Raw genomic sequence first — 53,505 nt, 5'->3', positions numbered from 1 at the left:
TTCGGCGCAGGCAGTGGCGATTGACGATGCCGACTATTTTGCCGAATGTCGGCACTCGGTTTTAATAGTCACTCTCGCCGCGAGTTGCTTCGATGAATGCTGCCGTTGCTCAGTACCGCACCGTTCCGCTGCCCGATTACAAGGAAAAGCCGGTCGAAGAGATGCGGGCCGGCGCACAGTCGTTCTACGACGAGATCCGCACGCGCCATACGGTGCGTGATTTTTCGACGCGGCCGGTGCCGCGCGACATCATCGAGACCTGCATTCTCGCCGCCGGCACCGCGCCCAACGGCGCCAATCACCAGCCCTGGCATTTCGCCGTCATTGGCGACGCCGACATCAAGCGCCAGATCCGTGAGGCCGCCGAGATCGAGGAACGCGCCTTCTACGAGGGCCGCGCCGGCGAGGAGTGGCTGAAGGCGCTGGCGCCGCTCGGCACGGACGCGTCAAAACCGTTCCTGGAAGAGGCGCCGTGGCTGATCTGCATCTTCGGCGAGCGCAAGAGCCGCTCGGCCGACGGTGTGTCGCGCAAGAACTACTATGTGCCCGAATCGGTCAGCATCGCCACCGGCTTCCTGATTGCGGCACTGCATCGCGCCGGCCTGGCGACGCTGACCCATACGCCGAACCCGATGAGCTTCCTCAACGAGATCTGCGGCCGCGACCCGCACGACAAGCCCTACATCCTGATGGTCGTCGGCTATCCCAAGGAGGGCGCGACGATCCCCGTTCACGCCACGGAAAAGCGCCCGCTATCGGAGATCGCGACGTTCCTGTGAGGGCTGGCCTATAGGGCCGGTTCGTGAGGCGACGGCCTATCCGCCCTCGCTGACGGCGAATGGATTGACGATCCGCAGCCGACTTTCGATGACCTTGCCGTTCTGCATGTCTTCCGACCAGAGCACGGCGCAGCCGGCACGAAGTGCGGTGGCAACCGCAAGCGCATCGTAGAACAAGAGGCCGTCGTGTTCGGCCAGTCTCAGGGCTTCTGTGTGGATTTCCGCATCCAGCGGCAGTACGCGTGGACACAGCGTGCGGATGATCGCGATGGCGTCGCCGATCTCGGCCCAGCTCATGCCAAGCTGGCGATGCGCGACATTGGCGAACTCGTTGAGCCCCTGGACGCTGATGCTACAGCCCTTGGCCAGTAACTGTTCGGCCGCCTTGCTGCGCGGGTCGGTGGTAAAGGCGTAGACGAGGATGTTGGTGTCGAGCAGTTCGCCGACAGCAGCCATTACCGGACGTTTGCCTCGTCGCGGTCGAACCGCCACCCGGCGGGCAGCGGCTTGCGCAAGCCACGGATGCGCTCAAGTGCACGTTCGCGGCTTTTGTCGAGAGCGATGTCGAAAGCGCGCTCGCCGGCAACCCGGATGTCGATCTCGTCACCCTCTTTCAGGTCAAGCGCCTCGACGACCTGGGCGGGCAACCTGATGGCGAGACTGTTGCCCCATTTCGAAATCTGCATGCCGGCCTCCTTGATATACATTAAGAATGTGTATCATCGAGACTTGCAATCCAAGGGCAGCCTACTCCGCGGCGCCCTGGAAGGCGCTGGCGCCGGTGTCGAACTGCAGCTTGGCAAGGCGGGCATAGATGCCGCCCTTGGCGACAAGGCCGGCATGCGTGCCTTCCTCGACGATGCGGCCGCCATCCATGACCAGGATGCGGTCGGCCTTCAGCACTGTCGCCAGCCGGTGCGCGATGACGATGGTGGTGCGGCCCTGCATCAGGTGCTCGAGCGCCACCTGCACATGCTTCTCGCTCTCGGCGTCGAGCGCCGATGTCGCTTCGTCGAGCAGCAGGATCGGCGCGTCGCGCAGGATGGCGCGGGCGATGGCGATGCGCTGGCGCTGGCCGCCTGACAGCGTCACGCCACGTTCGCCGACCTGGGTCTCGTAACCGTTCTGCAGCTTCTCGATGAAGCCGTCAGCGAGCGCCGCCCTGGCTGCTGCCTCGATGTCTGCCCGCGCTGCGCCGGGCCGGCCGAAGCCGATATTTTCCGCCGCCGTGCTGGCGAACACCGTCACGTCCTGCGGCACGATGGCGATGCGGTCGCGCACCGCGCGCGGATCGGCCTTTTGCAAGTCGACGCCGTCGATGACAACAGCACCTGCCTCGGGATCGTAGAAGCGCAGCAGCAGCGAAAAGACCGTGCTCTTGCCGGCGCCCGAGGGGCCGACGATGGCCACCGTCTCGCCCGGCTTGACGGTGAAGCTCAGCCCGTGCACGGCGGCACGGTCGGGCCTAACCGGGTAGGAGAAGGTCACGTCGCGGAATTCGATCGCGCCTGTGCTCTTCGCCGGCAGGGCGACGGGCAGGGCGGGGGCCGCGACTGTCGGCGTCTCGGCCAGGATCTCGGTGATGCGTTCGGCGGCACCGGCTGCGGAACTGAGCTCGCCCCACACCTCCGACAGTGCCCCAAGCGCGCCGGCGGCAAACACCGAATAGAGCAGGAACTGGCCGAGCGTGCCCGGCGACACCACGCCTTCGAGCACGTCGCGCGAGCCGAACCACAACACGGCGACGACCGAGGCGAAGATGGTGAAGATGGCAAAGAAGGTCAGCACGGCGCGGGCCAGCACCGAGGCGCGGGCGGCGTTGAAGGCGGTCTCGACCGCGGCGGCGAACTTGCCCGTCACCAGGCGTTCGTTGGTGAAGGCCTGCAGCGTGCGGATCGCGCCGATCTGCTCGCTGGCAAAGGCGGTGGCGTCGGCAAGTGTGTCCTGGGCCAGCCGCGACTTGCGGCGCACGGAACGGCCGAAGGCGACCAACGGCAGCACGATCAGCGGGATCGCGGCGATCACCAGGCCCGACAGCTTCGGGCTGGTCACCACCATCATCGCCAGCGCGCCAAGGCCGAGGATGACGTTGCGCAGGGCGACCGAGGCGGTGGCGCCGACGGCCGACTTGATCTGGGTGGTGTCTGCGGCGAGACGCGACACGATCTCGCCGGACATCGCCGTATCGAAGAAGGCCGGCGACAGCGAGGTGACATGGGAAAAGACGTCGCGGCGGATGTCGGAGACGACGCGCTCGCCGAGGGTGATGACGAAATAGTAGCGGCAGGCCGAGGCCAGCGCGAGAAGGGCTGCGATCGCCACCAGCATGGCGAAATATTTGGCGATGAAGTTCGAATCGGCCGAGGAAAAGCCGTGGTCGATCATCCGGCGCACGGCGATCGGCAGCGTCAGCGTGGTGACGGCGGCGGCGACCAGCGAAATGATCGCGCCGATCACCAGCCTTGGGTAGCGGTAGAGATAGGGCGAAAGCCGGCTCAGCGGGCGAAGCGAACGCCGGCGCTCTTCATTCGCGGCCGTTGTCGTGCTCGCCATGCTATTTCCCTCTCGGCCACGGCCCATTTGCAAGCGCCCGGCCTTGTGATTCGAAATCGGCTGATGTATAGGCACGCCGACCGTTTCTGAAGCTGTGGCCTATCTAGCCGTGGCTTCGAATTTTCGAAAGAGGCGCATCGCCGCAGGATACCTGCGCAAGCCGCGCCGCGACAGCAGGAACAGAGCGATGAAAGCCGATATCCATCCCGACTACCACGCCATCAAGATCGTCATGACCAATGGCACCGAATACATGACCCGCTCCACCTGGGGCAAGGAAGGCGATACGATGAACCTCGATATCGACCCGACCACGCACCCGGCCTGGACCGGCGGCCAGCACAACCTGCTCGATCGCGGCGGCCGTCTGTCGAAGTTCAAGAAGCGCTACGAAGGCCTCGGCATCTAAGCCGGCCCGCTTCAAGCATATCAAGAACCCGCCCTCGTGGCGGGTTTTTTGTTTTCCGGGTCGTGTTGGCGCAAGCTGTTGCGCAAACACGTGAGGATGCGCTGGGCACTGACGCCCTCCCTCCCCTTGTGGGGAGGGATAAAGGGTGGGGGTCCGGCTACACGCGTTCGTCTGCCGGGTGCGCAAGTTACCCCCACCCCTAACCCCTCCCCACAAGGGGAGGGGAATCCCGCCTACAACGCCGCGATCTCCCGCAGCGCCATCGCCTTGTAATCGGCCACCAGCGCGTCGCCCTCGGCGCGTTCGACCGAGATCGCCAGCCGCATCGTCGCCTCGCCCAGCGACATGATCAGGAATGCCTTGCGCTCGACCTCGACCGTATCGGCGCCGGGCGCGACGCGGTGCCACGCCTCGGCCAGCAGCGCGCCATTGGCCCTGGAGTCGCGCAGGTCGATGTCGCGCAGCGCCTTGTCGGCCTGCGTGCCCGACCAGATGTCGCGCATCACGGGTTCGGCCAGGAAGATGCCGTAATAGACGTCGATCAGCCCGCCGAAGGCGTCGATCAGCCCCTTCATGTCGCCCACGCCGGCCAGCCCGTCTGAAATGCAGGCGCGGCCTTCGGCATTGTAGCGCTCGGCCAGCGTGCGGATGATCGCGCCCTTGTCGGGAAAGTACTGGTAGAGCGAGCCGATCGACACGCCTGCGCGTTCGGCCACTTCGCCCATGCGCATCGCGTCGCTGCCGCCTTCCGAGATCAGCGCGCTTGCCGCCTGCAGCATGCGCTCGACGCGTTCCTGGCTGCGCTTCTGGCTCGGCGCGCGCCGCAGCGCCTGGCCTGAATTGTCTTCGATCGCTTCCATGGTTCTCTTGCCCGCAACGAATCCGCTTGACCTCCATAATATGAGGGTTTATCACATTTGCAAATGTGAGGAATACTCACGTTAACGAAGGAGGCCAAGATGACCGCACCCCAGCATGACATGAAGCCCATTCTCATCCTTGGCGGCACCGGCAAGACCGGCCGCCGCATCGCCGAGCAGCTTACGGCGCGCAATCTGCCCGTCCGAATCGGTTCGCGCGGCGCCACACCGTCCTTCGACTGGGACGACCGCGCCACCTGGGCCTCGGCGCTCGATGGCGTCGGTGCCGTCTACATCTCCTACTATCCCGACCTGGCGGCCCCAGGTGCCGCCGAGGTCGTCGGCGCATTCGCCGAATTCGCCGTCGGCATGGGCGTCAAGCGCCTGGTGCTGTTGTCCGGGCGCGGCGAGCCCGAGGCGCAGCAGGCCGAGGCCACAGTTCGGCAGTCCGGCGCCGACTGGACGATCCTGCGCTGCAGCTGGTTCATGCAGAATTTCAGCGAGAGCTTCCTGCTCGACGCCGTGCTTTCAGGCGAGGTCGCGCTGCCGGTGGGCAGCGTCGGCGAACCCTTCGTTGATACCGACGACATCGCCGACGCCTCGGTCGCCGCCTTCACTGACGAGCGCCATATCGGCCAGCTCTACGAACTCACCGGCCCGCGCCTGCTGACCTTTGCCGAGGCCGTAACCGAGATCGCCAGGGCCACCGGTCGCGATATCCGCTTTTTCGAGATCAGCGCCGCCGACTTCAAGACCGGCCTCGTCGCTGCGCAACTGCCACACGACGTAGTCGGCCTTCTGATGATGCTGTTCACAGAAGTGCTCGATGGCCGCAACCAGCATGTTGTGGACGGCGTCAGCCAGGCGCTCGGCCGGTCCGCGCGCGACTTCAAAGACTATGCCAAGACTGTCGCCGCAACCGGTATCTGGGGAGACAAGAAATGATCGCTGCAGCTTTCACCGCACTCATCTTCCTCGCGGTGCTCGGCAGCGGTATCGCGGCGGGCCTGTTCTTCATCTTCTCCAACACCATCATGGCGTCGTTTGCCAGATTGCCGGTGCCACAGGGCATCGCCGCCATGCAGCAGATCAACGTCACCATCATCAACCCGCTGTTCATGCTGGTGTTCATGGGGCTCGCGGTGCTGTCGCTGTTGCTCGGTGCCAAGGCGGTCTTCGGCTGGAGCGAGGCGGGCGCGGCCTGGCTGCTTGCCGGCAGCGCCGCCTATCTGCTGGGCTGCTTTGCGGTAACGATGGTTTTCAACGTGCCGCTCAACGATGCGATCGCCGCCGTCGACCCGGCAAGTGCCGAAGGGGCTGCCATGTGGACGCGCTACCTCAAGGAGTGGCTGCCGTGGAACCATGTCCGCACGGTCGCCTGCCTGGTGTCGCTGGCCTCGTTCGTCATGGCCTTTGCCCGCGCTGCTTGACGCATCGGCCCGACGATCGGCTTCGATCTTCGGAAAGCACCATGCGCAAAGCACGAAACGAAAAAGGCCGGGGCTGACCCGGCCTTTTCTGTCTCAAACCTGGCGCTTCCAGCGCGCCACGGCATGTTCGATCAGCCGGCCGACAAGATCGGGGTAGGATACGCCGGAGGCGGCCATGGTCTTCGGATACATGCTGATGTTGGTGAAGCCGGGGATGGTGTTGACCTCGTTGACCAGTGCCGAGCCGTCGGCGAGGACGAAGAAGTCGACGCGCGCCATGCTTTCGCAGCCGAGCGCCAGGAAGGCACTGCGGGCAACGTCCTGCAGCCTGGCCGTGGCGGCCTCCGGCAGCTCCGCCGGGATGCGCAGGGCCGCGCCGTCGGCATCGATGTACTTGGCTTCGTAGGTGTAGAAGCCGTGGCTCGCTGCCGGCGCGATCTCGCCCGGCACGGAGACGGAGAGCTTTCCGTCGGGCGCCTCGAGCACGGCGAACTCGACCTCGCGGCCGGCGACGAACTCCTCGATCAGCACCTTGCGGTCATATTTGAAGGCCTCGGTAAGCGCGGTGTCCAGCTGCTCTGCCGTCTCGGCCTTGCTGACGCCGACGGATGAGCCTTGCCGCGCCGGCTTGACGAAGACGGGCAGCCCGAGCTCGGCCTTGATGGCATCGAAAGAGGGACGGTCGCCAAAATGCACGGTCACGCCACGCGCCACCGGCACCCCGGCCTGCTTCATCAGCCGCTTGGCCACGTCCTTGTCCATGGCGTTGGCCGAGCCGAGCACGCCGGAGCCGACATAAGGAATGTCGGCCACCTCGGCGAGACCCTGGACCGCGCCATCCTCGCCGAACGGACCATGCAGCACCGGAAACAGCACGTCGACCCTTGGCAGTTCGAACGGCGTTTCGCCGGCGGGCAGGGCGACCATGCGTCCCTTGCCGCCGGGCACCAGTGCCACCTCCGTGCCGCCCACGGGCACCGCCTTGGGCAGCGCGCCGTCGCGGTCGAGTTCAGCCAGGAACCAGCGGCCGTCGCGGGCAACGCCGACAGGCACCACCTCGTATCTGGAAACATCGATCGCCTTGACGACATTGCTTGCCGACATGAGCGAGACGTCGTGCTCGGAAGAGCGTCCGCCGAAAAGAACTGCGATGCGTGGTTTGGTGGTCATGGTGCTTTCCGCTCTGCCGCTGGTGTCGCGCCATCCCGCGGCGCGATGTCCTGCTTGCTCAGCAATTCGAACTTATCTGTGGCGCGGCTTGAGGGTTCGGCGGTCGCGCGTTGCTTTTTGCGCTGCTCAGGCCGGGTCCTTGGACTTGTGGCCCTTGCGGTCGGAATGGCCGAGGTCGCGCTCGGGGTCGATGATGTCGCGCACCAGCTGTTTCAGCTTGGCCGCATCGGGAAAGCCGCCGTCGCGCTTGCGGTCCCACACCAGCGTGTCGTTGCATGTGATAGTGAACACGCCGCCCGTGCCCGGCACCAGCGTCACCTCGCCAAGCTCCGTGCCGAAGGTCGACAACAGCTCCTGAGCCATCCAGCCGGCACGCAGAAGCCACATGCACTGGGTGCAGTAGGTGATGCGGATCTGGGGCAAAGGGGCGTCGGTCATTGGCAACCCGCTGCTGAGTGGTGCGTCCTTCGAGGCCCGCTTCGCGGGCACCTCAGGATGAGGAAGGACGGTGCCGTCCCTCCAACGGTTCGATGTTCAGGCCAGTGGCAACACCAGATTGTGCTGGGCGCCACGGTCCTCATCCTGAGGTGCTCGCCCAACGGGCGAGCCTCGAAGGACGCAGGACAAAAGGTGTCAAACGAAAACGCCCTGGGTTGCCAGGGCGTTCTGAACTCAAGCAGCGCTGAGCTTGGCCATCGTTGCTTCGTCGACTTCGAAGTTGGCGTAGACGTTCTGCACGTCGTCGTCGTCTTCGAGCGTGCCGACAAGCTTCATCAGCGATTGGGCGCGCTCTTCGTCGACCGGAATGTTGTTCTGCGGCTTCCAGATGATCTTCACCGACTCGGCGTCGCCGAGCGAGCTTTCGAGCGCCTTGGACACCTCGCCGAGGTTTTCGAAAGCGCAGATGATGGTGTGGCCGTCCTCGTCCGACTGCACGTCGTCGGCGCCGGCCTCGATTGCCGCATCCATGACCTTGTCCGCATCGCCGGCGGTCGCCGGATAGACGATTTCGCCGACACGGTCCCACATGAACGACACCGAGCCGGTTTCGCCAAGCGCCCCGCCTGATTTGGTGAAGGCTGCGCGCACGTTGGAGGCCGAACGGTTGCGGTTGTCGGTCAGTGCTTCGACGATCAGCGCCACGCCACCGGGGCCATAACCCTCGTAGCGCACTTCTTCATAGTTCTCGGCGTCGCCCATCGAGGCCTTGGAGATGGCGCGGGCGATGTTGTCCTTGGGCATCGAAACGGCCTTGGCGTTCTGCACGGCAAGGCGCAGGCGCGGGTTCATCGTCGGGTCGGGCACGCCGGTCTTTGCTGCAACGGTGATTTCGCGCGCGAGCTTTGAGAACATCTTCGACCGCACCGCGTCCTGGCGGCCCTTGCGGTGCATGATGTTCTTGAACTGTGAATGGCCGGCCATGGGACCCCTGTTTGTCGCTTCGGCAGTGTTGGAATGGGCCGCGTTATAGATAAATCGGCTCAATACGTCCAGCGTTTGGCCTTCGACGAACTCGCGAAAACGTGACTCTACCGCCTACCGGCTGGCTGAGATAGTGCGGCCTCGCCACGAACTTCCGAGAGCGCCATGCCCCTTCGCCTGTTCGCCGCCTGCATTGCCACCCTGTTGGTCGGTTCGATGCCGGCATGGGCGGCGGACGATCCGGTGCCCAGCAAATGCATGGCCATCGCCCAGGCGCTGCCCGAGGCCACTTTTGCCAGCTTTACCCCGGCTCAGGCCTTCGTCGATGGCGACGTCACCATCACCTATGCCGGCCACTCGACCTATGTCATCGAAACGCCCGGCGGCGTACGCATCGCGACCGACTATAGCGGCATCTACGGTTCAAACCCGCTGCCGCGCATCGTCACCATGAACAAGGCGCACCGCACCCACTACAGCGACTTTCCCGACAAGGGCATCGAACACGTGCTGCGCGGCTGGAATCCGGACGGCGGTCCTGCGAAGCATGCGCTGGTTGTCGAAGACGTCTATGTCCGCAACGTGCCGACCGACATCAGGCGCCTCAGTGAGATGGAGCGCGACGGCAATTCGATCTTCATCTTCGAGGTCGCCGGCCTGTGCATCGGCCATCTCGGCCATCTGCATCACCGGCTGGAGGACGCGCACTACGGCGCCATCGGCAGGCTCGACGTCGTCATGGTGCCGATCGACGGCGGCATGACATTGTCGATCGACGCGATGACCGAGATCACGACCCGGCTCTATTCCTCGATGATCCTGCCGATGCATCGCCACTCGACGCCGATCGGTGAGTTCACCGCGATGATGGGTGACGGCTTTGCCGTCGAGTTCCGCGACAGCCGCTCGCTCAAGGTGTCGCTGAGATCACTGCCCGACCGGCCGACAATCATTGTCCTCGAAGGCGTCTGACGTTGCTTCAGCTGCTGCCGACACGGACCTGGTTGCGCCCGCCGGCCTTGGCTTCGTAGAGCGCGTGGTCTGCCTTCACCAGCATCGTGTCGATCGTTGTGTCGAGCTCGGCGCGGCATGCCGAAACGCCGACGCTCACGGAAAAATCGAGGTGTGGGCTCGAAGCCATCGCGATCACGGCTTCATCGACTGCAACGCGGATACGTTCGGCGAGCGCGGTTGCCTCGATCAGGTCGGTTGCCGGCAGCAACACGGCGAACTCCTCGCCGCCAAGGCGGCCGAACAGGTCGCGGGCGCGCAGGTGTGTCGACACCAGCGCGCAGAATTCCTTGAGCACGGCGTCGCCGACGGCATGACCGTGGCGGTCGTTGATGTGCTTGAAATGATCGAGGTCGAGCATCATCACGGCAATATTGCCGCGCGTTTGCACAAGTTCGCCGAGCCTGTCCTGGCCGCGCTCGAAGAAGGCGCTACGCGACAGCGCACCGGTCAGCATGTCGTAGGTTGCCAGCTGCGTCAGCCTGTCGATCAGGTCCCGGCGTGCCGAGTTGATGCTGGCCACCGTCAAGGGGCCGAGCGCGGTAAGCGCTATGCCGAGCCGTATCGAATCGAGCGAATTGATCAGGTCGGGTAGCGTCGGAATGGCGACAATGCCGGCGGGGATGGCGATCAAAAGCCAGATGCACAGCAGCATCGTCTGTACCGATGTCGTGAACAGGCTGTAGCTCAGCGCGCACCACAGCAGGGCCGGCATCGGAAAGGCAAGCGTACCGGCGCCGCCGATGAGCACGCCGGCCATGACGGACAGGATCAGTGCAAGGCAGGGCAGCCAATGCACCACGTTTGCGCGAGACATGGCGCTGGCGGAGCTGAGGTTGCTGGCAACCATGCGGAAGCCGGGAAACGTCAGGATCGGCGGCAGGATGATCAGGTTGTTGGCGAGTTCGGTTACCCACCAGAAGACGACGCCCTGGGTCAAGTCGCGATCGAACAGCACCGCGACTGCGCCTCCGCCGACAAGCGCCGAGACCAGGGCCAGCACGCAGCATATGCCAAACAGGTAGAGCACCGAGATGGCATGCCGCAGCCTGCGGTCCTTGTCGGTGACAAACTGGAAGCAGAAGTAGCCGGTCACCGAGCCGGCCATGTTGGCAATGGTCAGCCACAGTGTGATGTGCCAGCTGCCCCCGGTGACGAGGTCGGCGGCGATGTAGCCCAGGAAAGCCGCGGCCCATGCCTCGGGGCGGGCATAACGCGGGTTGCGCACCATCATGCCGAGAAGGATGGCGTTCGCCGGCCAGAAACTAGCGAGGAAGCCGACAGGGCGGGTGAGGATTCCGAAAAGTGCCGCAGCGAAAATCACGCCGCCGACGATTGCCATGCCTCTCACCCGCTGGCTCGCAAGCGATGCGGCCAGCGGGCTGTTGGCGTCAGTTACGCTCATTAGCCCAATACGCCCGACAAAGATGTCCCTTAGCCCATACTCACCGAGTGGGGTTTCAATGGCCTTAGCATATATTAGGGCTTTTGAAACAGCCCTTGGTTGCACCTTCGGATTACCACTGTCTTGGAGATTGCGGAGATCGTTCGGGCGAATGGCCGCTGTTGGCGTCAGAAATGGGTCTCCCACGGTGGACCGTGGGAGACATTGCTGGAGATGTCAGGCCGCCAGCCTAACGTCCAGATCCTGCAGCGTGGAATGACCGAGGAAGCCACCGGAAGAGGTTGCTGGCGCCTCGTCCTCGATGGCATGGGCGAAGATCACCGCCGGGTCGGCTTCAAGCTTGGCCATGTGCCTGTGGATGCCGGGGAATTCCTTGGCGATGTCGAACAGGCCGAGATCCTCGCCCCAGCGCGCGATGCCGATGAAATAGGCGTCGGCCACCGTCTTGCTGTCGCCGGCCAGCCACTCGCTGTTATCGAGCACGCCCTGCAGGAAGGCATAGTCCTTGGCAGCCTTTTCACGCGCCATCTTGCGCAGCATGTCGCGGCCGAGGGTATCGCTGTCGTCCAGCTTGAAGGCATTCCAGCCATATCCGAGATCGGAATGCAGCGAGGTGTGCAGGTAGGAAAGCGTCCAGTTCAACTGGTCGAATTCCTTGCTGCCCTGGACGAAGCCGAGCCCCTTGTCGAGGCCGCGCGCGGCGATGTTGTGCAGGATGGCCAGGCTTTCGGTCAGCGTTCCGCCGTCGCTGGTGATCATCGCCGGCGTCTGGCCGAGCGGGTTCACCTTGGCGAAGGTGCCGGAGCGTTTGGCCATCATGTCGATGCGGTGCAGGCGGTAAGGCTGGCCGAGCCATTCGAGCGCCACGATCGAGCCGAACGAACAGCCATGCGGCACGCCGTAGAAGAGTACAGGTTCCATGTAGAGTCCTCTTGAAATCGGACCGCGAAACAGTCGCGGCGTGCCGCAGAACCTATGCATTGCATTCGTTCCAACAAGTACCTACAATTTTGTAAGGTACTGACTTCAAAGTAAGAATTGAGGATTTCATGGCTAAGACACAGCCAGATAGTTGTGGGCTCGGCCCGGCCTTCCAGGTCATTGGCGGCAAATGGAAGGCGCTGATCCTGTGGCTGGTGCACACCGAGCCGCGCCGCTTCGGCGAGTTGAAGCGTCTGGTGCCCGACATCAGCGAGAAGATGCTGATCCAGCAGCTGCGCGAGATGGAGGCCGACGGCCTCGTCCACCGCGAGGTGTTTCACCAGGTGCCGCCGCGCGTCGAGTATTCGGCGACGCCGCTCGGTCAGTCGCTCGACGATGCCCTGGTTCCGCTCGCCAACTGGGGCAAACAGCATGGCGCCGCCATCGAGGCGCGCAAGACGAACGCCGCCTAGGCCACGACGGATATTGGGCTGGGGCCGCGCCTCAACCCTCCAGGTCGAGCTTCAGCCGGTCGAGGATCGACATTGCGTGGCTGGCGTATTCACTGATCCAGCGGTCGTGGATCTGCTTGATCGGCAGCGAATTGAGGTGGTTCCAGCGCTCGCGGCCGCCGCGCCGCGCGACCACCAGATCGGCCTCCTCCAAGACCTTCAGATGCTGCATCACGGTGCAGCGGTCCATGTCGTCGAAGCGCTCGCAAAGCGCTCCCGTCGTCAGCGGGCCATCTTTCAGGCAATCGAGCATCAGGCGCCGGCGTGGATGCGCCAGGGCCTTGAAAACATTGTCGTCTTTCGAATCGCTTGACATGTTATGTTTTTATAACACATTATCGCCAAGTGCAAGCATAGGAGGCTCACAATGTCCTTGGAATTCAAGGTTTCGGGGCGCATCGCCAAGCCCGTCCACGAGGTGTTCGACGCGGTCGTCAATCCGAAGAAGCTGAGTGGCTACTTCACCACGCTGAACGGCGCCAGCGCGCCGCTGGTCGCCGGCACCACCGTCACCTGGTGGGGTTCGGTGCCGGTCGAGGTCGACGAGGTCGAGCTGGACAAGCGCATCGTGCTGCGCTGGGACGCCGAGGTGGCCGAGGGCCAGCCGGCCTACAAGACCAGGATCGAGATGGGCTTCGAGGTGCTCGAGGACGGCTCGACGTTCGTTACCATCGGTGAAACCGGCTGGGTCGAGGACGCGGTCGGGCGCAAGGCGTCCTACGGCAATTGCGAAGGTTGGGCCGAGATGCTGTCGGCGATGAAGGCCTGGCTCGAATACGGCATCAACCTGCGCGAGGGCTTTTACCCCAGCGAGATGCGCGGTGAACTGCCAACGACAAGCGAACGCAAGTGAGGAGGGAAGAGACCATAGGTGCAAAGATCGAAGGTGGCATCAACATCGCCATGAAGGTGCCGAGCCACCAGTACGAAGCGACAATCGCCTTCTACCGCGACGTGATTGGCCTGGAGGGCATTCCGGAGAAGGCGCCTGCCGTCGGCTTCAGGCTTGGCCCGAACCGGCTCTGGATCGATGAGGCCCCGACGATGAGCCAGGCCGAAGTCTGGTTGGAGCTGTTCACGCCCGATTCTGCTGGCACGCTCAAGCAACTCGGCGATGCCGGTGTGGTGCGCTGCGACCCGATCGAGCCGCTGGGCGAGAGCTTCCGTGGCGGCTGGATCATGAACCCGGCCAACATCGTGCACATGGTGCGCGAGCCCGACGCCTGGTGAGCCTGAAAAAGATTGGGCGGCGGGCACTCCCGCCGCCCGATCTCGTCAAACCGCGTGAAACCGCATCTCGCCCTGGTTCAGGAAGCAGGCCTTGTCGAACAGCCTGAGATCGAGCGGGTTGGGCAGCCTGACATCCCCAAGGTCCGGCACCGCCTTCGTCGACGGGTCGTAGGAGCGGTCGATCTGCGAGATCATCACCACGATCAGCCCCTTGTCGCGCGCCAGTGCCTTGAGCGTCCGCACCTGCTCCGTCAGCTCCGGATTGTCGCGCTTCTGGTCGAGCAGTTGCAGATAGTCGACCACCACCACGGTGCCGCGCGGCGCGGTCGCCATCCGCCTGGCTATATGCTCGGCGTTGATCGCATCGGAGCTGTCGAGTTCGAACAGGACGCCGAATTGCGCCCGGTCAACGCCGATGGCGCGGAAGCGGTCGAGCACCTCCTTTTCGGTATATTCCAGCGTGAAGAAGGTGCTGCGCTGGCCTGCCTTCATCGCCTCAACGGCGAGCTCGAGACCCATCAATGTCTTGCCCTGGCCGGGTCGTGCCCCAAGCAGCACCATGTCGCCGGGCGCGAGGCGTGCGAACAGCTTGCCCGCTGGCCGGGTGGCCGCTGACGTGGCGGCCAGCAGGCTCCATGCGCCAAAGCCTTCCTCGGCCGCCACGCGGTCGAGGGCCTGGTGCAACGGCATATGGCCGGTCCTGACGAGAAGCCTGGCCTTGCGCTTCAGCACGGGTATGGGGGCGGAAAGTTTCATGCGGCGAACCTCCTATTGCGAGCAGACTTCGCAACCCCTCCTTATGCGTTCGCTCGAACAGTTGGCTCGGAAATCGAGACACCCCGCACGAACTGTACTTTCCCGGTGGAAGGGGGAGGCGTGGGCCGCGCCAGAATCAGATCATAGCCCAGATCATGTCGGTCCGGAATCGGCACCAAAACGAAAACGGCGGGCACCTGGCCCGCCGTTCGTCGTGTCCGTCAATGGCCGCCGTCGATGCGTTGCTGCTTGCGCCGGTTCCGCTGCAGCATGTTGAGGCCCTCGACCAGCGCCGAGAAACCCATGGCGGCATAGATGTAGCCCTTGGGCACATGGTAGCCGAAGCCGTCGGCGATCAGCGTCATGCCGATCATCAGCAGGAAGCCGAGCGCCAGCATGACGATCGTCGGGTTCTTCTCGATGAACTTGGCGAGCGGGGTCGCTGCCAGCAGCATCACGGTCACGGCGACGATCACGGCGATGTACATGATGCCGATCTCGTCGGTCATGCCGACCGCGGTGATGATCGAGTCGATCGAAAACACCAGGTCGAGCAGCAGGATCTGGAAGATCGCCGCGCCCATCGAAAGCTGCAGCGTGCGCGACACCATATCGTCCTTGTGGTCTTCGGGATCGACCGAGTGGTGGATTTCCTTGGTCGCCTTCCACACCAGGAACAGGCCGCCGGCGATCAGGATCAGGTCGCGCCAGGAGAAGCCGTGGCCGAACGCCGTGAACACGGGCGCGGTCAGCGCGACGATGAAGGAGATCGTGGCCAGCAGCACGAGCCGCATGATCAGTGCGGCGCCGATGCCAAGCCGCCGTGCCTTGGCGCGCTGCGCCTCCGGCAGCTTGTTGGTCAGGATCGAGATGAAGATCAAATTGTCGATGCCGAGCACGACCTCCAATGCAATCAGCGTCAGCAGCGCCACCCAGGCGGTCGGGTCGTTGACGAAGCTGAAATACGGCGCCAGGAATTCGATCATCTTGGTGTCCCCTTAGTCCTTATGGATAACAAACGAGCGGCCGCGAGGCCGCTCTAACATTTGCTGACGTGTTGCGGGCAAGTAGGTGTCCACTGGCCCCTCGTCAATGTCAGGACCAGAAGGAAGGTACGGTTTCTTCGAGCCGGGGGCCGCGACGCAATGGCGCAATGCGCTCGGCGAGGCCGGTGCGGTCGGAGATGTCGACGCCGACGCCGCAGATCGTTGCCGGGCCGTTGGCGGCCTCGAAGCGGCCCTTCGGCACTTTCGACAGGAAACGGTTGAGCGGCTCCTCCTTGTCCATGCCAAGCGAGGAATCATAGTCGCCGCACATGCCGGCATCGGTCAGATAGGCCGTGCCGCCATTGAGGATCTGGTGGTCGGCGGTCGGCTGGTGCGTGTGCGTGCCGACGACGAGGCTGGCGCGGCCATCGACGAAATGGGCAAAGCACATCTTCTCGCTCGTCGCCTCGGCGTGGAAGTCGATCACCACCGCGTCGGCCTGTTCGCCGAGCGGGCAGGCGGCCAGCTCGCGCTCGCCGGCCTGGAATGGATCGTCGAGTTCAGGATGCATGAACACCCGGCCCATGATGTTCGACACCAGCACGCGCGCGCCACTCTTGGCGATGAACAGCCCCGAGCCGCGGCCCGGCGTTCCCTTGGGAAAATTGGCCGGCCGAAGGAAACGCTCCTCGCGCGGCGCAAAGGCCAGCGCCTCGCGCTGGTCCCAGACGTGATTGCCTGTCGTCACCACGTCGGCGCCGGCAGCGATCGTCTCGCGGAAGATCTCTTCGGTGATGCCAAAACCGCCGGCGGCGTTCTCGCCATTGACGATGACGAAATCCAGCCGGAAATCCGAAATCAGGCCGGGCAGCTGGTTCCACACCGCTGTGCGCCCGGCCTTGCCCACCATGTCGCCTAGAAAAAGAAGTCTCATGACGTCATCTACAATTCAGTGGCGAACCGGCGCAACCCGCTTTCCGTCAGTATTTCGGGGATGACGACGTCGTGGTTCTCATCAGGCACACGCTCGACTTCCTGGCAATCGAAGGCGATGCCGATCAGCCTGGGTTCGATGCCCTTGTCCTGCAGCTTGGCGATCGCCCGGTCGTAATAGCCGGCGCCGTAGCCGATGCGGTGGCCGCGCGCGTCGAAAGCGGCAAGCGGCACCAGCATGATCTCAGGGTCCAGCACCTCGGCTTGCTCATGTGGCCCGACGGTGCCGAAGCCCATGTCGACCATCGGCGCCCCGCGCACCAGTTCGCGGAACTCGATTGTGTGCTTGTCGAGGATCGCCGGCAGGCACAGCCGCGCGCCATGCTCGCGCAGCGTAAACATCATCGGCCTGACGTCGACCTCAGAACGCATCGGCCAGAAGCCCGAGACGATCGTGCCGGGCTCGAAGCGGAGATTGTCGCGCGCCGTCTCGGCCATCTCCAATGAGGCCTCGATGCGCCAGAACTGGTCAAGCGCGTCGCGCCGGGCTATCGCTTCCTTGCGCAACTGCTTCTTGATCTCGCGGTGAGAGGTCATGCCGTGCCCCATTCTCCTGTCGTAACAAGTGTTTGGCACATCGGCTGTTGCAACGGCAACGCAGAAGTCGCCGCTGTCAGGGCATGGGTAGGCAGGTTTTATCCGGGTGGGGAGGGTGACGATCCACACGACCGGTGGAGAAGTCGATCCCGGAGACCTACAAAGTAGGTGGGCGCCGTGTGAAAAGACCCACGGGTCTTCCCAGGGACAGCTCCCTAAGGATCGTTAAGGCCCCGGGGAAAATGCTCTCCTGCCGGGAAGCGCAGACCGTCACCGCCAATATAGGCGCAATGGCTGCGATGTACCATGGCCATGCGACCGTCCGTGCAACGATATTTTCAGGCGCGATGTGGAGAGGTTTTCCACGGTCGGTGACTTTTCTTGCGTGCCGGCGTTCGATGCTTGAAAAGCCAAGCAATTGGCTTTCGTCCGTTTCGCGGACCGTATCTCTCCCCCGCAAGGGGGGGAGATCAGGCTGTCATCGCGCCCCGGCCAATCGCCAGCTAGCAAGGCTTTATGCTTGCTACCTCACAAAATGGGCGCCGCCTTGGACGAGACTAATCTCCCTCCTTGTGGGGGAGATGGCCGGCAGGCCAGAGGGGGGGTGCGAAGGATCACGACAGTGAAGGTTGGCTTCGTAGAGCACGACCGCCCTCGAAGCCCATTGTCAGCAACTCTGTCACCATCTCGCGTGGATAGCCGCCCCTGCTTTTCCACACCCTCCGGACCTGCCGTACACTTCCCCCATCGCCCTTACGGGACCTGGTGCGCACCGGGTATCAGGGAGGGCGGCGGTGACCTCCCGCCACGGTGTCGGTAGCCGTGGCTCCGAGGGCCCGACGACAGGTCGGCGTTTTCCGTGTGAGCCTCACAAGGCAAGCGCGGCGGGAAGATGCGGAGAAGCCGCGGCGATTGTCCATGGAATGTACATGGAGCGGCGCTGTGACCGGCCAACCTCGGGACAGACACCGAGCGGGGCGCGAGTTCGCGCCACATACTAACCTATCGGAAGGCACGGCCTCGCGCCCCGCTTCCCGACTGTTCCCCTAAACCGGGAGTGTTCTTTGACAATGGCCAGACCGGAAACGGGGCGTGGCAGTGAGTAAGCTTGCCCCTCAGCTCGCACCTCCCTAGTGTCGGCCGACGAATTTGGAGTTACGCATGCGCTTTGAAGGAACGTCGGCCTATGTCGCCGACAAGGATTTGATGGTTGCGGTCAATGCGGCGATCGCGCTGGAGCGGCCGCTGCTGGTCAAGGGCGAACCCGGCACCGGCAAGACCGAGCTGGCCCGCCAGGTCGCCGCCGGTCTCGGCCTCGAAATGATCGAGTGGAACGTCAAGTCCACCACCAAGGCGCAGCAGGGCCTCTATGAATATGATGCGGTGTCGCGCCTGCGCGACAGCCAGCTCGGCGACGGGCGTTTCAACGACATCAAGAACTACATCAAGCGCGGCAAGCTGTGGGATGCGTTTGCCGCCGGCAGGAAAGTCGTGCTTCTGATCGACGAGATCGACAAGGCCGACATCGAGTTCCCCAACGACCTGTTGCAGGAACTCGATCGCATGGAATTCTTCGTCTACGAGACCGGCGAGACGATCCGCGCCGAGGTCCGCCCCATCGTCATCATCACCTCGAACAACGAAAAGGAGCTGCCCGACGCCTTCCTGCGCCGCTGCTTCTTCCACTACATCCGCTTCCCCGACGTCGACACGCTGCACAAGATCGTCGAGGTCCACTATCCCGGCATCAAGCAGAACCTCGTGCGGGCGGCACTGACCCAGTTCTACGAGATTCGCGAAGTCGCCGGCCTCAAGAAGAAGCCGTCGACCTCCGAGGCGCTCGACTGGATCCGCCTGCTCGTTGCCGACGACGTGGCACCGGAAGACCTGCGCGCCGACCCCAAGAACGCGCTGCCCAAGCTGCATGGCGCGCTGCTCAAGAACGAACAGGACGTACATCTGTTCGAGCGGCTGGCGTTCATGGCGAGAAGGCAAGGGTGATCGAATACCCACGTTGAAGGTACCCCCACCCCTAACCCCTCCCCACAAGGGGGAGGGGGACTTTTCGGCACAGGCTGGATCCGGCCTTCAAAGGATTTGGCAGCAGCGATGATGAAGATCCCCCTCCCCCTTGTGGGGTGGGGTAAGGGCGCCGCCGCCCGGACAACGCTTTTTGCGCTCTGGACTGTTGGCGACGCATCGCCGCTCGGGCAGGTTCCAGCCAACTGACGCGATTATGGAAAGCAAACGCCCGATGACCGACATCACCATCCGCCCGCTTCAACTCGCCGATCATGCCGAGTGGCGCCGGTTGTGGACCGCCTATCTCGATTTCTACAACACGGTGCTGCCCGAAAACATCTACCAGCTCGCCTGGAAGCGCCTGTTCACCGACGGCGAGTTCGAGCCCAAGGGCCTGATCGCCATCGTCGACGGCAAGGCGGTCGGGCTGACGCACTACCTCTACCACCGCTCGGGCTGGTCCGAGGCCAACAACTGCTACCTGCAGGATCTGTTCGCTGATCCCGCCGTGCGTGGCAAGGGCATCGGTGCGGCCCTCATCGACGCCGTGAAGCAGGAAGCCGCCAAGCTCGGTGTCACCAATGTCTACTGGATGACGCACGAGACCAACGCCACGGCGCGCAAGCTCTACGACCGCGTCGCCCGTCGCACCGGCTTCATCGAATACGATTTGCTGTAGGGTTGGGCGCGCTCGCCCTATCGGCCGCTGTCTTCAGTCTTGGCAGTGCATTCGTCGAGGCCAAGACGGAAGCGCGCTTGAGGGCAGCGATGCCGGCAACCGCCCAGAGTGCGTATTCCGGCCATTGATGCTTGTGCTTGTTTTGACGGCGTATCTTGAAGTTTTCGCTCTCGAGATATTCAGGCACGGACATGGTGCCTTTGGCCGCATTGCATGCCTTGCAAGATGGAATGGTCAAGAGCCCGCCGTGATGGGCCTTCGGGATCACATGGTCTCGTGTTGCCAAGGTCGGTGGTTGAGGCGCGCCTTGAGGGGCTCTCTTGAGCATCGGGATGCCGCAGTAGGCACACCAATTGCGGCGGTCGTCCTGCCACCAGTCGCCAAGCAGGCCTGTGGCAGCTTGATGCAGCTTTTCGAGTTGCTTCAAATCCATGACTGCGATGCTAGGTTGCAGTCAATAATATTCGGTGACTGTAAAATCGCGAATCTTCGCGACTTCGGCTTTTGCCCGGCCGCCGCTCAGCCCGCGCTGTTCGCCACCCACCGGTGCCAGTCGCTGGCGCTGCCGCGGAAGACATTGAGGTCAATCTTGCCGTCGACGCCGTGCGACAGGCCCGAACCCGAATACTGCCAGAACACCCATTTGCGGCCGGGATAGACCTTGGATGGCGGCTCGGCCACGGCGCGCAGCCAGAACGGGTAGTCCTGGAACTCGCCGCGCAGGTTGTCGCGATAGAAGTCGGGCGCGGTGTAGATGATCGGACGCTGGCCGTAGTGGCGCTCCAGCTTGTCCATGAAGACCTGCATCTTCTCGACGATCTTTTCGCGGCCGTGGCGGCGCTTGCAGCTCGACTCGCCATTGTATTCGACGTCGATGACCGGCGGCAGCGCGCCGGCAACCTTGGGCACGTTGCGGATGAACCAGTCGGCCTGCTCGCCGGCGGTGCGGCACCAGTAGAAGAAATGATAGGCGCCGCGCTTCAGGCCGGCAGCCTCGGCCTCGCGCCAGTTCTTGCGGAACATCGGGTCGAGATGGTCGCCGCCGTCGGTGGCCTTGATGTAGGCGAAGTTCGCCCCCTGGGTGCGCAGCTTCGGCCAGTCGATCTCACCCTGCCAGCGTGACACGTCGACGCCGTGGACGGCAAAGTTCTTGGGCGACGCGGCCTTGCCGAAATTGATCGGCTTGGCGTCGCGGAAGCGGCGGCCGTAGATCTGGCCCGGTGCGAAGGGCGTTGCCTTCATCGGCCGCGACGGTGCAATCAGCGCGATCGGCTTGGCATCGGGCGTGGGCATGTCTTCAAGCTCGATGGCAGGTTCCATCGGCGTTTGGGGCATCGGCGTGGGCATGGCCATCGCCACCTGCACCGGCGGTGCCGTCATCGTGGTCACTTCAGTGGGCGCTGCCATGACGGGCTGGGGCATGGGCGCCTGTGCGACGACGGGGGCGATGTCGGCCGAGGGCCTGATCACCGAACTCGTCGTCTCCTGGGACGGCGAGGCCTGCTCCATCAGGCCGCCGAGGCCCGAACTGGAGGTGCAGCCGGCCAGAGCCAGGCTGGCGAGAACGAACGCTGACGCCGCTGAGAAACGCATAGGTACCCGTACGCAAAACAAACTCGGAGCGAAGGCAGACTCGCCCCGCTTCCCCACTGACGGCAATTGCTAACGGGAAATTACCAAGAAAGACTGAATCCGATTTTTACTTTAATTAGATTTTGGGTGTTGCAGGCTTGCCGAAACGCTGCTGCCCCGCGCGCCACTTGGACGCGTCCGCGCCGATGGGCTTGCCTGCGGAGCCGCGTCCAAGCAAAGTGCCCGGCATGTTCATACCGTTCTTCCTCGAACTCAAGGCGGCCAAGGTCCCGGTTTCGCTGCGTGAATATCTGGCGCTGCTCGAGGCGCTCGATGCCGATCTCGTCACCTATGACGTAGAGGGCTTTTATTATCTTGTCCGCGCGGCGCTGGTGAAGGACGAGCGCCATATCGATCGTTTCGACCAGGTCTTTTCGCACTACTTCAAGGGTGTCGAAGCCATAGCCGGCGAGGGTGCTGTCGACGTCGCCAACATCCCCGAGGAATGGCTGCGCCGGCTTGCCGAGAAGACGCTGACTGACGAGGAGAAAAAGCTGGTCGAAGCACTTGGCGGCTTCGAAAAGCTGATGGAGACGCTGAAGCAGCGGCTGGAAGAGCAGAAGGGCCGCCATCAGGGCGGGTCGAAATGGATCGGCACGGCGGGCACCTCGCCCTTCGGCGCCTATGGCTACAATCCCGAAGGCGTGCGCATCGGGCAAGAGACAAGCCGCCACCGTCGCGCGGTCAAGGTCTGGGACAAGCGCGAGTTCCGCAATTTCGACGACTCGGTCGAGCTCGGCACGCGCAACATCAAGGTGGCGCTCAAGCGCCTGCGCCGCTGGGTGCGCGAGGGCGCCGAGGAAGAGCTCGACCTGCCGGGGACCATTCACGCCACCGCCGACCACGGCTATCTCGACGTCAAGACGCGGCCCGAGCGGCGCAACGCGGTCAAGCTTTTGATGTTCTTCGACGTCGGCGGCTCGATGGACGACCACATCAAGGTTGTCGAGGAGCTGTTTTCGGCGGCGCGCGTCGAGTTCCGCCAGCTCGAGTATTTCTACTTCCACAACTGCCTCTACGAAGGCGTGTGGAAGGACAACCGCAGACGCCATGCAGAGGTCATGCCGACCCTCGACGTGCTCCACAAATACGGCCACGACTACAAGGTCATCTTCGTTGGCGACGCCTCGATGAGCCCTTACGAGATCGCCTATACCGGCGGGTCGGTCGAGCACTGGAACCCCGAGCCGGGCGCTGTGTGGCTGCGCCGCGTGCTCGACCAGTGGCCGAACGCCGTCTGGCTCAACCCGACGCAGGAAAAGCACTGGGGCTACACGAGTTCGATCAAGATGGTCGCTGAGATCTTTGCCAACCGCATGTACCCGCTCACATTGGCCGGGCTGGAAGCGGCGACGAAGCAGCTGTCGCGGAAGCACTGATACGGCTCACCATGATGTGATGCCCTGTCAGACGCGGCGGCTCGTAACTATCTGTGCCACGAACGCGAACAGTAAGAAGAACAAGCCCGGGAGACCCCAGAATGGATGCCAAGACCTACCCCGTGACCCGCACCGACGCCGAATGGCGCGCGCTGCTGACGCCCGAGCAGTATCAGGTGATGCGCAACCACGGCACCGAGCGGCCGGGCAGCTGCGCGCTCCTCTATGAAAAGCGCGCCGGCACCTTCACCTGCGCCGGCTGCGACCAGCCATTGTTTGAATCCAAGCTCAAGTTCGAGAGCGGCACCGGCTGGCCGAGCTTCAACGATCCGGTCGAAGGCTCCGTCGAAAACACCGTCGACCGCAGCTACGGCATGGTGCGGACGGAATGCCACTGCGCACGCTGCGGCAGCCATCTCGGCCACGTCTTTCCCGACGGCCCGCCGCCGACCGGCCTGCGCTATTGCATCAACGGCGTGGCGCTGAATTTCGAGCCGGCGACTTAAATCACACTTCCAGAAATGCACGCCGCAGGTGCAGCAGTTGGCGCGCCCGCGGCGTGGTCGTTTGACCGCTGCGTCAGTCTTCGGGCGTTCAAAGCAGGCTGGCGAGGATGATCCAGAGCGTGGCGCTGATCTTGATGGCACCGGCATTCGGTATTCCGGCCATGTCGGCCGTGCGCAAGACGCTGCCATAGAGGAACAGATTGTAAGGCAGCGGGATCAGGTGGACGGCGACTGCCAGCAGGGCCGACATCTTGGCGGCCAGGATCAGCAGCGCGACGATCGTGGTGGTGATGTTGATGATGCTGCCAACAACCACCATGTCCCGCCAGAACAGCTGGCTGAGCGGCACCTCGCCGTTCCAGCGCCGTTTGAAGAACGCCGACATGCCTTCTTGCCCGCCCAGGCGGTTGTCGGAAGGATGGAATTGCCCGGTCTGTGTCATCGCTGGTGACCCCGCGCCATTGCCGCTGTCGTGACAGTCTAGCCTTCAAATAGGGCATCATATCTGCCGCGTTTACAAGTGCGGCAAAAGTATCGTTCGCCAACAAGGTGAACAGTCATCAGCCCACCAAAGTGAGAGGCGAAGCCGTGTCGGTGCAGCCGCCGGCATGGCCAAGCCTTGGATAGGGCCAAAGGCTCCGCGCTCCGGCGCGAACTCCGAAGATGCCAGCCTATGCCGGATGGCGGCCAAGCAGAGAGATAGAGATCGGGGAGATGAGGCTACGTGCCAGGCATGGCTGTGCGCGTGGCTCAATGCAAAAGCCATAGGGGCGGCCGCGTACCGTCCGGAAACGCGGCGCGCCGTTTGGCCTCAGACCATGCCGAGGGCGGCCTTGTACAGGTCGAGGATCGCCTCTGCCTCGTCGCGCTCGGCCTGGTCCTGCTTGCGCAGGCGGATCAGCGTGCGGACGGCCTTGGTGTCGAAGCCGGTGCCCTTGGCTTCGGCATAGACGTCCTTGATGTCGTCGGAGATGGTCTTTTTTTCTTCTTCAAGCCGCTCGATGCGCTCGATGAAGGCGCGCAACTGGCCGGCGGCAACGGTCTGGCTGGTATCTGAAATTTCGTCGGCCATGGGGCACTCCGCAATTGTGACTGGAACAGCGCGACTCGGCGCGCCATGGGGCATTTCGGCCCGGTTCGATGCCCGATGATGGCAGGAGGGTCAAGGGGACGTGGCGGCGCAGCTGACACGACGCCGCGTAAAATCAGCTCAGTGATCCTTGGGCCGGCTGGCTTCGAAGGCTGCTTTTTGCGCGTCGGTGGCGTCGCGCTGGTGCTTGGCCTGCCATTCTGCATAAGGCATGCCGTAGACGATCTCGCGCGATGTTTCCTTGGACAGCTCGACGCCGGCCTCTTTGGCCGCATCGGCATACCAGTTGGACAGGCAATTGCGGCAGAAACCGGCGAGATTCATCATGTCGATGTTCTGCACGTCGGAGCGCTCGCGCAAATGCTCGAGCAGGCGGCGGAATGCGGCCGCCTCGAATTCGCGCTGTTGCGCTTCGCTGAGTTCGGCCATCTCAATCTCCATCACAGCGGCCCGGTGCGCGAGCCGAATTGTCTGACCTCATGTATATCGGCACGGCGGTTGATCGCGTCAACGATGGGCGCGAGGCGATTTGCCCAGGCGCTGGTTCCGGCCTCGTCGCCGATCAGGTCCTGCCGGATCTCGATCAGCGCGTGGGCAAAGCCGTTGACGATGCAGTGCTTGTACATGGTGTCGCCGCGCAGTGCCCCGTCATAAGGCTCGTTATCGCCGACGACGATGGCTTTGTCCTCGGCCAGCATTTCGATCAACGGCCAGGCGGCGCGATGGTCCATGTCCCAGAGGACACCGGCATGCCAGGGCCTGGTGCGGCCCTGCATGACAGGGGTGAAGGAATGCACCGACAGGATGAAGGGTGCGGTACCGGTCTCCTTGTGCACTGAGGCGATCATGGCGCCGACGGCGTCGTGATAGGGCCGGTAGAAGGTGTCGAGACGACGCTCGCGCTCTTGCCCAGACATCGGATAGTTGCCCGGTATGACCGAGCCGTCATAGAGCTGACGGATCAGGGTCGGGTCGTCCTCGCCGCGGTTGGGGTCGATCAAGAGGCGCGAGAAATTGGCCAGGACCGCGGGCGCGCCCATGATCGCCGCGAGCTTGCGGGTCACCTGCTCGGCGCCGATGTCATAGGCGATGTGGCGCTCAAACTCTTCGGGCGGCAGGCCGAGATCGCCATATTCCTGCGGCAGGTCGCGCCGGGCATGGTCGCACAGAAGCACCAGGCCGCGGCCTCGGTCGCCTTCGATGATTTCGAACGGGGCAAAGAGAGTGTTTCGCGTCATCGGCGGCAAATTGTCCTTCGGCATGGCTTCGGTGTAGGTTTCGTCGCCGCTGCTGCTGTGGGGATATGTGCTAACGCCGTTGTTTTGCCAACCTTTTTTCGAATATGCCAGAAGAGGCGGCAAATCACACCGGCTGAGCGCATCTAAATCGATTGGATAAGCGCCGTGCCTATGCGTTGACATGCGCTTGCACATTGCCGAAAAGGGCACCAGAAAATGAAGAATACGTCGAAGAGGGGCTTGGGGATGGAACTTGCCGGAAGGCCGCGCGCACGCTCAGCCTTCGCAATGCTCTTTCTTTTCCTGGCAATTCCCGTTCTTACGGCCGTCGCTGCGACGCCTGCCCATGCCGACTTCAGGGTGTGCAACGCGACCCAGAGCCTCGTCGGTGTCGGCATCGGCTATCGCGCCAAGGCCGGCTGGATCACCGAAGGCTGGTGGCACATCGAAGGTTCCACCTGCAAGACGCTGATCGAGGGCCCGCTGTCATCGAGATTTTATTATCTCTATGCAGAAGATGCCGAGCGCGGCGGACGCTGGGATGGCCCCATCAACATGTGCGTGGCTGAAAAAGAGTTCAAGGTAGCCGGGGTCACCGACTGCGTAGCGCGCGGTTTCCAGCGTGCCGGCTTCCAGGAATACGACACGGGCGAACAGGCGAACTGGATGGTCCAGCTCACCGACGAGCCCGCAACGGGCGGCAATGCGGCCGCCTCGGGAACCAACGGTCAATGAGACGCAGCCGCAAGGTCAAGATACTCGCCACACTCGGTCCGGCCTCCTCCGACGAGGTCATGATCCGCAAGCTCTTCGATGCGGGCGCCGACGTCTTCCGCATCAATATGAGCCATACCGACCATGATTCGATGCGCACGCTTGTCGGCCGCATCCGCAAGGTCGAAGAAGAGGCGGGCCGCCCGATCGGCATCCTCGCCGACCTGCAGGGGCCCAAGCTCCGCGTCGGCAAGTTCGCCAACGGCAAGGAAGAGCTGACCGTCGGCCAGACCTTCACGCTTGACGACAATGCCGAGCTCGGCACGTCGAGCCGTGTCCACCTGCCGCATCCCGAGATCCTCAAGTCGGTCCAGGAAGGCCATCGCTTGCTGATCGACGACGGCAAGCTCGAGCTCAGGGCAGTCAAGAGCGACGGCAAGTCGATCGTCTGCACCGTCGTTGCCGGCAACAAGATTTCCGACAAGAAGGGCGTCAGCCTGCCCGATACCGACCTGCCGGTCGGCGCGCTGACCGAAAAGGACCGCAAGGACCTCGACGCGGTGCTCGAAACCGGCGTCGACTGGGTCGCGCTGTCGTTCATCCAGCGTCCCGAGGATCTGGCCGAAGCGCGCAAGATCGCCCAAGGGCGCGCGCTGCTGATGTCCAAGATCGAAAAGCCGCAAGCCGTTGCCCGTCTTGCCGAAATCATCGAGCTGTCCGATGCCTTGATGGTCGCCCGTGGCGATCTCGGTGTCGAGATGCCGATCGAATCGGTTCCCGGCATCCAGAAGCAGATCACGCGCGCCGCACGCCGCGCCGGCAAGCCGGTGGTCGTTGCTACCCAGATGCTGGAATCGATGATAACCGCACCGGTGCCGACCCGCGCCGAGGTCTCCGACGTCGCGACCGCCGTGTTCGAAGGTGCTGACGCGATCATGCTGTCGGCCGAATCCGCCGCCGGACAATATCCGGTCGAGTCGGTGGCGACGATGGACCGCATCGCCCAGCAGGTCGAAAAGGACCCGACCTATCCCGGCATCATCAACGCCCAGCGTTCGCAGCCGGAGGCGACGGGCGCCGACGCGATCTCGCTTGCGGCGCGTGAAATCGCCGAGACGCTGAAGCTGTCGGCGATTGTCACCTACACCGCCTCGGGCACCACCGGCCTGCGCGCGGCGCGCGAACGGCCGCAGGTGCCAATCATCGCGCTGTCGCCGATCCTGGCCACAGCGCGCCGGCTGTCGCTTCTGTGGGGCACGCATTGCGTTGTCTCGCCCGATGCCGTCAATCTCGACGACATGGTCGAACGCGCCTGCAACGTCGCCTTCAACGAGGGTTTCGCAACTGGCGGCGACCGCGTCATCATCACCGCCGGCGTGCCGCTGAGGACGCCGGGCTCAACCAACATGCTGCGCATCGCCTATGTCGGGCCGGAAGGCAAAGGCAGCAGGTAAATTACGGGAGTAAGGCAGTAGGGGAATAGGCAGTGGGCGGCTCTAGCCGTCCTCCTCGTTCTCCATGCTGCCTTACTGCCTATTCCCCTACTCCCCTAAGTCTCCGCCTTCTCATTCACGCACACATCCGTGCCATACGCATCACCCGCTGTGCGGGCCTCGACCGCACGCGCCATCGCCTGCAGGTCGCGCGGCTGGCCTGCTAGCTTCTCCACCGCTGCCCGGACAAGATCGGGTGCGACCCAGTCCGGCTTGTGGCCGAGGTTGCTGACCCAGACCAGCTCGGCGCCAGGAATGTCGCGGGCAAGGCCGATCGAGTGGATCTCCTCGTAGACGACAGTGTCCGCGTCGCCCGAGATCACCACCGTCGGCACCTTGATCTCGGGATAGCGCGGCGCCGTCTTCAGCGCGTGCCGGTACAAGCCTTCGACATCGATCGCATTCGAACGAAAGGCCCGCGGCCGCAGCACAAGCTCGATCGAGGCTTCGTCGAAATAGCCGTCGGGCACCTCGTTGGGCGAGAAGACGCACATCGTTGCCGCCCCGATGCGCGTGAGCCCGGCCGGATTGGCAATTGTCGCGGCGAAGAGCCGTCCGATCACCGGCCTGGCGCTCAGGCTGTAGTACCAGGAGGTGTCTCCGCCTGGCCATGGGTGCGTTGCCGCCGACAGGAACAGCAGCCCGCGCGTCTTGCCAGGCTGCTCCAGTGCGAAGGTTGCCGCGATCGAACCACCGAACGAATGGCCGACGATGATCGCGTCCTTGATGCCGAGCCTGTCCATCAACGCCGAGATTGTCGCGGCCTGGCCTTCCTGTGTCTCGTTGTTGCCGGGCCCGCGTCCGGACCAGCCATGGCCGGGCCGGTCGAAGAACAGCATCTCGGCGCGGCCTTCGAACAGCGGCCTGAGCGGCAGCATCTGGTCCTTCAGGTTCGCGCTGGCGCCATGGATGAAGACCAGCGGCGGCAGGTCCGCCTTGGCTGGCGCCGGCACATGCACGTAGTGGATGCTGGCGCCCGATATGTCGATGAAGCTGCCCACGGGCGGGTTGCGGCGCTCGATCAGCCATGACGCCACGCCGGTAAAGCCGGCAAGTGCAAGGACGATCGCAACGAGCAGGACAAGGACGAAGGTGAGGATGTTCATGCGGCCGGGGCGGGTGAGAGAACAGGGCGGGAAGGGCGTGGCGAATAGGGGAGTAGCGAATAGGGAAGTAGTGAATAGAAAACAAAAACTGGCGCATGCCATCCACGGCGCGCGGCCTAACTACTCACTATTCCCTTCTTCAAATGCCTTCGCCGGCGAGTTCCTCCGACAGCCGCGACACCTCGTTCTGGGCGTTGCGCAGCATGGGATAGATGACCAGCACACGCTGCCAGGCTTGCAGCGCCAGTTCGTTGTGGTTGGTGTTGGCCATGATCTGCGCCATGCCGGAGAGGGCGCCGAAATGGCGTGGCTCGAGCTCCAGCGTGCGTTCGATGTCGGTCATCGACTTGCGAAAGTTGCCCATCATGAAATGAACCGTGGCGCGGCGGTTCCAGCCTTCGGCAAATTGCGGCTGCAGCGTCACCACCTGGTCGAGGAAATCGAGGGCGACGTTGAACTTCTTGGCTTCCAGCGCCTGCTGCGCCCACAGCATCATCAGGTCGACGGATGCGCTGCCGGACCTGTACCAGGCCTCCCAGATCCGGTTGGCGAGGCGTTCGGCGGCCTTTTCGTTGCGCTCGCGCTTGAGGTCGGAAAACAGTGAATCGAGCTGTGTGTCAGCCTTGGCGATGATGGGATCGCCGCTCGTCTGGGCAAACGCCTGCAGCGGCAGCGGCGTTGCCGCGATGGTCAGGATAAAAAAGGCAAAAACGCTCCGCATGCGGAAATTCTAGACCCCCGCATGGGAACGTCAAACTGAAATTGCCGTGATGCGCCGGCCGCGAGCGGCCGGGCGAGCATCAGCCCTGGCGGGCCTTGTAGCGCGGCGCAGTCTTGTTGATGATGTAGATGCGGCCCTTGCGACGAACCAGCTGGCAGTCACGGTGGCGGCCCTTGAGCGCCTTGAGCGAATTCTTGATCTTCATGTCACTAACCCGTCAGATGGGGCCCATCTTCCGGGCCGAAACCAAAAGCGCGCCAAAGGAGCGCGCCCAATTTGTGTGAGTGGCTCTTAGACGAGGAGTCTTGGCCAGTCAACCGCGAGTGGGCGCAGCGTCGCGGATTGAATAGCTTTTTTGCCGGCAATGGTCATGGTGATGCCGGGGCGAGCACGCGTCGGCGGACGACCCGCTGGAATCCTCAAGCTCATCCAACCAACGGAGGGGTGCATGCGGTTTCCGATTCTATCGACTGGTGGCGTCAGCTGCGTTGGCTGGGGAATGCGTACCCGCTAGCGGTTCAGGATCGGTCGAGTCGTCTCAGGCGTATTCCGCCTTGTTCGGAACATTGCAGGGAAGACCGAACTGCTCGCCCCAAAGGCATAGTGAGCCTGCTGCCGCGTTGAGTGCCGCGCCGCGTTGCGTGAGCGAGTAGACCACCTTGGCTGGCGTCTGCGAATAGACTTTCCGGTCGACGAGCCCATCGGCCTCCATTTCACGCAATTGCTGCGCCAGCATCTTTTCGCTGATCCCGGGAATCGACTGCCTCAGCCGGCCGAACCGGCGTGATGCCGTTCCGAGCTGGCAAAGAATGTCTATCTTCCATTTGCCTTCGGTCATCCTGACTGCCGCTGCAAAGCCATTGTCCGCCGTTGTGTTCATGGAGCTTTCCTTACTTCCAGGTGACCACTTACGCCCAGGTTCGTATTGTGTGCCGCCGATCTCAACATACCTCCACGACGTCGCGACAAGAGTCGCGTCGTGGCGCCGCCAGTTGATATGGAGAGTTGGAATGAAGCGTTCAATCGCGGTTTTGGGAACCGGCCGCATGGGCTCGGCGCTTGCACGCGCCCTGCTTGCCGAGGGCCATCGCACGACGGTCTGGAACCGGACAAAAGACAAGGCCGAACCGCTGGCCTTGCTCGGCGCGACCATTGCGCCTTCGGTGCTGGAAGCTGCAACCGCAGCTGAAATCATCATCGTGAATGTCAGCGACTACGCGGCGACGGCGGCAATCCTACGCGACGATGCCGTCGCTTCGGTCCTTCGCGGCAAGCTGATCGTGGACCTGACGTCGGGAACGCCGCAGGGGGCGCGCGAAGCCGCCGAATGGTGTGCCGGGCGCGGGGCCAGCTATCTCGATGGCGCGATCATGGCGACGCCTGACTTTATCGGCACGGATGACGGAACGATTCTGATCTCGGGGCAGGTCGAGGCCTTTCAGGACAACGCGGCCGTCTTTCGCGCATTGGGCGGTAACGTCCAGCATGTCGGACAAGATCCTGGACGTGCCAATGCGCTCGATAGCGCTTTGCTGGCCCTGATGTGGGGCGCATTGTTCGGAGCGCTCCATGCGATCGCCGTGAGCCAGGCCGAAGGCATCGAGCTGGGCGAACTGGGCCGGCAGTGGACGGCGACGGCGCCTGTTGTCGACGGGCTTGTCACTGACCTCATCAAGCGCACGAACGCCGGCCGTTTTGCCAGCGACGAGGAGACACTTTCGTCGATCTCCGTGCATTACGGCGCATTCCAGCATCTCCTGGAACTCATGGATGCGCGTGGGATCGATCGCTCCGTGGTTGACGGCTATGGCTCCATCTTCCAGCGGGCGATTGCAGCTGGCCAGTTGCACGGAGATTTCGCGGCATTGTCGCAATTCCTGGGAAAGGCCGCATAAGAGCTACGGCAAACAACGAAGGATGCTGGCCGCGTTGCCGTCCAGCATCCGCGCGACAATCTATGTGAGGACAACAGAATGTCTCTGACGCTTCTCTTGGACACCTATTGTGCGGCTTGGTCCACCGAGAACGCCGAGCAGCGGCGTGCCTTGCTGTTGCCGATCGCTCGCTTCCGGCTACGCCCTCTAGTTGCTCATCAAGTTTTCGATAATCCGCATCGTAAGCGACTTTGAACCGCTCAAAATGTTCTCGGCTAACCCAGCGGTCGATCGTGAGGTAGACGTTCACCCGCTCCTCATCGGCAAGGAGCTGAGTTTCAATGTACCCTTCTCCTTTGCGAAAAAGCTGCGCCCATGAACCGGACGGACCATAAGATGCCTCGAAGTCTGCCCGATGCTCTTCGGCTACCGTGAACTCCCAAATGATGTTGTAGCTTGCCTTTCCGCTCATTGGTGAACCGTACCAGCCTGGCTACCCAAACGCGAGCGTCAGCCACGAGCGGCAGCGACCCGGAACCGGACGGCCCGAAGCCGCCCATCGCAAAGCCTCAATCCAGGTGCCTGGGGAGGTGCAGCCAAGCTGTGAATTGGCGGCTGTTATCAGTTCTGTCAGTTAGCGGCGCGGCAACAGCCTGGTGAAATGGCCCATCTTGCGGCCGGGGCGGGACTCGGCCTTGCCGTAGAGGTGGACCGCCACATCGGGTTCAGCGAGCAGTGCGGGGACCTTTTCGATATCGTCGCCGATCAGGTTTTCCATGACGCAGTCGGAGTGGCGGTTGGCGTCGCCGAGCGGCAGGCCGGCGACCGCGCGGATGTGCTGCTCGAACTGCGAAACCACGCAGGCTGCTTCGGTCCAATGGCCGGAATTGTGCACGCGAGGCGCCATTTCGTTGACCAGCAGCGAGCCGTCGGCGAGGACGAAGAACTCCACGCCGATGACGCCGACATAATCGAGGGCGGCGAGGATGTTTCGCGCCGCGTCGCGCGCTGCCATCGCGGTTTCGTCACTGATCGCCGCAGGCACGGTCGAACTTGCGAGAATACCGTTGCGATGCACATTCTCGGCCGGGTCGAAGGCGGCGATGCTGCCATCGCTGCCGCGCGCGGCAATGATCGAGATTTCGCGCTCGAAGGGAACGAAGGATTCGAGCACCAGCGGCACATTGCCGAGCGAGGCGCAGGCGCCGTCGAAGCCGCCCGTGGTCATGTTGCGAAAGACCATCTGGCCCTTGCCGTCGTAACCCATGCGGCAGGTCTTCAGCACGCCGCTGCCATCGAAGTCCTTCAGCGCCTCCGCCAGCTCGGCATCGTTTTCCACAGGCCTGAAGCGGGCTGTGGATATCCCGATGCCGTTCAGGAAGGTCTTTTCGACGAGCCGGTCCTGGGCCACTTCAAGCGCGCGTGCCGGCGGATAGACCGTGACCGTGCGGCCGAGCTGCGCGGCGGCGACGACTGGTACGTTTTCGAATTCATAGGTGACGACGGCACTGGCGCGCGCCAGCTCGTCGAGGGCTGCGGGGTCGTCATAGGCGGCGACGATCTGGCGATTGGCGACCTGGGCCGCCGGGCAGTCTGCCTGCGGCTCGAGAACGATCGTCTGGTAGCCGAGGCGAGCCGCCGCCATGGCCAGCATGCGGCCGAGCTGGCCGCCGCCGATGATGCCGATGGTGGCGCCGAGGGGAAGAAGGGCGCTCACGCGTCGTCCGTCGGCTGTTCGGCGACCCGTGCGGTCTGGGCGGCGCGCCATTCGTCGAGCCTCGCGGCGAGCGCGTCGTCGGAAAGGGCAAGCACGGCTGCCGCAAGCAGCGCTGCGTTGGCGGCGCCAGCCTTGCCGATGGCAAGCGTGCCGACGGGAATGCCGGCTGGCATCTGGACGATGGAGAGCAGCGAATCCTGGCCAGAGAGCGCCTTTGATTCGACCGGCACGCCGAACACCGGCAACGGGGTCATTGCCGCCGTCATGCCAGGAAGATGGGCGGCACCGCCGGCGCCGGCGATGATGACGCGGAAGCCGGCTGATTTGGCGCCCTTGGCGAATTCATAAAGTCGGTCGGGGGTGCGGTGGGCCGAGACGATGCGTGCTTCGAAGGCGATGCCGAGCACGTCGAGCAATTCGGCGGCATGGCGCATGGTCGCCCAGTCTGACTGGCTCCCCATGATGATGGCGACGTCGACCCTGTCCTTGCTCACGCGCGGCACCCCTGCTTGATAAGCCTGCGCTTAACCGAAATGCGCTGCCATCGCAACCAAAGGCCGGCCAAAAATGGCGGAATCTCAGGCGATGATGTCGGGGATGATCCGGTCTTCGATCTGGGTGATCTTGTCCTTGAGCACCAGCTTCTTTTTCTTCATCCGCTGGATCTGCAACGTATCGCAGCCCATCGCGATCATCGCGTTGATCGCGGCATCAAAATCAGCATGGTCCTGCTTCAAGCGTGCAAACTCGAGACGAATCTCGGCCTGTTCCTGTTCCGACATGTCTACCGTCTGCAAACTCACTGGCGCACCCGGGGCGCTCCTAAGGCGGGGTCGGCGACTCCTTGTCACCGGCGCGAAGCCCTTATCACATTTCACGCTGTCAGGAAATGCTACCACACTTTATTCGACATCGCCGACCGAGGGTGGCAGACTGTCATGGTTCCGTCACAGAGCACTGTCTGCGGTGGGCAGGGCTGTGCCCGGGGCATCGAGGAAACCATGAAAGGGAGAACCAATCATGTCTCTTGCTTCCCATCTTGAAGAGCTTCAGCGCAAACATGGCGACGTCGAGCGTCAGCTCGGCGAAGCAATGAATCATCCATCCATGGACGACCTGCAAATCGTAGCGCTGAAGCGTCGCAAGCTGGCTCTCAAGGACGAGATTGAAAAACTGAGAGGCGACGACCCGACCCAGCACTAGGCTGGCCAGGAGGTCTCCGACAAGGCCCTGATTTTCGGCAAGGGTCCGGCAGCCGGCGGCGAAACAACATCGCCGCCGGGACAGGGTGTTGTTTATCGATCAATTCAGCAGATAGCCCAGAGCCAGACGCTTCGTGCAGGGCAGCTGTGGGTGTTGCCATGATCGTATTGGCATCGACGTGAACGTCGTCACCCATGCCGTTATTGGCCCGCCGTAACGTGGTGCCAGGCGCGTCCGGCGCTTTCCGCTGCCTTCAAGCGTCCCAGAACTGGTCCAGCCAGATGTTGAGTTTGCGGAAGCCTGAGATGCTGACAGCATAGACGCGGCGGGTGCCTTCGGCGCGGGCGCTGACAAGGCCGGCATCGAGCAGCACCTTGAGATGCTGCGACACTGCGGGGCGTGAAACCGGCAGGCCGGCGGCAAGTTCGCTGACGGTTTTTGGGCCGCGCCGCAATTCTTCCAGTAGATGGCGCCGGTTGGCATCCGATATGGCGAGGAAGGGCGCGTCAGTTGTCATGGCCCATTTGTGCCGCAACATCAGCGGAATCTCAACTAGCGGTCGCAATTGGGGTGCCGGCGCGTCGTCGCACCGCGTCGCCTGTCAGCCTGCGTCCTCGTGCCTGGGGTCGAGGCGCAGCGATTCCGGTGTCGCGCTGCGGTCGGCCGGCTGGGTCTTGAAGGCTTCGCGGTCCTCGATCGGCACCGGTGCGCGACGCTTGATGCGCAGCGCGGTGTAGCCCGCAAGCGTGAAATGCGCGGCGGCGGTCGCCAGGAACAACGCCTCCGGCCGCATGTAATCCATGAGGCCCGCGCCAAGCAGCGGCCCGACCATGGTGCCGAAGCCGTAGAGCAGCAAAAGCCCGCCTGAAACCTTGACGAAATCCTCCGGCTTGGCGTGGTCGTTGGCGTGCGCCACCGCCAACGAATAGAGCGTGTAGGCAAAGGCGCCGTAGCAGGCGGTCATGGCGATGACGAAGACGCCGGAGCGCGGCGCCACCAGGAAGATCAGTACGGCAGCGACCGCCGAAGCGAGCGAGGCGCCGATCAGCACGTAGCGGCGGTCGGTGCGGTCGGAGATCTTGCCGACCGGGATCTGCAGCGCGGCACCCGCGACCACCACCAGGCTCATCATCAGCGCGATTTCGGGCGTCGAGATGCCAACGCGCGCGCCATAGACCGCGCCCAGCGTGCCCCAGTCGCCGTTGGCGACGCCGATGAGGAAGCAGGCGACGGAGGCGACGGGCGAATTGGCATAGAGCCCCTTGATGTCGAGCGAGACATCCTGCAGCGGCTTGGGGTGGGCGGCACTCGAAACCGCGGTCGGGATCAGCGACAGGCAGAACAATATGCCCGTCACCATGAACAGCGATGAGCTGGTGACGTCGCCGCCGGCGACCATCATCTGGCCGGCCATGATCGAGGCGTAGGTGACCATCATGTAGAGGCCGAAGACGGTGCCGCGGTTCTCGTTGGTGGCACGCTCGTTGAGCCAGCTCTCGATGACCATGAAGGCGCCGGCCATGGCAAAGCCGGTGAAGGCGCGCAGCAGGATCCAGACATATTCGTTGACGATCAGGCCGGTGAGCAGGGCGATGATCGCAGCCGATGCGGCGAAGGTGCCGAAGGCGCGGACATGGCCGGCACGGCGGACGACACGCGGGGCGAAATAACAACCGGCGACAAAACCGCCGGCCCAGGCGGTGCCCATCAGGCCAAGTGCTGTGGTGGAAAAGCCCTCTTCCTGGCCGCGCAGGGGGAGCAGAAGGCCATGCAGGCCGGAGGCAGCGAGAAGGAACGCGGTGCCGCGGAGCAACGACAGGATCGGCCGGTAGGTTGCGAGCATCTGGTGTCCCACCACGAATCAATTAGGCACTGGCACCTGATGATAACCCGTTTGGGGCATATCGGTGGCGGCGCGTGATCAGCCGCGCTTGAACAGCGCTTCGGCGGCCGATTTGGTCGAGCCCTTGGCGGTGAGCTCGGCCTCGAGCCGCACGATCTCGGCGCGCAGCGCTGCGATGCGCTCGTCGAGCTCGCCGACCGAAAGCAGCGACAGGTCTTGGCCGATCTCGTGGACGGGTTTCTTCTTGACCGGCTCGTCGTCGAACAGCGCCATCTGGCTCTCCTCCATCTCGGACAGGCGTTTGCCTGATTTGCCAATCAGAATACATAGTGCGGTCAAACACATGTAAAGTCCGGGACATGTAAAGTCCGGGGCACACCGGACCAGCGGAGACCGAAAAGACATGGCCACCAGACTTCCCGAAAAGATGCTTGCGGTGGCGATCTCGCAGCCGGGCGGGCCGCGCGTGCTCAAGGCGGAAAAGCGCGACCTGCCGGAACTTGGCGCCGGCGAGATCCTGATCCGGGTGCATGCGGCCGGGGTCAACCGGCCCGACGTGCAGCAGCGCAAGGGCGCGTATCCCGCGCCGCCCGGCGCCTCCGACCTGCCCGGGCTCGAAGTGTCGGGCGAGGTGGCGGCACTCGGCGAGGGTTCCAGCCGCTTCCGTATCGGCGATGCTGTCTGTGCGCTGACGCCGGGGGGCGGCTATGCCGAATACGCCAAGGTGCACGAAACCAACGCGCTGCCGCTGCCGGCCGGCTTCACCTTCACCGAAGCAGCCGCCGTGCCCGAAACCTTCTTCACCGTCTGGCACAATGTGTTCGAGCGCGGCGCGCTCAAGGCGGGGGAGACGCTTCTGGTGCATGGCGGCTCGTCGGGCATCGGCACGACGGCGATCCAGCTTGCCTCGGCCTTCGGGGCCTATGTGATTGTCACCGCAGGCTCCGAGGACAAGTGCGCCGCCTGTCTCAAGCTCGGGGCCGACCGGGCGATCAACTACAAGACCGAGGATTTCGTTGCGGCGGTCAAGGACGCCACCGACGGCAAGGGCGCCAATGTCATCCTCGACATGGTCGGCGGCGACTATGTCGGCCGCAACTACCATGCCGCCGCCGTCGACGGCCGCATCGTGCAGATCGCGACGCAGGGCGGGGCGGTGGCGAGTGCTGATTTCTCAAAGCTGATGGTCAAGCGGCTGACCCATACCGGCTCGACGCTGAGGCCGCGCACCACCGAGTTCAAGGCGGGTATCGCCGCAGCGCTTGAAGCCCAGGTGTGGCCGCTGCTCGCCACCCGCCGCATCGCGCCTGTCATGGACATGATCTTCCCGCTCAAGGAAGCCTGGCGGGCGCATGAGCGCATGGAAGAGGGCGAACATATCGGCAAGATCGTGCTGGATGTGGGGTGAGGCCTTCTCCCTCCCCCTTGTGGGGAGGGCCGGGGTGGGGGTGTTTGGCCTCGCGCTTCCAAGGGTACCCCCACCCTTTATCCCTCCCCACAAGGGGGAGGGAGGTCGCCGGCGCTGAGCTCGGTTCTCCGGCGTTTCCCCTCTTCGCCTCGCTGCGCTCGGTACCATGCCGGGGCGAGCCACGGGTCTCGCCCGTCCTTCGGACCCCAGAGGGGCGAGGAAATCCTGAGGTGGCACCTCTGTCCCCAGGGCGGGCGAGGGTCCACGTCCCCGAGTCCTCACCGCCAGCCATGGGCGAGTTGCATGGTGAACAACAGCATGCCCTCGATGCGGCGGTCGGCGTCGCGACCGAGCGGCGCCGGGCAGAAGCCGGCGCGGCCGAATTCGATTGGCGAGGCGCGGCAGCGGCCGAAATTGCGGCATTCGCGGCGCGCCGGCATTTGTGGTGCGGGCCTTCCATGGTGGCGGCGATGCTGACGGCGAGCACCAGCGCGTTGTGCATGGCATAGGGCAGGTAGCCCGGCAGCGGCGGGTCGATGATCTCGATCTCTTGCTTGCGTTTCCTCGACATGGCGATGTCTCCGGTTGGCGGCCCGCGCGGGTTTTCGGGCGCGGGCAAGCAATTGCAAATGGCCATTCGAGATCGCTGAAAGCCCTCGAAGTATGGGCATGTGGTGTGGCTTAGTGTTTCACCAGTGATGCAGAGGCTGTGCTCTGTCCGAAATCTGCTAAACATCTCCCTTTTTTTGAATCAGGCGTTTGAATGGTCGAAAAATTGCAACGCCGGGTGCCTTCCAAATCTTGTGATCATGTAGGGCGAGCGGTAGTGGTAGATAAGGGGGGAGAAAATGGATTCTGCAAAAGCAAAAGGTATGCTGGAGACGCTTCGGAGCAGCGGCGTCGATGGGTGGGAAATAGTTGATTTCATTGACAATGGGAAATCTGCAGCCGTTTTTCATGCCAAAAAGGGCTCAGAACAAGCTGCGGTAAAAGTGTTCGATACCGAACTTATTACTAAATTTGGCGATGCTGCGCTTCTAGAGCGGATGGATCGCGAAAAATGGCTAGTCGGTCACGACCATCCGAATATTGTCAAGATGTTTGGTTCCGGTGTTGAACCAAAAACTGGTAATCACTACTTGGTGATGGAGCTTTTGGATGGACCAAATCTATCCAAGGCGTTAATGGAAATTCCCTCTACTGCGCTTCCCGACCTTGTTGAGCAGCTCGCCTCCGCTGCAGAATATCTTGAGACTCGTGGCCTTGTGCATCGCGATATCAAGCCTGCAAATATAGTTGTTGCGGATAATCTAAGTCGCCTTGTGTTGTTAGATTTTGGGGTTCTCCGCCCCGTGGGGGAGACTGGACTTACCGATCATGGAGGTACGCCTCTATTTGTCGGCACGAACCAATATGCATCTCCAGAGTTTGCATTGCGACAGGAGGAGGATACGCCCGAGGGCTGGCGCGCAGTGACGTTCTACCAAATAGGTGGTGTGGTACATGATTTGATCATGAAGCGACCGCTCTTTGGTGCGCATATTGGGGTTCCCGCGCGCCTGGCTCAGGCGGTTCAAAATGAGGTTCCTGGCTTACTGTCAACTGAGGTTCCGCCGTATCTGGTGACGCTCGCGCAGAATTGCCTTGTGAAGTCCCCTGAAGCTCGATTGCAAATGGTAAGCTGGGATAATTTTAGGCGGCCGGCGCAAAGGCACGACAGGGCGCTAGAGCTTCAGGAGCGAATACGGCAGCGAGTGGCTGCTGCGCAAACTCGACAGTCCGAGTCCAATCGGTACGAGACATCTGTGCCTTCTGGCGAGAGCCAAATGCTACATGGTGTGCTTGGCATTTCGCGAGATACTTTGCGAGGTATTGGTCACGACGACCCTCCACTTCCCAGGCGGATCGTCTACGCCATCGCTGAACCGCAAGGCGGGGTTCGTGCGGACTTTGAGCCGTTGGCTGAGGTCGGTCTTCCAGATGGGCTGTCTGTTTGCCTGCTGGCCGAGGTGCTTGATGAGAAAAGCCGAATAGTGGCGTTGGACGGCGGGTCGTCTACCTGTCGAGAAGAGGCTAATTGGCAGCCGTCCGAAATCGTTAGAATCTATACTGGAGTAATTGATCAAAAAGCTATTGAAGATGCTATTGCTCTTTATGTTTTGACAAGTGTGGACCTTGCTCAGCAGATGTCCATTAGATCCGAAGTTGAGGGGAGCAAGGAAGGGTAATGGAAGCGACGTGGTGGACTAGGCCAGAGCATCTTGATACTGAGCAGCGAGATGTGGTTTCGCTACCGTTGGCGGGGAATCATCTGGTAATAGGGCCTCCCGGCAGCGGGAAGACGAATCTTTTACTCCTCAGGGCATCTTATCTGCAGGCTAACGGAATTAACAATTTTCAATTGCTAACTGTTGGACGTGTGCTGCGAGAGTTTTTGGCAAGTGGCAGCGCAACTACAAAGATTTCCGGATTGATACATTTGTTGGATGGTCGTCTAGTGTGCTAGATAGCTGCGGTGTCGATTTTCGCATTCGTGGAAAATACGACGATCAAAAGGACTTGATTCTCCAGAAGCTGCGCGATCTTGATGATCATCAAGTTGACGATCACAGATTGGATGCAATTTTATTGGATGAGTGCCAAGATTATTCTGTAGATGAGATAGACATAATTGCTAGGTTCTCCAAAAGGATATTTGCGGCAGGGGATAATAGGCAGCGAATTTACAAACAGAATGGTGCAATAGATAAACTTAAGAAAATTTGTCCGAGCGTTAGTGTTCTTACCTACCATTATAGGAATGGTATCAAGATTTGCCGCGTCGCAGACGGGATCACTAATCTGGTCGGGTCAAAAGATGGATTGGAAGCAACGGCCCAATATAAAGAGGCAGATGCCCCTTCGCAGGTTCTATTCACTGACCCAGACTCCCTTCCAGATCAGGTTATAAAGGCTGTCGCATCACTTCAAGGGCAGCTGCGGGCATATCCTACGGGAATGCTTGGCGTGCTCTGTCCTCGGATCGAAGACGTCAAAGAGGTTTGGGACCTGTTGTCTGGGACCCATTTGCGCTCGGACATACAATTGCAGCTCTCAACCACAGGCTATTCAGCTCTTGATCCGGAAAGACGAATTTTGGTTGGAACCATACATGGTGCGAAAGGACTTGAGTTTCGTGCCCTGCACCTTCTAGCTATGGAGGGGATTGGCAAATTTCGGACCGGGCGCACGCGTTTAGCGTACACTGCGGTCACTCGTGCTAAGACCAGTCTAACTATTTATCGATGCGGCGCACTGATCGGGCCGTTACAGAATGGCGAGGCGGCACTCGCGCCACCGCCTGCTTCCATCGACTTGAAATCCCTGTTTAGCGGTTGATTGACATGCAGACGCTTATAGTGCTGGACCGGCGGTCGTTCCTGGACTGGATCGCTGAAGATGCCGAGCCAAGGGGCCTGCCGCTCGCTTCGCTCGACAACATTGGTACATCTGTTTCCAAGGGGAAGATTGGTCTGATTTGGCAAGGCCCAGCTAGCGGTCCGACAAGTGTTCCAGGCCCCATTATCCTCGTCGCTGAGGAAGAATTGCAAGACTTCCTAGCTTGGACAACGACATACATATCTAGCTATTCTCCTTTCACGGCGTTTTTCAGAATTCTAACCACGGCTGACGCTGCTAGGTTCAGCTTGTTTGAAGCTCGTGCACCCCTACTCCCGGAGTCGTTGCTGACCGCTATGTCGGGGATCGCAATTGCTGAAGCTGTCGTGCAGACGCCACAGGCCCCGCGTTCGATAGCAAATATCTCCATACAAGCGTGCCAGGCAACCTTCTCCTACGCCGCTCTTAGAGGGCTCGCGTCTGGTCTACATCCAGCGGATCTACCGGAACTCTCAGAAGCTTGGGCACGCGCGCGGCAATTGACTGCCGACGCACCTCTACGCTTAGACCCCGACTCATCGAGTATGTTTTGGATGATTGTTTCATCCAGTTTGTTGAGCGACGGGCCCAATTCACGCAACAGGTCCGGTACCTGGACGGACGCCCTTGAGGATTTGATTCAGACTGCTCGCTTCGATAAACCTCTGAAAGGAAGCTTTGCTTGGAATCAGCTTGAAAGTACTCTTCCTTTCGCGGGTTCAGCAGACCGACAATTCGAGCTTCCGCGGGAGGAGCAACTGGTCGTTTTAGACCGCACTGCTCAGGCGTTGCTGCGCTCCTCGGTTCCTAGGCCGTTGGCTGAAGCTTGGGTAGGCTTACTTGCCGCTCGTTTGGCTAATGGTTCTTTTGATTACATTGGAGTGTTGGATAGTGTCCGCGACACGCTTCCTGGCTCATTGCTTTGGTTCGCTCTATTCGCATGCTGGCGCTCGGGGTTCGACGGCCTAGTAAATGGGAGGTGCCTGGGCAGACGTGTTGCGCGTGAGGTTTTCGAGCCGACTGCTATATTCGCGTCCCCGACATGCGATATCTCGCTTGCTGAATACGAGCTGCTTGGAGCTTCGCGATCTCTAGATTCGATTCGAACAAGGGTATCCTCTGTCATAGATGTTGAGCTTCTACCCTTGGTTTCGTCGAAATTCCGTAGTTCGTCGACCGTGAAAGTTGAAGCCTCTCGCGAGAGGTCGCTCAATGTGAATCTACCTCGTCTTCGAGAGGCACTTTTCGAAGCGCTTCAAGCTTTGGACCCTGTGCCTGAGACACCAAGGGATCGTCAGTTCCCTCGACAACGTAGCCTATTCGAATCGTCTCAAGGGAAATCGAGCCGGGGGAAGAAAGGAAAAGTAAGCGGTCCGTGAGCGACAATGCTAGGTCCCGTTTTCAGTGCAAATCGGGAGGACGAAGAGCAACAAATGCTTTTCCCTGAATTGCCCGTAGGCGGGTTTCGGGCAAGGTGCGTGACAAATAACCTGACAAAATCTTTGCTCTTCGGCATCGCGCTCTGGCTCGCAGCGCTTTTGGCGTTCGCGCTCTATTCGGTGGAGGCGTCCAAGGCGCGGCTGGCGGGGGAGCTGGAGGTGACGGGGCGGACATTGCACCGGCTGATTTCGCAGCGGGCGGCGCAGCATGATGCGCATATGACCAGCCTGATCGCGCTGACCAGCGGGGCGGAGCCCGCGCCCTTGGGCGCCGTGCGGCAGGTGATGGAGAGCATCACAAGGTTTTATCCGCGCATCGCCTGGATCGCGCTGGTTTCGCTCGATGGGGGCGAGGGCGGTGCGGGACCTGCAACCGGGGTGGCGGGCGCGGGAGCGGTCACCGGGGCGGATGCAGGCGCAGATAGGGCGGGGGCAGCTGACGTTGGTTCGGCGGCGGAGGCTGGCGCAGCCGGCGCGGCGGCTGAGGCAAGTGGCGCGGCGACTGGCGCTGCGGCCGCGCCCGGCGGGGTCAGGATGCTGGTCGAGGTGCCGGAGGGCGGGGGCGAGGATCTTGCGCCGCTGCGCGGGGCGATCGGCGAACAACTGCGCGGCAAGATCGGTGTGCATGCGAGCCGGAACGGGCGGTATCTGCTGGCCAAGCGGGCGCCCGCACCTTCCGATGCGGCCTTGGTGTTCGGCATCGACGCTGCGCTTCTGCTTGAGCCGGAGGAGCGGCCGGCCTGGGCGCATCTGAGGCTCACGCTCGACGGGCAGGAGCTGCTCGACCTGCCTGGAGCTTCCGGCGCGGGCGTCTCGTTTGTGACCGCGCCGCATTTCGAAAAGGTGATCGACGGCGAGGGGCAGAAGATCCTGCTTTCGCTCGACCGGGCCTTGCCGCTTGACGAACTTTTGCCGCTGCGGTCGGTGCTTGGGTTTGCCGTCCTAGCCGGGCTGGCGTCGTTTGCGCTGATGTTTGCGCTCAGGCAGCGGGCGGCGGCGCAACAATCGCAACAAGTGGCGCGGGCCGCGGAGGCGCGGGCGCTTTTGCAGGAGCGGGAAACGCTGCTGGCGCATGCCTCGCGCGTCAACGCCATGGGCGAGCTGGCATCTGGTATCGCGCATGAGCTGACGCAGCCGCTGACGGCGGTGCTGAGCCGCAGCCAGGCAGCGCTCAGGCTTGCCGGCGCCCAAAAACTCGATCTCGGGCTGATAACGCAGGCGCTCGACGTCAATGTGCGCGAGGCCAAGCGCGCCGGCGAGATGCTGAAGCGGATGCGCGACTATGCCTCCAACAAGGCGCCGGAGCCAAAGCCGAGCGCACTCAACGGGATCGTCAGCGAGATCGTGGCGCTGACGGCAGCCGATCTTGAGCGGCGCGGGATCAAGCTGGAGCTCGACCTTTCGGCGGAGGCGCCAGAGGCGGTGGTCGACGCAATCGAGATGGAGCAGGTGCTGCACAACCTGATCCGCAATGCGGCCGATGCGCTGGAAGGGGCGGGGATTTTGGACGCGCGGATTTCCATCGCGACGAAGATCGTGGGCGCGGAGGTACAGGTCGTGGTGGCGGACAACGGGCCGGGTATCGCGGCGGACGTGCTGCCAAAACTGTTCGTGCCGTTCTTCACCACCAAGGCCGACGGCATGGGCCTGGGGCTGTCCTTGTGCCAGACGCTGGTGGAGCGGGTCGACGGGCGGATCGAGGCCGGCAACGCTGCCGGCGGCGGTGCGCGGTTCGTGATTACTTTGCCGAGGGTCAAGGCATGAGCAGGTACCAGGTCTATCTGATCGACGACGACGAGGCGGTGCGCGAGGCGCTGGCGTTCCTGCTCGGCACCTATGGCATTACGGTCGAGACCTTCGGCGACCCGCAGACGTTCCTGGCGCATGTCGACGAGGGCAAGCCCGGCGTGCTGGTGGTCGACCTGCGCATGCCCGAGGTGTCGGGGCTGCAGCTTTACCAGAAGCTCAGTGAGCGCGGCATCGACTGGCCGACCGTGATGATCACCGGCCATGGCGACGTCGCCGCCTGCCGGCGGGCCTTCAAGGCAGGCATCCAGGATTTCTTGACCAAGCCGGTCGATGGCGAGGTGCTGGTCGAGGCGCTGCAGCAGGGTTTTGCAAGCCTCGATGGGCGGCTGGAAAAGCACGAGGCGCGGGCGTTGCTGGCCAGGCTGACCGAGCGCGAGCGCGAGGTGCTTGACATGGTGGCGCAAGGCTGGGCGAGCAAGGAGGTGGCGCAAGCGCTCGACGTGTCGGTGCGCACCATCGACGCGCATCGGGCGAAGATCGCCGAGAAGCTCGGCACCAGCTCGGTGGCCGAGTTCGTGCGGCTGGCTCTTCTTAGTGGGGCATGATCTTGCCGAAAACCGGATGCCACTTTTCGGGATCATGCCCGGACCACTCGGTAGCACTACCTAGGGCGGGTGGTGGCATCGCGGATTCTGCCGCGGCGGTGGATTGGGTAGTTGTTGCCTCGGACAAGCAAGACGCTTTCTCCCAAGCAACATCAGGACAGGAACCCAGTCATGATCAAGAGCATTTTCCTCGCCGCCGCTGCCACCGTCGCCATTTCCGGCGCTGCTTCCGCACAGGTGCTGACCGAGAAGAACATCTCGTCGAGCCTCGCCGTCGAGATCGCCCAGAACGCGGTCGCCGCCTGCGCCGCCGACAAGTACAACGTCACCGCCGCCGTGGTTGACCGCGCCGGCGTGCTGCGCGCCCTGGTCCGCGCCGACAATGCCGGCACGCACACGGTTTCGGCCGCCCAGGACAAGGCCTTCACCTCGGCCTCGTCGCGCACCCCGACCGGCAAGATGGCCGAGAACGTTGCCAAGAACCCGGGCGCTGCCGGCCTCGTCGACATTGACGGCTTCCTGGTGCTGGCAGGTGGTGTGCCGATCAAGGCTGGCGATGCTGTCATCGGCGCCATCGGCGTCGGCGGCGCGCCGGGCGGCAATTTCGACGAGGCTTGCGCCGTCGCGGCCATCGAAAAGGCTGCCGACAAGCTGAAGTAAGCCTGCCCGGCAACAGTGCCGGCAAGAACGAAGCCCCGCTTCCTGGACCAGGAGGCGGGGCTTTTTCGTTTCGGGCGTGCTGGTCAGAAGCCCATGGCGAAGCTGCCGCGCAACTGGTGCGCTGCCGTGCCGTCGCCGACGGCACCGGCGTAGCTGACATCGATGCGGGCATTGTCCCTGACGGCAAAGCTCAGGCCGGCATCGTAGACGAAGGCGTCCGACGCCAGGCTGTCGCCGACGACGGAAAACGGCGCCGTGCCGGCAAGGGCGAGGCGCGACAGCGGCGCGTCGCTTTCGGTGTGACGCCACCCGAGCATGCCCTGGAGCATGACGGATCGCGCCCCGGCCGGCAGTTCGGCGCTCGCCCTTATGCCGAGGGTGGAGATGGTCGCATCCTGGTCGCCGGCTGCCCCGGTCAGTGCCGCGGCGCCGCCGGTCTCGGCAAATCCGTCGCTGCCTGTCCTGACATAGGCGATGCCGGCAAACGGCTCGACATAGGACGCGCCGAGGCCGAGGCGGTAGCCGACGTCACCGTGGACGAGGGTGGCTGTTGCGTCGTAGCCGGCGGCGAGACTGTCGGAGAAGCCGCTGAAGGCAACGCGGCGTTCGGTCGACAGATCGTGCCACGCTTGTATGGCGCCGAGCTGCAGGCGAAGCGCACCAAGCTCGGCAGCGGCGTAGACGCCGGCATGCAAGGTGTCGGCAGTAGCGGTGGCAGCCCGCCCATCCCGAGAGATGCTGCTCCTGGAATAGCCGGCCATGGCACCAAGGCGAATGCCGTAGGCGACTTCGCCGTCGAGGCCGCCGAACAGTGCCGCGGTCTTGACCTTGAAGCCATCCGTGTCGTCCACGCCTGATAATTCCGAGATATTTCCCACGCCTTCGACCCAGAACGCACGCGATGGCTTGCTGGCTGCTGTGTCGAAGGTCTGGCGGATGCGGTTGTGCACGGCATCCTGTGCCAGTGTCGCTGATATGATGCCGGCGTTCATCAGCGAGGGGTGGATGTCGCCCGACAGCTGGTCGAGCGCGTCGCGCGCCCCGCCGGCGGAAAGGCCAAGCAGGCCGCCGACCATCGCATTGCCGGCCGGCAGATTGTCGAGCGCGCCGGCCACGGCATGCTGGTTGTCGGTGATGGCAACGGTGCCGAACGCGGCACCGTTGAACTCCAAGGTGAGCCAGACCTCTGTAGCGTTCCTGTAGTCGAGCGCACTGTCGAGGAAGGCAAAGTCGTCGGTGACGCCGCTGAAGGCACCTGTCAGTGCTCCGGTTGTCGACAGGATCAGATACTCGTCTAGCAGCGCATCCGTGCCATTGGCGATGACATGGACCGAAGACGTCGCGTCGATGGAGGCGGTGCCGGCGGCGATGCGGCTGGCCGCGCCGCCAATGCCGACCTCGTAGAGCGAGGCTGCCTGAAAGGCGAAATCGCCGGCCACGTTGAAGGTTCCATCGGGCGCGACGGTTGCGCCGGAGCGGATCGTGACATCGCCGAGGTCGCCGCTGCCTTCAAGCCTGGCGGTCGAAAAGACGTCGAGCGCGCCGCCGAGGCCATCGCCGATCCACAAGGTCCCGCCCACAACGTCCGTCGTTCCGCTGAAGCTTGAGCTGTCGCCAAGCAGGCGGCTTGTTCCGCTCAGATGCCTGATTGCGCCGTTGCCTGAAATGGCCGCGGCAAAATCATGGGCATCGTCGGTATGATTGAAGACGAGCGTGCCGCTGCCCGGTCCGAAAACGACTTGCGGTGCATCGATGGCGCCCGCAGCGACCGCCGCGTCGCCCTCGGCCGCGCCGATGTTGAGCGTGCCGGTGGAGCCGCCGGCGAAGCCGATCTGGATGCCGGCAGCTCCCGTCGAGATCGTGCCGCCGTGGCTGGCCGTGGCGGTACCAGCACCATTCCAGCCCAGCATGACATATGAGCCCGACACGACGCGGGAGCCCGGGCCGGAGACGATCAGGTCGCCGACGCCGGTTGCGTCGGCCCCGACGATCACAATTGCGCTTTGCAGTTTGCCGCCTGCCGTGATGCTGGCCGAACCAGCCGATTTGACGCCTATCCTGATGTCGACGGTCGAGGTGAGGGCAGAGCCCGCGCCATCGATGGTCAGCGTGCCCAAGGAGCCGACTGCGCTGCCGAGCCAGGTGCGCGCGGCCGCTTCGACTTCGGCTCCACTGGAGATATGCAATTCACCGTCGCCTGCCTGGCCAAGGACCAGGTTGGCGTTGGTGATCTGCCATAGCGTATCGGCCCCCGAAATGTTGGCGATGCCGTGGCCGCTCGCCTGCTGGCCCAGGCTTGCGGAGTAGCTGCTCGCAGTTGCGCCCAGGCTGAGATTGAATGTGCCTTCGCCGCCGTCGCCGACAATAAATCCGCTGTTGCCGGTGCTCAGCGACGAGTTCGTGCCGGTCACGTTGACCAGGCCGCCGCTGCCCGCCTGGGTGGCCACCGACGCGTGCGCAGCTTCAACACTACCGCCAGCCGCGATACTCAATGTCCCCGATCCGTAGAAGCCGACATTGAGGTCGCCGGTCGTCCAGGTGGAGTTGCCGCCCGTAACCGTCGCTTCGCCTATCTGGCTGCTGGCTGGTGGTGCGCCGTTGGCCGACGAGTTGCCGACAATCGCCGATGTCGAAGCCAGGCTGCCGCCATTGACGATGTTGAGCGAGGCGCCGGCGACGCCGCCGATGAAGATGGTGCTTGTGCTTGCGCCGGGGGTGCCAATGCTTGGTGCATTGGGCGCGCCCGGCTGGTTGACGATGACGGCTGTTCCGGCGGGCGTGCTGCCGCCCGACCAGTTGTCGCCGTTGAACCAATCGCTGCTTTGATCCCCTTCCCAGGTCTGTGCATGAGCAGCGGCGGCAAGGCTGCACAAGACGGTGCTGGCCATGCTGGCTATTGCAACAGCGCGCAACAATCCGCGCATGGCCGCGTTGTGGTCAGTTGTCATGCTACCCCCCAAAAAATCACCGTCTCAAAAATGCTATTCCATCCGAAGCAGGCTAGCGCTCGAATGGAGTGTTCAAATATGCCACCAGTAATCCCGCCCAAGGATGACGCTGCCAGCGTATCGCAAGAGCTGACTTCAGACGGGATAGCTTAGAGAAAACTTGGATTGCCCCTTTCCATTGAGTAATAAGCTTTTGCTGATAGATCAACCGGCTCAAGGCTGGTTTTTACACTTGATCGCTACCCAGATCGGCCGGCGGCAATTGCGACTTTGCCCCGGGGCAGGCCATATCCGCAATGTGGCTCAGAAGGCCGCTTTGGGGCGGTTCCAAAATCGTTGCGGTGACGGGCGAATGCGTCTATATACGGGCCGAATTTCCCATTTTCTGGTGGTCTTGATCCACCGCCCGCGTGAGGGACGCGGGCGAGCGAAGAGGATATATCGCATGGCCAATACGCTGCTTATGCCCAAGGCGACCGCTGTCTGGCTGGTCGACAATACCGGGCTGTCGTTCGACCAGATCGCGCAGTTCTGCTCGCTGCACCCGCTCGAGGTGAAGGCGATCGCCGACGGCGAATCGGCCCAGGGCATCAAGGGCATGGACCCGATCATGACCGGCCAGCTGACGCGCGCCGAGATCGCCAAGGGCGAGGGCGACCTCAATCACCGCCTGAAGCTGTCGGACCCCAAGGTCCGCGTGCCGGAGGCCAAGCGCAAGGGGCCGCGCTACACGCCGCTGTCCAAGCGCCAGGATCGCCCGAACGCCATCTACTGGCTGGTCAAGAACCATCCGGAACTGAAGGACGCGCAGATTTCGCGCCTCGTCGGCACGACCAAGGCGACGATCGAGCAGATCCGCGAGCGCAAGCACTGGAACATGGCGACGCTGTCGCCGCTCGACCCGGTCGCACTTGGCCTGTGCTCGCAGATCGACCTCGACATCGAAGTGCAGCGCGCCTCGCGCGGCCGCGAAGCCCCGGCACCGACCGGCGATACGCTGCTGCCGGCCTCGCTGACCGAGCGCCTGACGCCCGAGCAGGCCGCGCCCAAGGACGAAGACAGGGAACTCGACGCCAACGCCGTGTTCGCCAAGCTCTCGGCGCTGCGCTCGAAGACGCCCGACGAGGACGAAGACGACAAGTTCTGAGGATTTTCCCCGGATCAGCAAAAGGCCCCGCAATGCGGGGCCTTTTTCGTTTGTGGGCCGTTACGAGAGATGGTCAGTCCGACAGGCGTGGTGCCGCCATGTCGCGGCCGAAGCGGTGCAGGACGAGGCTGGGCGACCGGTCGGCTGCGGGCGCCGCGAAGGTGATGGCAGCCTCGACCTCCTTGTAGAAGAAGCGGTGTTCGCCTTCGGCGAACAGGCGCAGCCTGGGCTGGCCGGGGAACTGGGCGAACAGCACGTCGTCCTCGCGCATGATGGTGAGGATCACGTCGGGCGCGAGCTGGTAGCGGCCGACATAAGTGTCGAACAGCCTGGGATCGACCGAAACTTCGCTGTGCCGCGGCTTGACCCTTGTCAGCGGGATGTCGCGATTGAGCAGGTGCAGGCCGATATCGCTGACGCCCGTGTTGGCATTGGACAGGACAACGACAGCGGTTCTGAGACTAGGATGGAACCCGATGAAGGCGCTGTAGCCTCCGGTGCCGCCATCCTGCCAGGCGATCTCGCCATTGCTGCTTTTGGTGACGACCCAGCCGAGCGCTGCCGAGGTTTCCTGTTCGCCGATCGCGCGCCGCGTCGCCAGCGTGCCGGCAAGTGCGGTGGCCAGCGGCGTCCTGTCCTTGTTGAGCGTCACCTGGAGTAACTCGAGCAGGTCGTTGGCGCTCGAGCGCAAGGCGCCGGCGGCGGCAAAGGCGGGCAGGTCCCAGTTGGGCACGATTTCCAGCACCTCGTTGTGGCCGGTGGCCATGCGCTTGTTGAGAGGCGGTGTCAGTTCGATCGTTGTGCTGCGCATGGCCAGTGGGCCGGCGATGCGCTCTTGAACCAGTGCTGCATAATCCTTACCGGCGCGGCCAGCGAGGGCCTGTCCCAGCAGAGCCGAGCCGAGATTGGAATATTCATATTCGGTGCCGATGTCGCGCGGCAGCTTGTAGCCCGACACGAAGGCATACATCTCGTCGATCGTGTAGTCGGCATAAGGATTGGTCTCGTCGGTTGGCTCGAAATTGTCGGGCATGCGCGGCAGGCCGGACGTATTGGTTGCGAGGTCGGCCAAGGTGATCGCCTTGCCGCCGCGCTCGGGCACGGCGACATTCATCGGCAGGTACTTGGCTACTGGGTCGGCCAGGGCGACCTCGCCGCGCGCGGCCATGTCGGCGAGCAGCAGGCCGGTGAACACCTTGGTCACCGAGCCGATCTCGAAGATGGTGTCGCCGTCGACCGGACGCGGATCGAGCCCCCCGAAGCTGCCATGCGCAATGATTTTGCGCCCGTTCGGGCCGATGGTGCCGACAACGATGCCTACGCTTTGCCTTTGAACGTCGATCCTGTCGACGAGGATGCGGCGGATGTCCGCTTCGTCAGGAAGCTGGCCAGTCGAAACACTGGAGGTGGTTGTCACGACGATGGGCCTGCCCATCTTGCGGTCGAGATAGAGTAGGCCGCCGGCGAAGGCAGCAACGGTGAAGATCGCGGCGGCGGCGGTCAGCGCACCTGAAAAGGCCGAGGGTGTCCTGAAGAGTTTCATTGGCGATGCCGTCTCCGGGCGCGTTTTCCGGCGCGATGCCTGACTTGCAGATTCAAACCGCACTGTCTGACCCCGACAGATTGCAAGAGCATTGCGGCTGTCGGGATTGGCTCGGGTTAGCAGGCGGCCGTTGAAGAAGTCAGTCGCGTGCGCAGACGAGGCCTGAGTTGCCGCAGCGCGCCGGAGCCTATGATCACAATCACTGCCTTGCAGCGGCGGCCTCTTTCAACGGCCTGCTGGACAGATCCCAAGCGCTCCAAGATGATGGAACCCAGGCGAAGGGCCTTTACGCGTGTAGTTGCAAATGGGCATGCCAAGGAGGCGTCCATGAGGAGCGATACCGAGTATCTACGTCTTGCCGTGGAGATCGCCACCGAGAGCCGGGCCAGCGGCAATCATCCCTTCGGGGCGCTCCTGGTCGGGCCGGAGGGCGACGTGCTGCTTTCGTCCGGCAATACCTATGCGCGGGATCGCGGCGTTGGCCACGCAGAGGCGAATGTCGCCCGCGCGGCCGCGCAGCAATACGACCCGGCCTTTCTCGAGCGATGCACGCTGGTGACCTCGGTCGAGCCGTGCTGCATGTGCGCGGGGGCCTGTTACTGGGCTGGCATCGGCACCGTGGTCTACGGCCTGAGCGAAAAGCGGTTGGCCGAGCTGACCGGAGACAACCCGGAGAATCTGACCCTCGATCTGAGCTGTCACCAGGTGTTCGCTGCCGGACGGCGCCCTGTCGCGGTTAGGGGTCCATTTCCCGAGCTCGAAGACGAGATCGTCAACGACCACAAGGATTTCTGGTGACAGAACCCGTCATAAGGCGCTACCGCAGGGTATTCAGAATAGCTTGAGGCGACATGACGCAAAAAGTGAGGTTGGGCATAAACTGCGCGCCGCTTTGTTGATCCTGATCTCCGCGATTTCCCACTTGCGATAAGTCAATCGGTTGGAGCTGATTGTCTATTCGGAAGGGAAATCAGGCAGCGGTCCCTCGGAAGCAACATCCGTCCATGCGCTTACGGCCCTCCACCGCTCAGCAGCAGCCTTTCTTGCTGCGTCAGCTCCAAGTGCTCCTTGGAATGCGTCTGAGCCGAGGAGGATGTGAGGCGGCAGACGATCGGCTTCAGCGACGCCGACGACGACTTGCGCGATCTTTTCGGGATCGCCCGGTTCATTGCCCCAATATGCTTCAAGTTGCCGGACAGTTTCCCCAATCGAGGCATCATAATCCGGCAGCATGGGACGCACGCTTCCAAATGCCCGCTTACCCCAATTTGTGCGCATGCCGCCCGGTTCAAGTGCGGTCACTTTGACGTCAAACGGTGCGACTTCAAGAGCTATTGTCTCGGTAAAGCCACCCACCGCCCACTTGGAAGCAACGTAAGCAGCGTTACCCGCCAAGGCAGATCGCCCACCGAACGACGAAATCTGGATGATGTGACCGCTCCTTTGTTGGCGCATTTCAGGGAGGGCGGCCCGCGTGAGGTTCACGACACCAAAGAAATTGGTTTCCACTACACGACGAAAATCGCCTGATGAAACCTCTTCAAATGGCCGCGTCTCACCAAACCCTGCATTGTTTACGAGAACATCAAGGCGCCCAAAAACGGAGAGGGCAACGTCTACAGCGGCGACGCTCTCTCGCTCATCGGTAACATCGAGACGGGCCGCCTTTACGCGAGGACCATAGGACGCAACCAGGTCATCTAACTGGCTCACGTCGCGTGCAGTCGCTACGACACGATGGCCCGCCTCCAACGCCTTGATTGTGATTGCCCGTCCCAAGCCCGAGCCACTGCCAGTAACCAGCCATACCTTAGACATATTCGATCTCCTTTCGTTTTGACTGTCTGGACAGTCATTTAATGTTGAAATTTTTAGGCTAGCATTCGCCACAAGGCATCAAAGCCAGCCTGTGAAGCCTCTTCTGCCATCGCAGGATTTGCGATCATGAAATCCATTGTTGTACCTGCCATCCCTTCGACCAGCTCTACGACATAGCTGGGCGGCGCGGCGCGCAATGTTCCGCGCATCGCCACCTGAGCTATCAGGTTGAGTATCGGTGCAGCCGATACCGTGGCTGCTTGACGGCTCACGATGGTAATCTTGTCGGAGACATGCAGCTGCGCCAAAGCCTTGCGCTTTTGGGGGTTTGTGACACCCCATTGCGTACGGGCAGACCAAAAGTACCTCAATTGTGACTTCTCTTCTTGGTCGCTAGGGATAGCGGCCAAGACCGTTGCGATTAGTTCCTCCTTCAATTCGGAATAGATGGCGTTGAACAGGTCCGTTTTCGTCTCGAAGTAGGTGAAGACAGAGCCATTCGAGATGCCTGCATGCTTCGCGATGTCGGCGGTGGATGTGCCCAGGCCTCGTTCTGAAATCAGCTCGGTCGCTGCTATGA

Annotated in this window: 59 protein-coding genes, 1 other RNA gene and 1 pseudogene (1 of these 61 running past the window's edge); 24 read left to right on the top strand and 37 right to left on the bottom strand. The window is 62.8% G+C overall.

Annotation, left to right across the window (positions count from 1 at the left end; genetic code table 11):
• Positions 1-92: 92 nt before the first annotated feature.
• On the top strand, positions 93-779 hold the full coding sequence (locus J1C56_RS18755; RefSeq protein ID WP_214391575.1) for a nitroreductase family protein: 687 nt from the start codon (positions 93-95) through the stop codon (positions 777-779).
• Between the two features lie 36 nt (positions 780-815).
• On the opposite strand, the gene J1C56_RS18750 is transcribed toward J1C56_RS18755, so the two are convergent.
• The 3 genes from J1C56_RS18750 to J1C56_RS18740 all read right to left on the bottom strand — a co-directional run bounded on the left by J1C56_RS18750 (position 816) and on the right by J1C56_RS18740 (position 3,332).
• Complete coding sequence (locus tag J1C56_RS18750; RefSeq protein WP_214391574.1) at positions 816-1,235, bottom strand: PIN domain-containing protein; 420 nt, start codon at positions 1,233-1,235, stop codon at positions 816-818.
• Positions 1,235-1,465, bottom strand: a complete 231-nt coding sequence (locus J1C56_RS18745) for an AbrB/MazE/SpoVT family DNA-binding domain-containing protein (RefSeq protein WP_214391573.1) — start codon at positions 1,463-1,465, stop codon at positions 1,235-1,237. Before J1C56_RS18745 ends, J1C56_RS18750 begins: the two co-directional genes overlap by 1 nt.
• 61 nt (positions 1,466-1,526) lie before the next feature.
• Positions 1,527-3,332, bottom strand: coding sequence for an ABC transporter transmembrane domain-containing protein (locus J1C56_RS18740; protein ID WP_214391572.1), 1,806 nt, complete (start codon positions 3,330-3,332; stop codon positions 1,527-1,529).
• Positions 3,333-3,519: 187 nt separating this feature from the next.
• Between J1C56_RS18740 and rpmE the strand changes: the two genes are divergently transcribed.
• Positions 3,520-3,741 carry a 50S ribosomal protein L31 gene (gene rpmE / locus J1C56_RS18735; protein ID WP_108609677.1) on the top strand — a complete coding sequence of 74 codons (222 nt, stop codon included), beginning with the start codon at positions 3,520-3,522 and terminating at the stop codon, positions 3,739-3,741.
• Positions 3,742-3,974: 233 nt separating this feature from the next.
• Here rpmE and J1C56_RS18730 read toward each other — a convergent pair whose 3' ends face one another.
• A complete protein-coding gene (locus J1C56_RS18730) occupies positions 3,975-4,601 on the bottom strand; it encodes a TetR/AcrR family transcriptional regulator (protein ID WP_214391571.1) in 627 nt (208 codons plus the stop codon).
• 99 nt (positions 4,602-4,700) lie between these two features.
• Between J1C56_RS18730 and J1C56_RS18725 the strand changes: the two genes are divergently transcribed.
• Both J1C56_RS18725 and J1C56_RS18720 read left to right on the top strand, forming a co-directional pair.
• Positions 4,701-5,546 carry an NAD(P)H-binding protein gene (locus J1C56_RS18725; RefSeq protein ID WP_214391570.1) on the top strand — a complete coding sequence of 282 codons (846 nt, stop codon included), beginning with the start codon at positions 4,701-4,703 and terminating at the stop codon, positions 5,544-5,546.
• Positions 5,543-6,031, top strand: a complete 489-nt coding sequence (locus J1C56_RS18720) for an anthrone oxygenase family protein (protein ID WP_214391569.1) — start codon at positions 5,543-5,545, stop codon at positions 6,029-6,031. Before J1C56_RS18725 ends, J1C56_RS18720 begins: the two co-directional genes overlap by 4 nt.
• 93 nt (positions 6,032-6,124) lie before the next feature.
• Here J1C56_RS18720 and J1C56_RS18715 read toward each other — a convergent pair whose 3' ends face one another.
• From J1C56_RS18715 to J1C56_RS18705, 3 genes are all read right to left on the bottom strand, one after another.
• Positions 6,125-7,201, bottom strand: coding sequence for a D-alanine--D-alanine ligase family protein (locus J1C56_RS18715; protein WP_214391568.1), 1,077 nt, complete (start codon positions 7,199-7,201; stop codon positions 6,125-6,127).
• A gap of 126 nt (positions 7,202-7,327) precedes the next feature.
• A complete protein-coding gene (locus tag J1C56_RS18710) occupies positions 7,328-7,639 on the bottom strand; it encodes an Rdx family protein (protein WP_214391567.1) in 312 nt (103 codons plus the stop codon).
• A 234-nt stretch (positions 7,640-7,873) separates the two neighbouring features.
• The gene (locus J1C56_RS18705) at positions 7,874-8,623 is read right to left on the bottom strand and encodes a YebC/PmpR family DNA-binding transcriptional regulator (protein ID WP_214391566.1); all 750 of its coding nucleotides are present in this window, start codon (positions 8,621-8,623) and stop codon (positions 7,874-7,876) included.
• Positions 8,624-8,788: 165 nt separating this feature from the next.
• On the opposite strand from J1C56_RS18705, the gene J1C56_RS18700 reads away from it, so the two are divergent.
• On the top strand, positions 8,789-9,595 hold the full coding sequence (locus tag J1C56_RS18700; RefSeq protein WP_214391565.1) for an MBL fold metallo-hydrolase: 807 nt from the start codon (positions 8,789-8,791) through the stop codon (positions 9,593-9,595).
• Positions 9,596-9,602: 7 nt separating this feature from the next.
• On the opposite strand, the gene J1C56_RS18695 is transcribed toward J1C56_RS18700, so the two are convergent.
• Both J1C56_RS18695 and J1C56_RS18690 read right to left on the bottom strand, forming a co-directional pair.
• On the bottom strand, positions 9,603-11,039 hold the full coding sequence (locus tag J1C56_RS18695; protein WP_214391564.1) for a GGDEF domain-containing protein: 1,437 nt from the start codon (positions 11,037-11,039) through the stop codon (positions 9,603-9,605).
• 216 nt (positions 11,040-11,255) lie between these two features.
• Entirely contained in the window at positions 11,256-11,960 is a 705-nt protein-coding gene (locus tag J1C56_RS18690; protein WP_214391563.1) for a glutathione S-transferase family protein, read from the bottom strand.
• Between the two features lie 128 nt (positions 11,961-12,088).
• On the opposite strand from J1C56_RS18690, the gene J1C56_RS18685 reads away from it, so the two are divergent.
• A complete protein-coding gene (locus J1C56_RS18685) occupies positions 12,089-12,433 on the top strand; it encodes a winged helix-turn-helix transcriptional regulator (RefSeq protein WP_214391562.1) in 345 nt (114 codons plus the stop codon).
• A gap of 31 nt (positions 12,434-12,464) precedes the next feature.
• On the opposite strand, the gene J1C56_RS18680 is transcribed toward J1C56_RS18685, so the two are convergent.
• Positions 12,465-12,788 (bottom strand): ArsR/SmtB family transcription factor, encoded by a 324-nt coding sequence (locus J1C56_RS18680; protein ID WP_214391561.1) that lies wholly within the window; start codon positions 12,786-12,788, stop codon positions 12,465-12,467.
• 51 nt (positions 12,789-12,839) lie between these two features.
• Between J1C56_RS18680 and J1C56_RS18675 the strand changes: the two genes are divergently transcribed.
• Positions 12,840-13,325, top strand: a complete 486-nt coding sequence (locus J1C56_RS18675) for an SRPBCC domain-containing protein (protein WP_214391560.1) — start codon at positions 12,840-12,842, stop codon at positions 13,323-13,325.
• A gap of 50 nt (positions 13,326-13,375) precedes the next feature.
• The gene (locus J1C56_RS18670) at positions 13,376-13,702 is read left to right on the top strand and encodes a VOC family protein (RefSeq protein ID WP_246591640.1); all 327 of its coding nucleotides are present in this window, start codon (positions 13,376-13,378) and stop codon (positions 13,700-13,702) included.
• A 45-nt stretch (positions 13,703-13,747) separates the two neighbouring features.
• Here J1C56_RS18670 and J1C56_RS18665 read toward each other — a convergent pair whose 3' ends face one another.
• From J1C56_RS18665 to ssrS, 5 genes are all read right to left on the bottom strand, one after another.
• A complete protein-coding gene (locus J1C56_RS18665; RefSeq protein WP_214391559.1) occupies positions 13,748-14,458 on the bottom strand; it encodes a DNA helicase in 711 nt (236 codons plus the stop codon).
• Between the two features lie 221 nt (positions 14,459-14,679).
• Positions 14,680-15,444 carry a TerC family protein gene (locus tag J1C56_RS18660; RefSeq protein ID WP_214391558.1) on the bottom strand — a complete coding sequence of 255 codons (765 nt, stop codon included), beginning with the start codon at positions 15,442-15,444 and terminating at the stop codon, positions 14,680-14,682.
• A gap of 109 nt (positions 15,445-15,553) precedes the next feature.
• Positions 15,554-16,378, bottom strand: coding sequence for a TIGR00282 family metallophosphoesterase (locus J1C56_RS18655; protein ID WP_214391557.1), 825 nt, complete (start codon positions 16,376-16,378; stop codon positions 15,554-15,556).
• Between the two features lie 8 nt (positions 16,379-16,386).
• Entirely contained in the window at positions 16,387-16,974 is a 588-nt protein-coding gene (locus J1C56_RS18650) for a 5-formyltetrahydrofolate cyclo-ligase (protein ID WP_214391556.1), read from the bottom strand.
• 116 nt (positions 16,975-17,090) lie between these two features.
• Positions 17,091-17,246: non-coding RNA, 6S RNA (gene ssrS, locus J1C56_RS18645), on the bottom strand.
• 889 nt (positions 17,247-18,135) lie between these two features.
• Between ssrS and J1C56_RS18640 the strand changes: the two genes are divergently transcribed.
• Both J1C56_RS18640 and J1C56_RS18635 read left to right on the top strand, forming a co-directional pair.
• Entirely contained in the window at positions 18,136-18,975 is an 840-nt protein-coding gene (locus tag J1C56_RS18640) for an AAA family ATPase (RefSeq protein WP_214391555.1), read from the top strand.
• Positions 18,976-19,228: 253 nt separating this feature from the next.
• The gene (locus tag J1C56_RS18635) at positions 19,229-19,675 is read left to right on the top strand and encodes a GNAT family N-acetyltransferase (protein ID WP_214391554.1); all 447 of its coding nucleotides are present in this window, start codon (positions 19,229-19,231) and stop codon (positions 19,673-19,675) included.
• Here J1C56_RS18635 and J1C56_RS18630 read toward each other — a convergent pair.
• Both J1C56_RS18630 and J1C56_RS18625 read right to left on the bottom strand, forming a co-directional pair.
• Positions 19,653-20,108, bottom strand: coding sequence for an HNH endonuclease (locus J1C56_RS18630; RefSeq protein WP_214391553.1), 456 nt, complete (start codon positions 20,106-20,108; stop codon positions 19,653-19,655). The genes J1C56_RS18635 and J1C56_RS18630 overlap by 23 nt on opposite strands.
• Before the next feature lie 86 nt (positions 20,109-20,194).
• Positions 20,195-21,268 carry a glycoside hydrolase family 25 protein gene (locus tag J1C56_RS18625; RefSeq protein ID WP_214391552.1) on the bottom strand — a complete coding sequence of 358 codons (1,074 nt, stop codon included), beginning with the start codon at positions 21,266-21,268 and terminating at the stop codon, positions 20,195-20,197.
• 227 nt (positions 21,269-21,495) lie between these two features.
• Between J1C56_RS18625 and J1C56_RS18620 the strand changes: the two genes are divergently transcribed.
• On the top strand, positions 21,496-22,686 hold the full coding sequence (locus J1C56_RS18620) for a vWA domain-containing protein (RefSeq protein ID WP_214391551.1): 1,191 nt from the start codon (positions 21,496-21,498) through the stop codon (positions 22,684-22,686).
• Positions 22,687-22,787: 101 nt separating this feature from the next.
• A complete protein-coding gene (gene msrB, locus J1C56_RS18615; RefSeq protein WP_214391550.1) occupies positions 22,788-23,192 on the top strand; it encodes a peptide-methionine (R)-S-oxide reductase MsrB in 405 nt (134 codons plus the stop codon).
• Between the two features lie 88 nt (positions 23,193-23,280).
• Here msrB and J1C56_RS18610 read toward each other — a convergent pair whose 3' ends face one another.
• The 4 genes from J1C56_RS18610 to J1C56_RS18595 form a co-directional block, all read right to left on the bottom strand.
• Positions 23,281-23,634 carry a hypothetical protein gene (locus J1C56_RS18610; protein ID WP_214391549.1) on the bottom strand — a complete coding sequence of 118 codons (354 nt, stop codon included), beginning with the start codon at positions 23,632-23,634 and terminating at the stop codon, positions 23,281-23,283.
• Positions 23,635-24,003: 369 nt separating this feature from the next.
• Positions 24,004-24,264, bottom strand: coding sequence for a DUF2312 domain-containing protein (locus tag J1C56_RS18605; RefSeq protein ID WP_214391548.1), 261 nt, complete (start codon positions 24,262-24,264; stop codon positions 24,004-24,006).
• 138 nt (positions 24,265-24,402) lie between these two features.
• Complete coding sequence (locus J1C56_RS18600) at positions 24,403-24,711, bottom strand: DUF1244 domain-containing protein (RefSeq protein ID WP_214391547.1); 309 nt, start codon at positions 24,709-24,711, stop codon at positions 24,403-24,405.
• 11 nt (positions 24,712-24,722) lie between these two features.
• The gene (locus tag J1C56_RS18595; RefSeq protein ID WP_214391546.1) at positions 24,723-25,520 is read right to left on the bottom strand and encodes an N-formylglutamate amidohydrolase; all 798 of its coding nucleotides are present in this window, start codon (positions 25,518-25,520) and stop codon (positions 24,723-24,725) included.
• Positions 25,521-25,766: 246 nt separating this feature from the next.
• Between J1C56_RS18595 and J1C56_RS18590 the strand changes: the two genes are divergently transcribed.
• Entirely contained in the window at positions 25,767-26,255 is a 489-nt protein-coding gene (locus J1C56_RS18590) for a DUF1036 domain-containing protein (RefSeq protein WP_214391545.1), read from the top strand.
• Positions 26,252-27,688, top strand: coding sequence for a pyruvate kinase (gene pyk, locus J1C56_RS18585; protein WP_214391544.1), 1,437 nt, complete (start codon positions 26,252-26,254; stop codon positions 27,686-27,688). Before J1C56_RS18590 ends, pyk begins: the two co-directional genes overlap by 4 nt.
• A 95-nt stretch (positions 27,689-27,783) precedes the next feature.
• Here pyk and J1C56_RS18580 read toward each other — a convergent pair whose 3' ends face one another.
• The 4 genes from J1C56_RS18580 to J1C56_RS18565 all read right to left on the bottom strand — a co-directional run bounded on the left by J1C56_RS18580 (position 27,784) and on the right by J1C56_RS18565 (position 30,392).
• Positions 27,784-28,833 carry an alpha/beta fold hydrolase gene (locus J1C56_RS18580; RefSeq protein ID WP_214391543.1) on the bottom strand — a complete coding sequence of 350 codons (1,050 nt, stop codon included), beginning with the start codon at positions 28,831-28,833 and terminating at the stop codon, positions 27,784-27,786.
• Between the two features lie 139 nt (positions 28,834-28,972).
• Positions 28,973-29,554 (bottom strand): tetratricopeptide repeat protein, encoded by a 582-nt coding sequence (locus tag J1C56_RS18575; RefSeq protein WP_214391542.1) that lies wholly within the window; start codon positions 29,552-29,554, stop codon positions 28,973-28,975.
• Between the two features lie 79 nt (positions 29,555-29,633).
• Complete coding sequence (ykgO, locus tag J1C56_RS18570) at positions 29,634-29,759, bottom strand: type B 50S ribosomal protein L36 (protein ID WP_018429929.1); 126 nt, start codon at positions 29,757-29,759, stop codon at positions 29,634-29,636.
• 333 nt (positions 29,760-30,092) lie between these two features.
• Positions 30,093-30,392, bottom strand: a complete 300-nt coding sequence (locus J1C56_RS18565; RefSeq protein WP_246591571.1) for a winged helix-turn-helix transcriptional regulator — start codon at positions 30,390-30,392, stop codon at positions 30,093-30,095.
• A gap of 22 nt (positions 30,393-30,414) precedes the next feature.
• Here J1C56_RS18565 and J1C56_RS18560 point away from each other — a divergent pair, with 22 nt between their 5' ends.
• Complete coding sequence (locus J1C56_RS18560; protein WP_246591569.1) at positions 30,415-31,449, top strand: NAD(P)-dependent oxidoreductase; 1,035 nt, start codon at positions 30,415-30,417, stop codon at positions 31,447-31,449.
• A 244-nt stretch (positions 31,450-31,693) separates the two neighbouring features.
• Here the strand turns inward: J1C56_RS18560 and J1C56_RS33690 are convergent.
• The 4 genes and pseudogenes from J1C56_RS33690 to J1C56_RS18545 all read right to left on the bottom strand — a co-directional run.
• Positions 31,694-31,900, bottom strand: a pseudogene (locus J1C56_RS33690) (antibiotic biosynthesis monooxygenase family protein); the annotation flags it as partial.
• A 162-nt stretch (positions 31,901-32,062) separates the two neighbouring features.
• A complete protein-coding gene (locus tag J1C56_RS18555) occupies positions 32,063-33,145 on the bottom strand; it encodes a 5-(carboxyamino)imidazole ribonucleotide synthase (RefSeq protein ID WP_338001467.1) in 1,083 nt (360 codons plus the stop codon).
• On the bottom strand, positions 33,142-33,606 hold the full coding sequence (gene purE / locus J1C56_RS18550) for a 5-(carboxyamino)imidazole ribonucleotide mutase (protein ID WP_214391832.1): 465 nt from the start codon (positions 33,604-33,606) through the stop codon (positions 33,142-33,144). The genes J1C56_RS18555 and purE overlap by 4 nt, the downstream gene beginning before the upstream one ends.
• Before the next feature lie 117 nt (positions 33,607-33,723).
• Positions 33,724-33,927: a YdcH family protein gene (locus tag J1C56_RS18545; protein WP_214391539.1), complete on the bottom strand. Its 204-nt coding sequence runs from the start codon at positions 33,925-33,927 to the stop codon at positions 33,724-33,726.
• Between the two features lie 238 nt (positions 33,928-34,165).
• Between J1C56_RS18545 and J1C56_RS18540 the strand changes: the two genes are divergently transcribed.
• The gene (locus tag J1C56_RS18540) at positions 34,166-34,348 is read left to right on the top strand and encodes a YdcH family protein (RefSeq protein WP_184772614.1); all 183 of its coding nucleotides are present in this window, start codon (positions 34,166-34,168) and stop codon (positions 34,346-34,348) included.
• Between the two features lie 253 nt (positions 34,349-34,601).
• Here J1C56_RS18540 and J1C56_RS18535 read toward each other — a convergent pair whose 3' ends face one another.
• From J1C56_RS18535 to J1C56_RS18525, 3 genes are all read right to left on the bottom strand, one after another.
• Positions 34,602-34,865, bottom strand: coding sequence for an ArsR/SmtB family transcription factor (locus J1C56_RS18535; protein WP_214391538.1), 264 nt, complete (start codon positions 34,863-34,865; stop codon positions 34,602-34,604).
• A gap of 84 nt (positions 34,866-34,949) precedes the next feature.
• The gene (locus J1C56_RS18530; RefSeq protein WP_214391537.1) at positions 34,950-36,191 is read right to left on the bottom strand and encodes an MFS transporter; all 1,242 of its coding nucleotides are present in this window, start codon (positions 36,189-36,191) and stop codon (positions 34,950-34,952) included.
• Positions 36,192-36,269: 78 nt separating this feature from the next.
• Positions 36,270-36,464 carry a DUF1192 domain-containing protein gene (locus J1C56_RS18525; RefSeq protein ID WP_214391536.1) on the bottom strand — a complete coding sequence of 65 codons (195 nt, stop codon included), beginning with the start codon at positions 36,462-36,464 and terminating at the stop codon, positions 36,270-36,272.
• Between the two features lie 130 nt (positions 36,465-36,594).
• Here J1C56_RS18525 and J1C56_RS18520 point away from each other — a divergent pair, with 130 nt between their 5' ends.
• Positions 36,595-37,599, top strand: coding sequence for an NAD(P)H-quinone oxidoreductase (locus J1C56_RS18520; RefSeq protein WP_214391535.1), 1,005 nt, complete (start codon positions 36,595-36,597; stop codon positions 37,597-37,599).
• Positions 37,600-37,877: 278 nt separating this feature from the next.
• On the opposite strand, the gene J1C56_RS18515 is transcribed toward J1C56_RS18520, so the two are convergent.
• A complete protein-coding gene (locus J1C56_RS18515) occupies positions 37,878-38,039 on the bottom strand; it encodes a hypothetical protein (RefSeq protein ID WP_214391534.1) in 162 nt (53 codons plus the stop codon).
• Between the two features lie 408 nt (positions 38,040-38,447).
• Between J1C56_RS18515 and J1C56_RS18510 the strand changes: the two genes are divergently transcribed.
• From J1C56_RS18510 to J1C56_RS18490, 5 genes are all read left to right on the top strand, one after another.
• A complete protein-coding gene (locus J1C56_RS18510) occupies positions 38,448-39,827 on the top strand; it encodes a serine/threonine-protein kinase (protein ID WP_214391533.1) in 1,380 nt (459 codons plus the stop codon).
• Positions 39,828-40,158: 331 nt separating this feature from the next.
• Entirely contained in the window at positions 40,159-40,977 is an 819-nt protein-coding gene (locus J1C56_RS18505) for an ATP-binding domain-containing protein (protein ID WP_214391532.1), read from the top strand.
• A gap of 1,577 nt (positions 40,978-42,554) precedes the next feature.
• On the top strand, positions 42,555-44,219 hold the full coding sequence (locus J1C56_RS18500; protein WP_214391531.1) for a sensor histidine kinase: 1,665 nt from the start codon (positions 42,555-42,557) through the stop codon (positions 44,217-44,219).
• Positions 44,216-44,809, top strand: a complete 594-nt coding sequence (locus tag J1C56_RS18495; RefSeq protein ID WP_214391530.1) for a response regulator transcription factor — start codon at positions 44,216-44,218, stop codon at positions 44,807-44,809. Before J1C56_RS18500 ends, J1C56_RS18495 begins: the two co-directional genes overlap by 4 nt.
• 171 nt (positions 44,810-44,980) lie before the next feature.
• Entirely contained in the window at positions 44,981-45,469 is a 489-nt protein-coding gene (locus tag J1C56_RS18490) for a GlcG/HbpS family heme-binding protein (RefSeq protein ID WP_214391529.1), read from the top strand.
• An 83-nt stretch (positions 45,470-45,552) separates the two neighbouring features.
• Here the strand turns inward: J1C56_RS18490 and J1C56_RS18485 are convergent, their stop codons facing one another.
• On the bottom strand, positions 45,553-48,417 hold the full coding sequence (locus tag J1C56_RS18485) for an autotransporter outer membrane beta-barrel domain-containing protein (RefSeq protein WP_214391528.1): 2,865 nt from the start codon (positions 48,415-48,417) through the stop codon (positions 45,553-45,555).
• A gap of 445 nt (positions 48,418-48,862) precedes the next feature.
• On the opposite strand from J1C56_RS18485, the gene J1C56_RS18480 reads away from it, so the two are divergent.
• Positions 48,863-49,564 carry a DUF1013 domain-containing protein gene (locus J1C56_RS18480; protein WP_214391527.1) on the top strand — a complete coding sequence of 234 codons (702 nt, stop codon included), beginning with the start codon at positions 48,863-48,865 and terminating at the stop codon, positions 49,562-49,564.
• A 73-nt stretch (positions 49,565-49,637) separates the two neighbouring features.
• Here J1C56_RS18480 and J1C56_RS18475 read toward each other — a convergent pair whose 3' ends face one another.
• A complete protein-coding gene (locus J1C56_RS18475) occupies positions 49,638-51,107 on the bottom strand; it encodes a serine hydrolase (protein WP_214391526.1) in 1,470 nt (489 codons plus the stop codon).
• Between the two features lie 327 nt (positions 51,108-51,434).
• On the opposite strand from J1C56_RS18475, the gene J1C56_RS18470 reads away from it, so the two are divergent.
• Complete coding sequence (locus J1C56_RS18470) at positions 51,435-51,905, top strand: nucleoside deaminase (RefSeq protein WP_214391525.1); 471 nt, start codon at positions 51,435-51,437, stop codon at positions 51,903-51,905.
• A 156-nt stretch (positions 51,906-52,061) separates the two neighbouring features.
• Here J1C56_RS18470 and J1C56_RS18465 read toward each other — a convergent pair whose 3' ends face one another.
• Positions 52,062-52,925 carry an SDR family NAD(P)-dependent oxidoreductase gene (locus J1C56_RS18465; RefSeq protein ID WP_214391524.1) on the bottom strand — a complete coding sequence of 288 codons (864 nt, stop codon included), beginning with the start codon at positions 52,923-52,925 and terminating at the stop codon, positions 52,062-52,064.
• Positions 52,926-52,978: 53 nt separating this feature from the next.
• Positions 52,979-53,505, bottom strand: the 3' portion of a protein-coding gene (locus J1C56_RS18460) for a TetR/AcrR family transcriptional regulator (RefSeq protein ID WP_214391523.1). Its footprint extends 205 nt past the window's final position; only the last 527 of its 732 coding nucleotides appear in the window; the start codon falls outside the window, past its right edge; the stop codon is at positions 52,979-52,981.

Source organism: Aminobacter anthyllidis (assembly GCF_018555685.1).
Classification (GTDB): Bacteria; Pseudomonadota; Alphaproteobacteria; order Rhizobiales; family Rhizobiaceae; genus Aminobacter; species Aminobacter anthyllidis.
The sequence above is the reverse complement of the archived record's forward strand: the minus strand, read 5'-3'. Positions and strand labels throughout refer to the sequence as shown.

What these genes read in the sequence shown, in the direction of transcription:
- J1C56_RS18755 (WP_214391575.1), top strand. Translation starts at nt 93, where the DNA reads ATGAATGCTGCCGTTGCTCAGTACCGCACCGTTCCGCTGCCCGATTAC.
- J1C56_RS18750 (WP_214391574.1), bottom strand. Translation starts at nt 1,235, where the DNA reads ATGGCTGCTGTCGGCGAACTGCTCGACACCAACATCCTCGTCTACGCC.
- J1C56_RS18745 (WP_214391573.1), bottom strand. Translation starts at nt 1,465, where the DNA reads ATGCAGATTTCGAAATGGGGCAACAGTCTCGCCATCAGGTTGCCCGCC.
- J1C56_RS18740 (WP_214391572.1), bottom strand. Translation starts at nt 3,332, where the DNA reads ATGGCGAGCACGACAACGGCCGCGAATGAAGAGCGCCGGCGTTCGCTT.
- rpmE (WP_108609677.1), top strand. Translation starts at nt 3,520, where the DNA reads ATGAAAGCCGATATCCATCCCGACTACCACGCCATCAAGATCGTCATG.
- J1C56_RS18730 (WP_214391571.1), bottom strand. Translation starts at nt 4,601, where the DNA reads ATGGAAGCGATCGAAGACAATTCAGGCCAGGCGCTGCGGCGCGCGCCG.
- J1C56_RS18725 (WP_214391570.1), top strand. Translation starts at nt 4,701, where the DNA reads ATGACCGCACCCCAGCATGACATGAAGCCCATTCTCATCCTTGGCGGC.
- J1C56_RS18720 (WP_214391569.1), top strand. Translation starts at nt 5,543, where the DNA reads ATGATCGCTGCAGCTTTCACCGCACTCATCTTCCTCGCGGTGCTCGGC.
- J1C56_RS18715 (WP_214391568.1), bottom strand. Translation starts at nt 7,201, where the DNA reads ATGACCACCAAACCACGCATCGCAGTTCTTTTCGGCGGACGCTCTTCC.
- J1C56_RS18710 (WP_214391567.1), bottom strand. Translation starts at nt 7,639, where the DNA reads ATGACCGACGCCCCTTTGCCCCAGATCCGCATCACCTACTGCACCCAG.
- J1C56_RS18705 (WP_214391566.1), bottom strand. Translation starts at nt 8,623, where the DNA reads ATGGCCGGCCATTCACAGTTCAAGAACATCATGCACCGCAAGGGCCGC.
- J1C56_RS18700 (WP_214391565.1), top strand. Translation starts at nt 8,789, where the DNA reads ATGCCCCTTCGCCTGTTCGCCGCCTGCATTGCCACCCTGTTGGTCGGT.
- J1C56_RS18695 (WP_214391564.1), bottom strand. Translation starts at nt 11,039, where the DNA reads ATGAGCGTAACTGACGCCAACAGCCCGCTGGCCGCATCGCTTGCGAGC.
- J1C56_RS18690 (WP_214391563.1), bottom strand. Translation starts at nt 11,960, where the DNA reads ATGGAACCTGTACTCTTCTACGGCGTGCCGCATGGCTGTTCGTTCGGC.
- J1C56_RS18685 (WP_214391562.1), top strand. Translation starts at nt 12,089, where the DNA reads ATGGCTAAGACACAGCCAGATAGTTGTGGGCTCGGCCCGGCCTTCCAG.
- J1C56_RS18680 (WP_214391561.1), bottom strand. Translation starts at nt 12,788, where the DNA reads ATGTCAAGCGATTCGAAAGACGACAATGTTTTCAAGGCCCTGGCGCAT.
- J1C56_RS18675 (WP_214391560.1), top strand. Translation starts at nt 12,840, where the DNA reads ATGTCCTTGGAATTCAAGGTTTCGGGGCGCATCGCCAAGCCCGTCCAC.
- J1C56_RS18670 (WP_246591640.1), top strand. Translation starts at nt 13,376, where the DNA reads ATGAAGGTGCCGAGCCACCAGTACGAAGCGACAATCGCCTTCTACCGC.
- J1C56_RS18665 (WP_214391559.1), bottom strand. Translation starts at nt 14,458, where the DNA reads ATGAAACTTTCCGCCCCCATACCCGTGCTGAAGCGCAAGGCCAGGCTT.
- J1C56_RS18660 (WP_214391558.1), bottom strand. Translation starts at nt 15,444, where the DNA reads ATGATCGAATTCCTGGCGCCGTATTTCAGCTTCGTCAACGACCCGACC.
- J1C56_RS18655 (WP_214391557.1), bottom strand. Translation starts at nt 16,378, where the DNA reads ATGAGACTTCTTTTTCTAGGCGACATGGTGGGCAAGGCCGGGCGCACA.
- J1C56_RS18650 (WP_214391556.1), bottom strand. Translation starts at nt 16,974, where the DNA reads ATGACCTCTCACCGCGAGATCAAGAAGCAGTTGCGCAAGGAAGCGATA.
- J1C56_RS18640 (WP_214391555.1), top strand. Translation starts at nt 18,136, where the DNA reads ATGCGCTTTGAAGGAACGTCGGCCTATGTCGCCGACAAGGATTTGATG.
- J1C56_RS18635 (WP_214391554.1), top strand. Translation starts at nt 19,229, where the DNA reads ATGACCGACATCACCATCCGCCCGCTTCAACTCGCCGATCATGCCGAG.
- J1C56_RS18630 (WP_214391553.1), bottom strand. Translation starts at nt 20,108, where the DNA reads ATGGATTTGAAGCAACTCGAAAAGCTGCATCAAGCTGCCACAGGCCTG.
- J1C56_RS18625 (WP_214391552.1), bottom strand. Translation starts at nt 21,268, where the DNA reads ATGCGTTTCTCAGCGGCGTCAGCGTTCGTTCTCGCCAGCCTGGCTCTG.
- J1C56_RS18620 (WP_214391551.1), top strand. Translation starts at nt 21,496, where the DNA reads ATGTTCATACCGTTCTTCCTCGAACTCAAGGCGGCCAAGGTCCCGGTT.
- msrB (WP_214391550.1), top strand. Translation starts at nt 22,788, where the DNA reads ATGGATGCCAAGACCTACCCCGTGACCCGCACCGACGCCGAATGGCGC.
- J1C56_RS18610 (WP_214391549.1), bottom strand. Translation starts at nt 23,634, where the DNA reads ATGACACAGACCGGGCAATTCCATCCTTCCGACAACCGCCTGGGCGGG.
- J1C56_RS18605 (WP_214391548.1), bottom strand. Translation starts at nt 24,264, where the DNA reads ATGGCCGACGAAATTTCAGATACCAGCCAGACCGTTGCCGCCGGCCAG.
- J1C56_RS18600 (WP_214391547.1), bottom strand. Translation starts at nt 24,711, where the DNA reads ATGGCCGAACTCAGCGAAGCGCAACAGCGCGAATTCGAGGCGGCCGCA.
- J1C56_RS18595 (WP_214391546.1), bottom strand. Translation starts at nt 25,520, where the DNA reads ATGACGCGAAACACTCTCTTTGCCCCGTTCGAAATCATCGAAGGCGAC.
- J1C56_RS18590 (WP_214391545.1), top strand. Translation starts at nt 25,767, where the DNA reads ATGGAACTTGCCGGAAGGCCGCGCGCACGCTCAGCCTTCGCAATGCTC.
- pyk (WP_214391544.1), top strand. Translation starts at nt 26,252, where the DNA reads ATGAGACGCAGCCGCAAGGTCAAGATACTCGCCACACTCGGTCCGGCC.
- J1C56_RS18580 (WP_214391543.1), bottom strand. Translation starts at nt 28,833, where the DNA reads ATGAACATCCTCACCTTCGTCCTTGTCCTGCTCGTTGCGATCGTCCTT.
- J1C56_RS18575 (WP_214391542.1), bottom strand. Translation starts at nt 29,554, where the DNA reads ATGCGGAGCGTTTTTGCCTTTTTTATCCTGACCATCGCGGCAACGCCG.
- ykgO (WP_018429929.1), bottom strand. Translation starts at nt 29,759, where the DNA reads ATGAAGATCAAGAATTCGCTCAAGGCGCTCAAGGGCCGCCACCGTGAC.
- J1C56_RS18565 (WP_246591571.1), bottom strand. Translation starts at nt 30,392, where the DNA reads ATGACCGAAGGCAAATGGAAGATAGACATTCTTTGCCAGCTCGGAACG.
- purE (WP_214391832.1), bottom strand. Translation starts at nt 33,606, where the DNA reads ATGGGGAGCCAGTCAGACTGGGCGACCATGCGCCATGCCGCCGAATTG.
- J1C56_RS18545 (WP_214391539.1), bottom strand. Translation starts at nt 33,927, where the DNA reads ATGTCGGAACAGGAACAGGCCGAGATTCGTCTCGAGTTTGCACGCTTG.
- J1C56_RS18540 (WP_184772614.1), top strand. Translation starts at nt 34,166, where the DNA reads ATGTCTCTTGCTTCCCATCTTGAAGAGCTTCAGCGCAAACATGGCGAC.
- J1C56_RS18535 (WP_214391538.1), bottom strand. Translation starts at nt 34,865, where the DNA reads ATGACAACTGACGCGCCCTTCCTCGCCATATCGGATGCCAACCGGCGC.
- J1C56_RS18530 (WP_214391537.1), bottom strand. Translation starts at nt 36,191, where the DNA reads ATGCTCGCAACCTACCGGCCGATCCTGTCGTTGCTCCGCGGCACCGCG.
- J1C56_RS18525 (WP_214391536.1), bottom strand. Translation starts at nt 36,464, where the DNA reads ATGGCGCTGTTCGACGACGAGCCGGTCAAGAAGAAACCCGTCCACGAG.
- J1C56_RS18520 (WP_214391535.1), top strand. Translation starts at nt 36,595, where the DNA reads ATGGCCACCAGACTTCCCGAAAAGATGCTTGCGGTGGCGATCTCGCAG.
- J1C56_RS18515 (WP_214391534.1), bottom strand. Translation starts at nt 38,039, where the DNA reads ATGCCGGCGCGCCGCGAATGCCGCAATTTCGGCCGCTGCCGCGCCTCG.
- J1C56_RS18510 (WP_214391533.1), top strand. Translation starts at nt 38,448, where the DNA reads ATGGATTCTGCAAAAGCAAAAGGTATGCTGGAGACGCTTCGGAGCAGC.
- J1C56_RS18495 (WP_214391530.1), top strand. Translation starts at nt 44,216, where the DNA reads ATGAGCAGGTACCAGGTCTATCTGATCGACGACGACGAGGCGGTGCGC.
- J1C56_RS18490 (WP_214391529.1), top strand. Translation starts at nt 44,981, where the DNA reads ATGATCAAGAGCATTTTCCTCGCCGCCGCTGCCACCGTCGCCATTTCC.
- J1C56_RS18485 (WP_214391528.1), bottom strand. Translation starts at nt 48,417, where the DNA reads ATGACAACTGACCACAACGCGGCCATGCGCGGATTGTTGCGCGCTGTT.
- J1C56_RS18480 (WP_214391527.1), top strand. Translation starts at nt 48,863, where the DNA reads ATGGCCAATACGCTGCTTATGCCCAAGGCGACCGCTGTCTGGCTGGTC.
- J1C56_RS18475 (WP_214391526.1), bottom strand. Translation starts at nt 51,107, where the DNA reads ATGAAACTCTTCAGGACACCCTCGGCCTTTTCAGGTGCGCTGACCGCC.
- J1C56_RS18470 (WP_214391525.1), top strand. Translation starts at nt 51,435, where the DNA reads ATGAGGAGCGATACCGAGTATCTACGTCTTGCCGTGGAGATCGCCACC.
- J1C56_RS18465 (WP_214391524.1), bottom strand. Translation starts at nt 52,925, where the DNA reads ATGTCTAAGGTATGGCTGGTTACTGGCAGTGGCTCGGGCTTGGGACGG.